The sequence below is a fragment of the Salipiger sp. CCB-MM3 genome (genome assembly GCF_001687105.1).
Lineage (GTDB): Bacteria > Pseudomonadota > Alphaproteobacteria > Rhodobacterales > Rhodobacteraceae > Salipiger.
This window is the reverse complement of the sequence record NZ_CP014596.1, coordinates 596327-652323: the sequence shown is the minus strand read 5'-3', so window position 1 is coordinate 652323 and position 55997 is coordinate 596327. Positions and strand designations below refer to the sequence as shown.

Sequence of the window (55997 nt, the reverse complement as noted above, 5' to 3'; positions counted from 1 at the left end):
CGTCGTGGCGCCGGTCGCTGTCGCATCATGGGCTCGATCCGGCGCAGAAGGACGGCGTGCAGACGATCACCCAGCAGGCGCTCGCCGAACGGCTCGAGCGCTCGGAGGTGATGCTGCGCATCGCCATGCCAAAGCTCGACGCGCTGCATCAGATGCTCGGCAGTTCCGGCTGCGGCGTGCTGCTCACCGATGCCGAGGGCGTGGTGCTCGACCTGCGCGCCGGTGACAGCGACATGGGGGTGTTCCGCGCATGGGGGCTCACCCCCGGCTCGGACTGGTCCGAGGCCTCCGAGGGCACCAATGGCATCGGCACCTGTATCGCCGAGGCGCGCCGCGTGGTGATCCACCGCGACGAGCATTTCCACGCCCGCAACACCGCGATGAGCTGCATGGACGCGCCGATCTTCGGCCCCGAGGGCGAGCTCATCGGCGCGCTCGACGTCTCTTCCGCCCGCGCCGATCAGACCGAGGCCTTTAACCGGCTGATCGCCGCCATGGTCGCCCAGACCGCCCGGCAGATCGAGGCCGACACCTTCCGCGCCACCTTCCCCGAGGCGCGCATCATCGTCGCCGATGCCGAGGACAGCGAGGCTTCGGTTCTGCTGGCGGTGGACCGCGACGATCTGGTGCAGGGCGCCACCCGCGCCGCACGCCGCTCCTTCGGGCTCGCGAGCACCGGCCCACTGCCAGCGCGCCCGGCCAGCGATCTTTTCGGGCGCGAGGATGAAACCTCGGGCTTCGAGCGCGCCGAGCGCGCCGCAATGGTCCGCGCCCTCGCCCGCACGCAGGGCAATGTCTCCGAGGCCGCGCGCATGCTCGGCGTTGGCCGCGCCACCTTCTACCGCCGAATGAAGAAGCTGGACCTGTCGTAAGCGCGGCGCTCGCCCTGCCCCCTCATCTCCCCGTGCGAACCTGTCTCACCAGCGAGACAGCTTGCCCCCGCGACCGCTCCGCCCCCGGCTGACGAACGCGCATTCCCCTCGCACACTCCTTTCATGCCCCGGTGGAGGACCGGGCTTTGAGGAGGATACCCCATGAACGAGATGACTCAGGTCGCGGCAGATTACACGTCGCCCTTCCGCACCCGTTACGACAACTTCATCGGCGGCAAGTTCACCCCCCCGGTGAAAGGCCAGTATTTCGACAACATCACCCCGATCACCGGCGCGAAGGTCTGCGAAGTGGCCCGCTCCACCGCCGAGGACGTGGAATTGGCGCTCGACGCCGCCCATGCGGCGCGCGAGGCCTGGGGCAAGACCTCGGCCACCGAACGCTCCAACATCCTGCTGAAGATCGCCGACCGCATCGAAGAGAACCTCGAGTTCATCGCCACCGCCGAAACATGGGACAACGGCAAGCCAATCCGCGAGACCACCGCCGCCGATATCCCGCTCTCCGTCGATCACTTCCGCTATTTCGCGGGCGTGCTGCGGGCGCAGGAAGGCAATATGTCCGAGATCGACCACGACACCGTGGCCTATCACTTCCACGAGCCGCTCGGCGTGGTCGGGCAGATCATCCCGTGGAACTTCTCGGTGCTGATGGCCGCATGGAAGCTCGCCCCCGCGCTCGCCGCCGGCAATTGCATCGTGCTCAAACCCGCCGAACAGACGCCCGCCGCGATCATGGTGCTGATCGAGTGCATCGCCGATCTGCTGCCGGACGGCGTGCTCAATGTGGTCAACGGCATGGGCGCCGAAGTGGGCGCGCCGCTCGCCAGCAGCCCGCGCATCGCCAAGATCGCCTTCACCGGCTCCACCGAGACCGGCCGCAAGATCATGCAGGCGGCGACCGAGAACCTGATCCCGGTGACGCTGGAACTGGGCGGCAAATCCCCCAACATCTTCTTCTCGGACGTGATGGCCGAGGATGACGCCTTCCTCGACAAGGCGGTCGAGGGCTTCGTGCTCTTTGCCTTCAACCAAGGCGAGGTCTGCACTTGCCCGAGCCGCGCGCTCATCCAAGAGGACATCTACGAGGAGTTCATCAAGCGCGCCATCGCCCGCGTCGAGGCGATCCAGCGCGGCGACCCGCGCGAGATGGCCACGATGGTCGGCGCGCAGGCCAGCCAGGAACAGCAGGACAAGATCCTCTCGTATCTGACCATCGGCGTCGAGGAAGGGGCCGAGGTGCTCACCGGCGGCAAGGCGGCGCAGATCGACGGGCTGGAGAACGGTTTCTACATCGAGCCGACGATCCTCAAGGGCCACAACAAGATGCGGGTCTTCCAAGAGGAAATCTTTGGGCCGGTGGTCTCGGTCACCACCTTCAAGGACGAGGCCGAGGCGCTCGCCATCGCCAATGACACGATGTACGGCCTCGGCGCTGGCGTCTGGACCCGCGACGGCACCCGCGCGTACCGCTTTGGCCGCGCCATCGAGGCGGGCCGGGTCTGGGTGAACAACTACCACGCCTATCCCGCCCACGCGGCCTTTGGCGGCTACAAGCAATCGGGCGTCGGTCGGGAAAACCACAAGATGATGCTCGACCACTACCAGCAGACCAAGAACATGCTGGTCAGCTACAACCCCAACAAGCTGGGCTTCTTCTGAAGCCCGGCGTCGGATGATCCGCTCCCCGCGCCTCCCACCCCGTGATGGGAGCGGATCAGGGTCTGCCGGCCAGGGCCTCCCCTCTGGTCGGCAGTTCTCTTTTTGGCAGCGACGGGCACCACGCTCGCGCCAGCGCGAGCAGCACCACCCCTTTGCTTGCCCGTCATTTTCCCCGTGCTACCCTCCGTGCCAACCCGACATGACGCAAGTTTACGGAGAGACCCCATGAACATCATCTGGCTTGGCCACGGCAGCTTCCGCATCGAGATCGAGGATCAGGTTCTGCTGATCGACCCTTGGGTCATCGGCAACCCCGTCTTCCCCGAAGACCGCGTTGAGGACGCGCTGAAGGATGTGACGCAGATCCTCATCACTCACGGCCACTTCGACCACACCGACAACGCCGTCGAGGTCAGCCAGCGCACCAAGGCGCCGGTCTCGGGCATGGTGGAACTGGCAGGCCAACTGCACGGCAAGGGCGCGGTTGAGGGCCATGCCTTCAACAAGGGCGGCACGATCAGCTTCGGCAAGGTCAGCGTCAGCATGGTGCCCGCCTCGCACAGCTCGTCGCTGCCCACCGACGAAGGCCCCAAATACGCGGGCATGGAAACCGGCTTCATCATCAAGGGCGAAGGCAAGACCATCTACTTCTCGGGCGACACCGCGATCATGGCCGACATGGCGTGGATCGGGCAGTACTACAAACCCGACATCGGCATCCTCAGCGCCGGGGGGTACTACACGATGGACATGGATCAGGCCGCCTGGGCATCGAAGACCTACTTCGATTTCGACACGGTCATCCCCTGCCACTACCGCACCTTCCCCGCGCTCGAGCAATCGGCAGCCAAATTGGCCGAAGGTCTGCCCGGCGTACAGGTGATCGAGCCCGAGGTGATGCTGCCCATCACGCTCTGAGAACTCTCGCAGCCCTGCCCGGAACAAGGCGAAGCCGCCGGGCGGGGCGCCACTCTGCTCTAGAAACCACAGCCTCGCCCGCCTGCATCGTCCCCCCGCTTACGGGCGCGGCGCTTCGTGCCTATAGTGCCGCAAACATGGGCAAAAGGCCGGGCAGAATGACAGGCACCACCGGGAGCACCACCGGACCAACCACAGGGCGCGACACCCCGCTCAACATCCTCATCGTCGGGCATGCCGGGCGGCTGCAATATGAGGCCGTGCTCTTTGCCCTGTCGCTGGACGCCGCCACCCCCGAGGGCCGCGCAAAGCTCTTCGTCGCCGAGCCGCAGCCCGGCCCGCTCTGGCCCCACGATCCGCGCATGTCGCCCGAGGCTTGCGACATCCTGCGCGACCTCGGCGCAGAGATCATCCCCTTCGAGAGCCGCCACTTCGGCCACGCCTACCCCTATGGCAACAAGATCGAGGCGCTTTTCGCGCTGCCGCCGGGCGAGCCCTTCGTCTTCTTCGACACCGACACGCTGATCACCGGCGATCTGTCCGAAGTGCCCTTCGACTTCACCCGCCCCACCGCCTCGATGAAGCGCGAGGGCACATGGCCACAGATCGAACTTTACGGCCCCGGCTACACGCAGATCTGGAAAGCGCTCTACGACCGCTTTGGCCTCGATTTCGCCAGCTCGCTCGATCCCCACTGGCCCGAAGGCTATTGGCAGCATTACCTCTATTTCAACGCCGGGTTCTTCTTCTACGAATGCCCGCAGCGCTTTGGCCGCCGCTTTCTCGACACCGCGCTGACCATCCGCGACGACCCGCCCAAGGCGCTGCAATGCCAGAGCCTCGATCCCTGGCTCGATCAGGTGGCGCTGCCCTTGGTCATCCACGGGCTCGGCGGCGGGCGGGGCACCCTGCCGACGGGGCTGCTCGACGGCAGCCACAGCTGCCATTACCGCGCCATGCCGCTGCTCTACGCCCGCGAAAGCGACGAGCTGGTGGCGTTTCTCGAGGCCATCGCCGCGCCCAACCGGGTGAAGAAGCTGCTGAAAGAGCATGAGCCCTTCCTGCGCTACATCTACCAGGGGCGCGGCGCGAAGGTGCGCGCCATGTTCGACCGGGACGACCTGCCCCGGCGCGAACAGGGCATCCGCAACCCGCTCAAACGCGCGGGCCTGTGGATGCGCTGAGGCTCAGGCGGGTTCGGCATCGCGCGCGGCAAAGACCTCCCGCGCGGCAAACAGCCCGTTCAGCGCCGCCGGAAACCCCGCGTAGACCGCCATCTGCATGAGGATCTCGGTGATCTCCTCGCGGCTCAGGCCGACGTTCAGCCCCGCCTCGATATGCACCTTGAGCTGCGGCTGCGCCGTGCCCATGGCGCAAAGCGCCGCGATCGTCGCCACCTCGCGCTCGCGCAGGCCAAGGCCGGGCCGCGTGTAGATATCGCCAAAGGGAAACTCGAGCAGAAGCGTGGCGAAATCGGGCGCGATATCCGCAAGCGCCGCGACCACGGCCTCGCCCGCGCTGCCGTCAATCTCCGCCAGCGCCTGCGCGCCGCGCTCCAGCCGTGTCATCTCGGGCTGCGGTCTCTGTGTCTGATGCGTCATGATCCGTCCTTTCGGATAAGGCACCGGCGTAGCCGGCAATCTTGTCGTCGAGAACGGTCAGGCAGGACTGAAGCTCGGCCACCCGCGCCCGCACCGCCGCGCGATGCTCTTCCAAAAGCGCCTGCCGATCCGGGCCGGTGGCCGAGCCTTCCGCCCGCAGCCGGGCATAGCGCAGCATGTCGCGGATCGGCATGCCGGTGGTCCTGAGCCGTTTCAGGAACGCCACCCAAGTCAGCGTATCGGCGTCATAGACCCGCCGCCCGCCGTCATCCCGCGCCGCCTGCGGCAAAAGACCGATCTTCTCGTAATAGCGCAGCGTGTCGACGCTCAGCCCAGTGCGCCGCGCCAGATCTCCGATCTTCATGCCCGTCTCCATCCTGCTCCGTTTTCGTGCGACGCCCCCCAGTCTAGGTGCTGGAGCGCACTCCAGGTCAAGCGCCGCTTCCGCGATTTTTCGCGCGCCCCGCAAATGCCCGTCAGGGATCGCCGCGACTCATGGTACGTTGATATCAACTCATCTCAGGAGGAGACCCCATGAGCACCGCACCCACGCTTCTCGTCGGCACCACCAAAGGCGCTTTCGTGGTCAGCCAAGGCGACACCGGCTGGACCGCCGAGGGCCCCTTCTGCGAGGGCTGGCCGATCAACCATATGGCGGGCGACGCGGAAAGCGGCACCATCTGGGCGGCGGGCGGCAACGAATGGTTCGGTGCCGGGGTCTGGCGGCGCAACGGCTCTGGCGGCTGGCAGCTGTCGAAACTTGCGGGCGGGCAGATGGACGAATGGATGGCCGCCGATCCCGAGCTCGCCGCGCAGCTTGGCGTCGCGCCCTCCGGCCCGGCGCCCTTCACCGGGCAGCTGCAGGCGCTCTGGTCGCTGAAGGCCACGCCGGGCAAGCTCTACGCGGGCGGCAAACCCGCCGCGCTCTACGCCAGCAGCGATGGCGGCGACAGCTGGGACGAGATCGAAAGCCTGCGCAATCACCCCTCTGCCGACAGCTGGAACCCCGGCGCCGCGGGGCTGACCCTGCACACGATCGTCACCGATCCCGCCGATCCGAAACGCATGTGGCTGGCGATCTCCGCCGCCGGGGTCTTTGCCACCGAGGACGGCGGCATCACGTGGGAGCGCCGCAACCGCCGCTCCAATGCCCCCAGCCAGCCCAGCAGCCACCCCGCCGCCGGGGACGGGCATGAGACCGGGCATTGCGTGCACAACATGGGCCGCGCGGCAGGCGAGGCCGACCTGCTCTACCAGCAGAACCACCACGGCGTGTACCGCTCGCGCGATGGCGGGCGCAGCTGGGACGAGATCACCGACGGGCTGCCCTCGACCTTCGGCTTTCCCATCGGCGTGCACCCAAGCGATCCCGACACGATCTGGACGCTGCCGCTCAACGGCGACATGGCCGGACGTTTCCCGCCCGAGGCCAGCGCCGCCGTCTGGCGCTCGCGCGATGGTGGCGAAAGCTGGCAGGCCTGCCGCGAGGGGCTGCCGCAAGAGGGCTGTTTCTTCACCGTGCTGCGACAGGCCATGGCGGTGGACAGCGCCAGCCCCGCCGGGGTTTATTTCGGCACCAACTCGGGCTCGGTTTTCGGCTCCTCCGACGAGGGCGACAGCTGGGACGAACTGGTGCGCCACCTGCCCACGGTGCTCTGCGTCGAGGTAATGCCCCGCGCCTGAGGGCCAAACCGCCCAGCGCCTCAATTTCGCACCGAAATACAGTTTCCTCCGCCGATGTTTTAAAGCGGAAGTCCGGAAAACCTCCACTCAGCAGGATGAATCCCCGACTTCGGGGCTGCGCGTGCCGTGATATATTTGCGCGAGTAATAAAGCCGCGCACTCATTTATTCCGCAGAGCGCCATTTTCATTCATCCAAAGCAATTTCAGAGGTTTTCGAAATGCCCGGCACGCTCATTGACGACCCCAAAGCCCGAAAGACATTTTCCCAAGCGATCCGCAACTATGCCACAAGCATCGCTGCCGACCGCGGCCCCGAAGAGCATCGCCAAAATGGTGACGAGGAACTGGAGCGGCGGCAGGACCCGACCGAGCCGCTTCATTTCTCCATGAGCTTCACCAAGGGGCTGAAACACAATTGCACGACGTTTCTTGTGCAGGACCCGGATCATTTCGACAGGTTCCGGCATTTTATCGCGAGAGGCGTGGTCGACTTCTTCACCCTAGGCCTCAATGATGCCAGTGCGATTGCCGCCGCCGAAGGCCGCGACTACCGGCAATGGGAGGCCCCCACCGCGGGCCATGTCTTCGAGCTTCAGGGCCCCGACCCGCAGGCCGTCACCATGCCGCCACCGCCCCGTCTCGGCTCCGCGCAGCTCACCTACGAGATGGCAGAGGTCTACGAGCTTGCCCTGCTGCGTGACGTGCCCTTCGCGCTGTTCTCTGACACTCCGCCTGCCGATGCGGACCCGGAAAAAAGCGACCTCATCGACGCAGCGGTGGCGCGGCTGAATGCGCTTGAATACGCCACCCAAGGCTACCCCAGCGAGGCGGGCTATCCGCTTGCGCCGGACGCCCCTAACAAAGCCGCCCGACAGGCGGCCCTGCCCGATGGCGAGCTCGACGACGGTCCCGACGACATCCCCGCACGCCCGCGCAAACCCTTCCCCCAGCCCGGCCAGCCCGGCGCGGTCACCCGCAGCACGATCTTTCGCGGCTCGACCCGCGGTGTCGAGACCGGCCCCTATCTGTCGCAATTCCTGCTGATGGGCTCCGAGACTGTCGGAAAGAAGTACCCTCCCGAAAAGGGCTTCATCGCCTACGGCGCCCAGCGCATCGACCAGCGCGTGCCCCAGGCAAAGGAATGCGACGACTACATGATGGACGAGGGCAGCTTTCTGGAAATTCAGAACGGCGCCAATGTGCCCGGCGATGAGAAACAGTCCTTCACCGCGGGCGACCCGCGTTTCATCACCACGCCCCGCGACATGGCGACCTATGTGCATTTCGACGCGCTCTATCAGGCCTATCTCAACGCCTGCCTGATCCTGCTGGGACAGGAAGCGCCCTTTGACACGGGGTTCGACCATCTTTCCGGCATGGGCAAATACAAGAACCACGGCACCGGCGGCTTCGCGCTCTGGGGTGGGCCGCATGTGCTGACGCTAGTCACCGAGGTGGCGACCCGCGCGCTCAAGGCCGTGCGTTTCCAGAAGTTCAACAACCATCGCCGCCTGCGTCCCGAGGCGCTGGCCGCGCGTATCCATAAGGCGGACGATATCCACGACGCCACCGGGATTGATCTGTTCCAGACCATGCGCGGAAAGCTCGACTCCCCGGCCTCAAACTTGCTGAGCAAGATCCGCGCACACAACCAGAGCGTCGCGGAAGCGGACACGGTGCTGCTGCCCATGGCCTTCAAAGAGGGCTCGCCCATGCACCCGGCCTATGGTGCCGGTCACGCCACCGTCGCCGGGGCTTGCGTGACCATCCTCAAGGCCTTCTTCGATACCGATGCGGTTCTCGCGCGCGGCCCGGATGGCAAGATCGCGTTCCGCAGGCTGCCCGACCCGGGCGCAGCGGACGCCGCGCAATATCAGACCATGCGCTACGAGATCGATCCCGATGACACGGACTGCTTGCGTGCCGTCGCTTCAGCAGAGAGTCTCACGCTTGAGGGCGAGTTGAACAAGCTGGCCGCCAATATCTCGATCGGCCGCAACATGGCGGGCGTCCACTACTTCACCGACTATTACGACAGCCTGCGCATGGGCGAGAAGGTCGCGCTCGGCATCCTGCAGGAACAGGCCCTGTGCTACACCAAGGATCGCTTCGAGATGACGGTGAAACCCTTCGATGAAGCGGCGGAGCCCGTGGTCATCACTTCCGGCGGGGTCTCGCCCTTCTTCACCTGAGGCCCGCTCCTGCTTGCACAGCCAGCCGGGGGCTGCCCTACGCCGCCCCCGCGCGCTGCCCGATCTTGGTTAACGGCTTCCTAAGGTTCCGCCCGTACTCTGGCCCGGGCCCGACACTTCCCATGGAGACAGCTATGTCGCTTCCAGCGCTCTTCGACGCCGCGATCTGCGTTCTTGCGGTCATGGTCGTTTTCACCCTTCTCGCCACCGCCATCAATGAGGCCATCGCCGACAACCTGCGCAATCTGCGCGGCAAGACGCTGGCACAGGTGATCCACAACCTACTTGAACGCGAGCGGGAAAGGGCGACGGTCAGCGGCCAGAAAGTTTCTCCTGCGCCTGATCTGGTGAAGGCCTTCTACGATCGCCCGGAAATAAAATCTCTGATGCGCCCGCGCAGCCTTTCAGCAAGCATCACAGAGGGTCGCCGCCGCCCCTCGGCGATCGAGCCCCGGCAGGCCGCGCTTTCCGTCCTTGCCGTGCTACTCGACCCCGACGAGATGGCCAAGCTCGAAGCTCGGGCCAGCAAGGAGCGCGACGACTATCGCGCGCTTCTCGAGCAGAGCCTCACAGCACTGCCGATTGGCGAGCTGAACCGGCAAATGGCGCTGCGCGGGGTGGCAGAGCTCTCGGCGCTGATAGAGAGTGAAATGGCAAAGTTCCGCACCACACTCGACCGCCGCCGGATCGCCCTCGAGGCCGAATACGCCGAACTCATCGCCCGCGCGCAGGGGTGGTATCTGCGCAGCACGCGCAAGATGCTCTTTGTGATCGGCCTTGTGCTGGCGGCGGGCTCGAACATCGACCTCCTCGGCTATACCGAGCAGTTGATGGCGGAAGAGTCGCTGCCCGCACGTACCGAAGTGGCGAAAGCCCTCATAGAAGATCTCGAAGAAAAGGGCCTTGCCGGAAGCTCCGACCCGGATCAGACGGCGGCGCAAACAGCCTATGACGCTGCCGTTGCCTCGCTGGGCAAGCTTGAGGTGCCGCTGGGCTGGACCTGCCAGCCGCCGCGCGATGGCGAAGCGCTGATCCCCCTGTCCAATCACGCCTGCGGCACCGCGCCGGGAGTTAAGGGCTATCACTGGCCCTCAGTCCCGCAGGCCATCGGCTGGGTGCTCATCGCCTTCGGGGTCACGCTGGGCGCGCAGTTCTGGTTCGACCTCTTCAAAAAGATCGTGGACCTGCGCACCGCCGGGAGCACGGTCACGCCCAAACCCACCTCCTGAAATGGGTGTCCCCGCGGGGACAGGGATCCGCGGGGACAGCAAATAGCGACGCCGGATTGGCGCCGTCCCCGCGGGGACGGCGATTTACTCCGCCGCCTCGCCCAGTTCAAAGACCATGGTGACCTGCATGCTCAGCACCGTCTCACCCGCCGCCACGGGCACCGCGGAGGCCCGCGCCATCTCCATCATCGGTGCAGGGGCCTGCCCGCCGCCACCGGCCTCGGCGATCGAGAGCACCGGCCCGAGGCTCAGCCCCGCCGCCTCGGCCAGAACGCGGGCCTTCTGCATCGCGTCCTCGACCGCCGCGCGGCGCGCGTCTTCCATCACCGGTTTTGGATCCTGCAGGCCGAAGCTCAGCCCGGACAGCTGGTTCGCCCCGTCTTCAAGCACCGCGCCCAGCACCTCGCCGAGCCGGTCCAGATCGCGCACCCGGACGCTCAGCTGGTTGCCCGCCTCAAAGCCGCTGATCACCCGCTCTGTGCCATCGTTGCCACCCGACCAGAGCGGCCGCAGCGAGATGTCCGAGCTTTGCCGGTCGCGCGCCTCGATGCCCAATTCATCAAGCCGGGCGATCAGCGTCTCGGCCACCTGCGAGGCCTCGTTCATCGCCGCATCCGCCTTGGCGTTCTGCGCAGTGATCCCAAGGCTGACCCGCGCCATATCGGGCGTGGCGGCCACTTCGCCCTCACCGGTGACGGTGATCCGCGGCGCCTGCGCCTCCTGCGCCATGGCAACCGCCGGGGCGGCAAGGGCAAGGCAGCTGGCGGCAATCAGCGCGACATGGCTTTTAACCGAGCGCGTCTTTGGGCGCGTCATGGGGCGCGAAACTCTGCGCATGGAAACATCCTTTCACTTGAAATCCGCCTCACAATGTCGGTATCGCGGGGCCTCGCGGCAAGTCCCGGCAGCGCCCGGTTCTTTCGCTGAGCGAAGACCTGCTGTAGGATGAGGGCAAGGAGCCCCGAGACTCCCATAGCTCCAAGAGCAGTGCTAGAGACCCGCGCATGGTACCAGATTTCGCGCTTTCGCTTTCCTCCGAGGGCCTGACCCTGCTGCGCCGACAGGCGGGCGGCTGGCGGCCCTTGGCCGAGGCCCCGTTTTCCGCCGGGGCATTTGACGGGCTGCGCAGCCGCGCGCTCGAGGCTGACCCCGCGGGGACAGAGGTGGCGATCTTCCTGCCCAACGATCAGGTGCGCTACATCGAATTGCCCGACCCCGGCGACAGCCAGTCCGTGCGGCGCACGGCGCTTGAGGCGGCGCTCGATGGGGCGACGCCCTACCCGGTGGCCGATCTGGTGCTCGACTGGTCGCTCTCGGGCACGACGTTGCTCGGGGCTGCGGTGGCGCGCGAGACGATGAACGAGGCCGAGGCGTTCCTGCGCGAGCGCGGGTTCGAGCCGGTGATGTTTGCCGCGATCCCGCCCTCGGGCACCTTCCGCGGCGCGGCCTATTTCGGCCCGGCGAGCGGATGGAGCGGGGCTGCGCCCGAGCGTCCGGCCAAGGTGATCTTGCTGGAACCCGAAGCTGAGCCGGAAACCGAGACGCCCGCGCTGGCCGCAGAGGATCAATCGAGCGCCGCGGAGGAGACATCCGCCGCCGCTGTTGCGGCAGCACCGCCCGCCGCTTCGGCAACAGCTACGGAAAGCGCAGAGTCTACTGACACCCCTGAAGTGCAGCCCGCTCCGGCAGAGCCCGAACCTGTCGCCGAGCCCAGCAAAGCGCCGGAAGAGCAGACCGCCGCGCAGAGCGACCCGGAGCCCGCGCCGCCTCTGCCAGAGTTCCCCGAACCCACGCCTGAACTCACGCCTGAACCCGGGCCGCAGACACCGGCCCGCCCGGCGATGAGCGCGCCGACGGCGCCGCCCGCCGCGCCGAGCTTCAGCAGTGTGCGCGCAAGCCGCGACGCCGTGCCTCCGGCCCCCGAAGCCGCGCCGCGCCTGACCATGGGCCGCACCCATGTCGCTGCGCCCAAAGGGAAAGATCTGCGCGCCGCCGCGCCTGCCCCCGAGCCCGAGGCGAAACCCGATGCGCCGGAGGCGAGCGCCAAACGCCGCGGCTTTGGCTTTGGCAAACGCCGCGAGGCGGCAAGCGGCGCCAATGGCGCCAGCGCCCCGCAGGCGGCCTCGCGTCCGAGCTTTGCCCCGATCAAGACCCCGCCCGAGCCGCAGACCGGCTCGGAAACCACGCAGGGCATCAAACAGGTCACGCCGCGCCCGCCGGTGTCGGAGCCGGTGGATCCCTCTGGCGTGACGCCCGTGTCGGGCCGCGCCCGCGTGGCCGCGCTGCAGCGCGAGTCGGGCCAGGGTGGGCAGGACCAGAGTGCCACCGCGCGCCGCGCCGCCAGTTCGCTCAGCCCCGAGCAAGAGCGCGAACAGATGACCATCTTCGGCGCCCGCAGCGGCCAGAAGGTGGGCGGCAAGCCGCGCTTCCTCGGGCTTGTGCTGACGCTTCTGTTGCTGCTCTTCCTGCTGGGTGTCGCCGCTTGGGCGTCGGTCTTCATGAAGGATGAGATCGCTCAGTTCTTTGCGCCGCGCGAAACCCCCGCTGCGCCGCTGACCGCGCCTGCAAGCACCGAGACCGATGTGGCGGAGGTGGCGCCTGCCGTCGCAGCCGAGGAAGAGGCTGGCGATGCCGAACTGGCCGCACTGGAACTGCCGCCCGCCGCCAGCGAGGGGCTGGAGGATGCGCCGCCGCTCGAGCCGGGGATGACCCCGCGCACCCGCATGAGCGCCGATGACGCCGCCGCGCGCTATGCCGTCGACGGCATCTGGCAGCGCGCGCCCAATGCGCCGAACCGCCCGCCGCTCACCGATGCCGAGGACGTCTATGTCGCCTCGATCGACCCCGAGGTGCAGCAGTTCGACGCCGTGGCCCTGCCCGATCTCGATGGCACCCCGCGCGAGGACCTTGGCCTGCAGCCGGTGCGCCTGCCGCCCGGTCCGGGCGTGCGCTTCGATCTCGACGACCGCGGGCTGGTGAAGGCGACGCCCGAGGGCACCGTCTCGCCCGACGGGGTGCGCATCTTCACCGGCCTGCCGCCGCAGACCCCGCCGCTGCGCGACCCTGACCCGGCCAGCGCGCCTGAGGTACAGGCCACGCCCGAGGCCGCGCCGCAAAGCGAGACCGCGCCCGACGCCAACGAGACCGCCGAGGCCGATGCGCCCGCAACGCCAGCGGACACGGAGACGGCAGAGACGCAGGAGGAGGTTCTGACCACCGCCGCTCTGGCCACCGGCGCGGATCCGGCGCTGCAGCAGTTCCGCCCGCAGGGCCGCCCCGGCGATCTTATTGAGCAGACCGAGCGCGCGGTGCTGGGCGGTGTGTCGCTGGCCGAGCTTGAGCAAATGCGCCCGCAGATGCGCCCTCTGACGCCGCAAGAAGAGGCCGCGGCGCTGGATCTGCCGACCACGGAACAGGCCATCGGGGCCTCGCTGACGCCGCTGCCGCGTCCGCGCACCATGGAGACGATCGTCGAGGACGCCCGCCAGCAAGCGGCGCAGATCCCCTCTGGGCCGAGCGTGCCGCAAAGTGCGGGCGTGGCGGGCAATGCCACGCAGCGCCATCAGATCGACCTGCGTGACGTGGCGCTGATCGGCATTTACGGCAAGGACTCGGACCGCCGCGCACTGGTGCGCCTGCCCTCGGGCAAATACCAGAAGGTGCAGGTGGGGGATCGGATCGACGGCGGCCGCATCGCGGCGATTGATGACGACGAGCTGCGCTACGTCAAATCCGGGCGCAATGTCGTGCTGAAAATGCCCCGCAGCTGAGCCAGCGCGCCTGCGCGTGCCAAAGCGCGCAGGAGTTTCCCGCAAACGGCTGGACGCCAGCGCCATTGGGGTCTATCCCCGCAGGCGAAATTTATCCTGGTGAGACCATGCCCGACCTGCTGATCGAACTCTTTTCCGAAGAAATCCCGGCCCGGATGCAATCGCGTGCCGCCGAGGACCTGAAGAAGCTCGTCACCGACGGTCTGGTCGAGGCCGGTCTGACCTATGCCGGTGCCGCCGCCTTCTCGACCCCGCGCCGCCTGACGCTGACCGTTCAGGGCCTGCTGGCCGCTTCGCCCGCCACCCGCGAAGAGCGCCGCGGCCCCAAGGTCGACGCGCCCGAAAAGGCCATCGAGGGCTTTTTGCGCGGCGCCGGGGTGACCCGCGAGCAATGCGAAGAGCGTGAGGACAAGAAGGGTAAAGTGCTTTTCGCCATCATCGAGAAGCCCGGTCGCCCGGCTGCCGAGATCGTCGCCGAGGTGCTGGAAAAGACCGTCCGCAATTTCCCGTGGCCGAAGTCCATGCGCTGGGGCGCGGGCTCGCTGCGCTGGGTGCGTCCGCTGCATTCGATCCTGTGCCTGCTGACCGACGAGCAAGGCGCCGAAGTGGTGCCACTGGAGATCGACGGGATCGTCGCGGGCAAGACCACGCGTGGCCATCGCTTCATGGGGCCGGATGCGTTTGAGGTCAGCTCGTTCGACGACTATGAGGCCAAGCTCAAGCGCGCCAAAGTGGTGCTGAACCCCGCCGAGCGCGCCGACACCATCTGGCATGACGCCACCAACCGCGCCTTTGCCGCCGGGCTGGAGGTGGTCGAGGACCGCGGCCTGCTCGCCGAAGTGGCCGGGCTGGTGGAATGGCCGGTGGTGCTGATGGGAGAGATCGGCGCGGAATTCCTGCAGCTGCCGCCCGAGGTGCTGCAAACCTCGATGAAAGAGCACCAGAAGTTCTTTTCGGTGAAAAACACCGCGTCGGGCCAGATCGAACGCTTTGTCACCGTCGCCAACATCGAGACTGCCGACGATGGCGCGACCATCCTTGCGGGCAACCAGAAAGTTCTGTCGGCGCGCCTGTCGGACGCCAAGTTCTTTTGGGAGAACGACCTGCGCGTGGCCAAGTCCGAAGGGCTCACCGCATGGACCGACCGTCTGGGCAATGTGACCTTCCACAACAAGCTGGGCAGCCAGAAGGACCGCATCGGGCGCATCGCCGCACTGGCGGCGGAACTGGCCCCAGCCGTGGGTGCCGATGCCGCGCTATCGCAGCAGGCCGCCACCGTGGCCAAGGCCGATCTGTCGTCGGAAATGGTCTATGAGTTCCCCGAACTTCAGGGCCTGATGGGCCGCTATTATGCCACCGCCGCGCAGCTGCCCGCCGAAGTGGCCGCCGCCTGCCAAGAGCATTACTCGCCGCTTGGCCCGTCGGACGACGTGCCGACCGCGCCGGTCTCTGTCTCGGTGGCGCTGGCCGACAAGCTCGACACGCTGACCGGCTTCTGGGCGATCGACGAGAAGCCCACCGGCTCGAAGGACCCCTTCGCGCTGCGCCGTGCCGCGCTTGGGGTTATCCGTCTGGTGCTGAACAACGGTCTGCGCCTGCCGCTGGATCGCTACATCGACGCGCAGATCGTGCGCCAGAAAGCGCATCTGCATGCCGAGGCCGAAGAGGCGGAACTTGAAGCGCTCGACACGCTGATCGACGAGATCGCCGATCACGGCGTCTTTGGCGCGGCGTTCAAGGCGGTTCTCAGCAAGTTCGAGGACAAGGCCCCCGCCGAGGAAGGCTCGGTGCTGCGGAAGGTCGGCAAGGTGGTGCCGGATCTGTCGGATGATCTGCTGGCCTTCTTCCACGACCGCCTGAAGGTGCACCTCAAGGGCGAGGGCATCCGTCACGATGTGATCGACGCCGTGCTGGCGATGCCCGGCTCGGACGATCTGCTGCTGGTGGTGAAACGCGCCGAGGCGCTTGGCGCCTTCCTTGGCACCGACGATGGCGAGAACCTCCTGCAGGGCTTCAAGCGCGCCAACAACATCCTGACGCAGGCCGAAGAGAAGGACGGGGTCGAATACAGCTTCGGCGCCGATCCGAAGTTCGCCGAAAGCGACGAGGAAAAGGCGCTGTTTGCCGCGCTCGACAAGGCCGAGGCCGAGATCAAGCCCGCGATGGAGGCCGAAGATTTCGCCGCCGCCATGGGCGCGATGGCTGGCCTGCGCGCGCCGATCGACGCCTTCTTCGAGGCGGTTCAGGTGAACTCGGACAATCAGGTGGTGCGCCGCAACCGGCTGAACCTGCTGTCGCGCATTCGCCAGATCTGCTTGCAAGTGGCCGATCTGAGCCGGGTCGAGGGCTGACGCCCCTGCCCCAGAGGCGGCGCTCGCGGTGCCGTAACGTCCCGTCATTGGGGCCGTGCCACAAAAGATGTTAGGGCACGGCCCCTTTTCCGGGCTATTCTGCAGCGCAGAGTAACAGGGGCCTGTCATGCCCGACACATACCGACCCGACACGCAGGCCGATGACCCGCATGTCACGCTGATCACCCCCTCGGCGCCGATTGCGACGCCGACCCATGGCGGCCGGGCGAAATGCCTGCAGCGGCTGGTTCGGCTTGACCTGCCGGTGCCGCGCACCGTTGCGCTGAGTTTTGAGACGGTGCATCGCATCGCGCAGGGCGAGATGCCGCCGCCAGAGCTGATCCTCGCGCAGTTCCCGCCGGGCACGCTGCTGTGCGTGCGCCCCTCGTCCGAGGACCCTGATTGGGGCGGGCCTGGCTCGGTGCTGAACATCGGGATGAACGACGCCACTTTCGTGGAATATTCCGACAGCCTCGGCGCCGAGGCGGCCTCGGCGCTCTATATGCGGTTCGTGGTCAGCTACGCGATCCATGTGGCGCGGCTGGACCCGGATGTCTTCGAAGAGATCGAAAGCACCGGTCAGCAAGGGCTGACGGATGCGCTGCACGCCTATGAGGAAGAGGCCGAAGAGCCCTTCCCGCAGGATGCGGCGGTGCAGCTTGCAGCGGTGCTGCGCACCATGGCGCGGGCGTGGGAAGGCACCACGGCGCGGCTGCTGCGGCAGGCCAAGGGCGCGCCGGTGGATGCCGGGCTGGGCCTGATCGTGCAAGAGATGGCGCTGGGTCTGGGCGCGGGCGAATGCGGCTCGGGCGTGCTGCAGCTGGTCAATTCCGACACCGGGCTGCCGCAGATCACCGGGCGCTACCTGCACCAGAGTCAGGGCCGCGAGGCGCTGCACAATGAAGGCGAAGCGCTGTTTCTGGAGCGCGACCGGCGCGGGCCGTCGCTGGAAGAGATGGCGCCGGAGGCGTTCGAGCAGCTGAAAAGTCATGCACGGCTGATGCGCCAGCGGCTGCGCGCCGAGATGCAGATCGAGTTCACGCTGGAAAATGGCCGCGTGCACATCCTTGACGGGGTGCGGGTGAAACGCTCGCCCCGCGCCGCGCTGCGCATCGCTGTGCGGCTGGCCGAGGATGGCATCATCAGCCGCGAAGAGGCGCTGATGCGGGTCGAGCCGCGCGGGCTTTCAGAACTGCTGCACCGGCAGGTCTCGCCCGAGGCCGAGCGCGACGTGATCGGACGCGGCGTGGCCGCCTCGCCCGGTGCGGCGACCGGCAAGATCGTCTTCAACGCCGCCGAGGCGCAGGCCTCTGCCGCGCGCGGCGAGCCCTGCATCCTTGTCCGCCGCGAGACCTCGCCCGAGGACGTGCGCGGCATGCATGTCGCCGCCGCGGTGCTGACCGAGCGCGGCGGCATGACCAGCCATGCTGCTGTGATCGGGCGCGGCCTTGGCCTCCCTTCGGTTGTGGGCGCCGCGAACATGGGCTTCCGGCTGAACGACAAGGTGCTGATTTCGCAGGACGGTCGCCGCTTCAGCGAGGGCGATGTGATCACCATCGACGGCTCGTCGGGTCAGGTGCTGGCGGGGGCTCCTCAGATGGTCGAGGCGGCGCTGGATGACGCCTTCCATACGTTCATGTCATGGGCCGATGAGGCGCGCGACATCGGCATCCGCGCCAATGCCGACACCCCCGCCGATGCCGCCACCGCGCGCAACTTTGCGGCGCAGGGCATCGGCCTGTGCCGGACCGAGCATATGTTCTTTGAGGCGGATCGCATCACGCCGATGCGCGAGATGATCTTTGCCGACAGCCCCGATGACCGCAAAGCCGCGTTGGCGCGCCTGCTTCCGATGCAACGCGCGGATTTCACAGAGCTTTTCCGGATCATGGAAGGCATGCCCGTCTGCATCCGCCTGTTCGATCCGCCCCTGCACGAGTTCCTGCCCACCGACCGCGCCGGGCTGCGCGATCTGGCCGAGGCGCTGGATCTGCCGGTCAGCGACGTGACTCGGCGGGTGGAATCCATGGGCGAATACAACCCGATGCTGGGCATGCGCGGCGTGCGGCTCGGGATCGCGGTGCCCGAGATCTACGACATGCAGGCCCGCGCCATCTTTGAGGCCACGATCGACGCCTCGCAGGACGGCGCGCCGGTCGAGCCTGAGATCATGCTGCCGCTGGTCTCGGCGATGAAAGAGGTGGAACTGGTCAAGACGCGCATCGACGCGGTGGCAGCCGCCGTGCGCAACGAGCGCGGGCGCGATTTCGACTATTCGCTCGGCGTGATGGTCGAAACCCCGCGCGCCTGTCTGCGCGCCGACGAGATCGCCCAGCATGCCGACTTCATGTCTTTCGGCACCAACGACCTCACGCAGATGACCTATGGCCTCTCGCGCGACGACGCGGGGCGCTTCATGTCGCATTACGTGCAGCAGGGCGTCTTTGCCGAGGACCCGTTCCACCGGCTCGATCCCGAGGGTGTGGGCGAGTTGATCCGCATCGGAGTGGAGCGCGGAAGACACGGTAACGGGGGAATCATGCTGTCCATTTGCGGCGAGCATGGCGGCGATCCTGATTCGATTGCATTCTGCCGAGAGGCGGGCATCGACTATGTGAGCTGCTCTCCGTTCCGGGTTCCGGTGGCGCGACTTGCTGCCGCACAGCTCGCGATCAAACACAAGATCGGGTAGGTTTTGCCCGATTTTCGCCCTAAATGAGCCGTTTCCCTCGAAAGGTTACGGCACCGATACTTTTGTGTGACTCCATCAGGCTGGACCATTAGGCGACATTTTTGTAAATCGCCCCAGATTTCGGCAACCCTGCGTTAGCCTCCCCGAGATGTGAGAGCCCAGAATGTTCCGTGCCATCGCGATCGCCATCGCTGCCTTTTCGGCTGCCCTGCCCGCTCGTGCTGACATTCAGCATGATAGTATCCGTCACCTCGTTAAACTCGAGCAGAGCGCACTTCGTTCCGCAAATTCTTCGCATCTGCGCAGCATGATCACCCCGATCTCTGCCAGCGCGGTGAAAGGGCCGAGCTACGACAAGAGCTGGCTTGCCACCCAGCCCCAGGCCACGGGCGGTGCGCAGTTCCAATGCCTCGCCGAGGCGCTGTACTTCGAGGCCCGCGGCGAAAGCCTGCAGGGTCAGTTCGCGGTGGCCGAGGTGATCATGAACCGGGTCGACAGCCCGCGCTTCCCCGGCTCGATCTGCGGCGTGGTCAATCAGGGCACCGGGCGTCTGCACGCCTGCCAGTTCTCCTACACCTGCGATGGCCGCCCCGAGCATGTGAGCGAACAGGCCGCTTGGGACCGCGTGGCGAAAGTCGCCAAGGCGGTGATGACCGGCGCGCCGCGCGTGCTGACCAAGGGCGCCACCTTCTATCACACCCGCGCCGTGCGCCCCAGCTGGGCGCGCAAGTTCACCAAGACCGCCAGCATCGGCGCGCATTACTTTTATCGCGCCGGCTATCGCGTCAGCTCGAACTGAGGCCGCTTTTCGGCCCCGCGGCGACGTTCGCGGGGTCGCCCTTGCGGAAAGCCCCTGCTAGAGAGGCGGCACTTTTCCATTCGGAGCCGCTGCCATGGCCGACGAAATCCGCCTCGCCTTCGCCCATCCCGACGAACGCGCCATTGCCACCGCGGGCGAAACGCCACGCGACCGCATCTCGCTGCGTGACCACGTGGTCGAGGTCGAGATCGGTGCCTTTCAGGCCGAGCGCGGCCATCCGCAGCGCGTGCGCTTCAACGTCGTGGTCGAAGTGGCCCCCGGTAAGGGCGCGCTGGAAGACGACGTCGATCTGATCCTCTCTTACGACAAGGTGACCGAGGCCATCGCCGCCGAGCTGGAGGCCGAACGGCTCAACCTGCTCGAGACGCTGGCCGAGCGCATCGCCGAGCGCATCCTGCTAGAGCCGCAGGCGCTGCGGGTCTTCGTGCGGATCGAAAAGCTGGATCGCGGCCCCGGTGCGCTGGGGGTCGAGATCGTCCGCGCCCGCGACGGGGAACCGGTGGGCTCGGCGCAGGATGCGGCGCGCGAGCGGCCGCACCCGCGGGTGATCTACCTGTCGAACGCCGCCATCGCGGATGCCGCGCTGCCGGGCTGGCTCGATCAGGCCGAGGCTTTGGGCGCGCCGGTGATCCTCTGCGTGGGTCTGCCGGACGGCCCCCGCCCCAGCGCCGCCCATCCGCTGGCGCAGCGCCGGATCGACCTTCTGGCCATCGAGCAGAACGCCTGGACGCTTGCCGCGCGCGATCCTCGCGCCAAGGTGGTGGCCACCCGGACCGAACTCGACTGGGCGATGAAGAACGGCCAGAGCTGCATCTGGGCACCCTCGAAGATCGTGCTCGACACGCCCGCCGGGCATCACGCCCACCCCGAGGATCCGGCAGAGCTGGCCGCATGGTTCGCCGGGCTAATGGAAGCGCGCGAACTGGTGATGATCGGCGAAGAGCCGCCCGCGGATGTGACCGTGCCCGCGCGATCTGTAACAGTTGGAAACCCCAGCCTCTGAGCCCGGCAGCCCCGGCTTGCCAAGCCGCAGCGCATCGGGCACAGCACTAGAATGACTGCCCGATACCGACCGCTCGTCCAGACCGCCACGCCCCGCCCAGAGGATGCCCTGCCGCTGGCGGGTGGCCCGCATTGGTTCACCCATTGCGCACGCCATGCCCGCGGCGCGCCGGTCACGGTGATCCCCGCCGCCGAGGTGCCGCAGGACGTGCTGGCCCGGCTGACCGCCCCGCGCGAGCCTGTGGCGGGCCTGTCGATGCAGGGCTGCCGGATCATGGGTATCCTCAACGTCACGCCCGACAGTTTCTCGGACGGTGGCACCGATGGCTCGGTGGCCGAGTCCATCGCCCGCGCGCGGCAGATGCTGGACCATGGCGCCGAGATCCTCGACATCGGCGGCGAGAGCACCCGCCCCGGCGCGCCCGAAGTGCCGGTGGATGAAGAGATCGCCCGCGTCGTGCCGGTGACCGAGGCGCTGAAGGGCGTGCCGATCTCGGTCGACACCCGCAAGGCCGCCGTCGCCCGCACCGCCGCCGAGGCCGGCGCGACGCTGATCAACGATGTCTCGGGCCTCGTCTTCGATCCCGAGATGACCGAGTTTTGCGCCTCCGCGCGCCTGCCGGTCTGCGTCATGCATATGCGCGGCACCCCCGAGACGATGACCGCCGAGACCGACTATGAGGACGTGCTGCTCGACGTCTATGACTTCCTCGAGACGCAGATCCACGCGCTCGAACATGCCGGGCTGCCGCGCGAGAAGATCGTCGTCGATCCCGGCATCGGCTTTGCCAAGACACTGGAGCAGAACCTTGCGCTGCTGAACGGGCTGTCGCTCTTTCACGGGCTCGGCTGCGCCATTCTGCTGGGCGTTTCGCGCAAAGGCTTCATCGGCAAGCTCTCGGGCGAGGGTGACGCCGCGCAACGTTTTCCCGGATCCATCGCCGTTGCCCTTGCCGGGGCGGCACAGGGGATCCAGATCATCCGTGTGCACGACGTGCCGCAAACCCGTCAGGCGCTGACGCTCTGGCAGGCTGTCGAAGAAGGAGGCTCCAGATGAGTCGCAAACTGTTCGGAACCGACGGGGTGCGCGGCACCGCCAATATGCACCCGATGACCGCCGAGATGGCGCTGGCCATCGGCGCCGCCGCCGGGCGCTATTTCCGCCGCGAGGCGGGCGGCACGCACCGGGTGGTGATCGGCAAGGACACGCGGCTGTCGGGCTATATGTTCGAGACCGCGCTGACCGCGGGCCTCACCTCGACCGGCATGAGCGTGCTGCTGCTGGGCCCCGTCCCCACCCCAGCCGTGGGGCTGCTGACGCCGTCGATGCGCGCCGATGTGGGCATCATGATCTCGGCCTCGCACAACCCGGCGCATGACAATGGCATCAAGTTCTTTGGCCCCGACGGTTTCAAACTGTCGGATGAGGCAGAGAGCGAGATCGAGGCGCTGGTGGCCTCGGGCGTCGAGCCCGCGCAGGCCGGCAACATCGGCCGCGCCAAGCGCATCGACGATGGGCGCTTCCGCTATCAGGAGCGGGTGAAGTCGAGCTTCCCGCATGGCATGCGCCTCGATGGCATGAAGGTGGTGATCGACTGCGCCAATGGCGCCGCCTATCGCGCCGCGCCCGAGGTGCTTTGGGAACTGGGTGCCGAGGTGATCCCGGTGGGCACCCATCCGAACGGGCTCAACATCAACGACCAATGCGGCTCGACCAAGCCGCAGACCGCCGCCGAGACGGTGGTGGCGCATGGCGCGGACGTGGGCATCTGCCTTGATGGCGATGCCGACCGGGTGATCCTGATCGACGAGAAGGGCACCGTGGCCGACGGCGATCAGATCATGGCGCTGATGGCGGGCCGCTGGGCCGAGGAAGACCGGCTCTCGGGCGGCACGCTGGTCGCCACGGTGATGTCGAACCTCGGGCTGGAGCGCTATCTGGATGACCGGGGGCTGACGCTGGCCCGCACCAAAGTGGGCGACCGCTATGTGGTCGAGATGATGCGCGCCAAGGGCTACAACCTCGGCGGCGAGCAGTCCGGCCACATCGTGATGACCGATTACGCCACCACCGGCGACGGGCTGATGGCGGGGCTGCAGTTCCTTGCAGAGATGGTGCGCACCGGCCAGCCCGCCAGCCGCCTTGCGCGCAACTTCGAGCCGGTGCCGCAGTTGCTGAAGAACGTGCGCTTCGGCGCCGGGCAGACCCCGCTTGAGGCCGCAAGCGTGCAGGGGGCCATCGCCGAGGCCGAGGCGACGCTCTCGGGCCGGGGGCGCCTGCTGATCCGCAAGTCGGGCACCGAGCCGCTGATCCGGGTGATGGCCGAATGCGAGGACGAGGCGCTGCTGGCGCAGGTCGTCGACGGCATCGTCGCCGAGGTGCAGGCGGCGGCGGTCTGAGCCCCATCCCGGCGACACCGCGCGCGGCGCTGCCGGATATGCGTATTTGGAAAGAGAAGAAGCCGGGGACGCGGTTTTGCCTGGGCGCAGTTTTACCTGGACGCGGCGCGCCTGAAGCGGGGCGGGCACAGGGGCGGACAAGGGGCTTGCGGGTGCCGCTGCGGCAGAGAGGTTTGCCGCAGCGAACTTACTTTTGCGCTTCGGCCTCGCCGTGCTAGATGAAACCGGAAGACCAATGCCGGAGGAGCAGATGGACGGTAACGGCGACTCCAGCCAGAGCGACGCGGGCCTCTTCGGCAAGCCGCTCTTCGACGATCCGCGCGCGCGACGGCTGTCGCGGGTCGGCGTGGTCGACATCGGGTCGAACTCGGTGCGCCTTGTCGTGTTTGACGGCGCGGCCCGCAGCCCGGCGTATTTCTACAACGAAAAGATCATGTGCGGGCTGGGGGCTGGCATGTCCGAGACCGGGCGGCTCAACCCCGAGGGCAAGACCCGCGCGCTGGCGGCGCTGCAGCGCTTTCAGACGCTGGCGCGCGGCATGGAACTGCCGCCGCTGACCGCCGTGGCCACCGCCGCCATGCGCGACGCCGAGGATGGCCCGGCCTTCCGCGCCGAGATCGAGCAGGCCACCGGCCTCAAGATCTGGGTGATCGACGGCGACGAGGAAGCCCGGCTGTCGGCGCAGGGCGTCCTGCTGGGCTGGCCCGGCGCCGACGGGCTGGTGAGCGACATCGGCGGCTCGTCCATGGAACTGGCCGAAGTGCGCGGCGGCCATATCGGCAAGCGCGCCACATCGGCGCTGGGGCCGTTGAAGTTCAAGGATCTCAAGGGCGGCAAGAAGGCGCGCGAGAAATACATTACCAAAGCCATCGCCGAGCTGGCCGAGCGCATGGGCAGCGCGCCGATGCCGCTGTTTCTGGTGGGCGGCTCCTGGCGGGCCATCGCGCGCATCGACATGGAGCGCCTCGGCTATCCGCTACATGTGCTGCACGAATATCGGATGACCCTCGAGAATGCGCGCGAGACGCTGAAGTTCATCGAAGGCGCAGACCTCGACGCGCTGCGCAGCGCTTGCGGCATTTCTTCTGCGCGCATGAGCCTTGTGCCCTTTGCCGCCGAAGTGCTGGAGGAATTGCTGAAGGTCTTTGAGCCCACCGCCATCGCCATCTCGAGCTATGGCATCCGCGAGGGGCTACTATACGAGCAGATGCCGCAGATGCTGCGCGACCGCGACCCGCTGATCGAAGCCTGCCGCTTTTCCGAGGCCAAGGATGCGCGGCTGCCGGGCTTTGGCAAGAAGCTCTACCGTTTCGTGCTGCCGCTTTTCCCCGAGGCCAGCGAGGCTGAGCTGCGAATCGTGAAGGCGGCCTGCCTGCTGCATGACGTCAGCTGGCGCGCGCATCCCGACTATCGGGCCGAGACCTGTTTCGACAATGCCACCCGTGCCAACCTTGGCGGGCTCGACCACCCCGAGCGGGTGTTCCTTGGCCTTGCGCTGCTGCACCGCTACCGCAACAAGCGCGAGGGCACCCGGTTCGAGGATTTCTATGCGTTGCTCGACAAGGAGCGCACGCAGGCCGCCGAGATCCTCGGCAAGGCTATGCGCTTCGGCTCGATGCTGTGGATGTCGGATGTCACCCGCGAGGACGGGGCGCAGTTCCTCTGGGACCCCGAGGCGCGCGAGCTGCGGCTGCAGTTGACCCGCGACGCGGCGCCGCTTTATGGCGAGGTGGCCGAGGCGCGGCTGAACTCGCTGGCCAAGGCGCTGTCGGCCAAGGCCTTGCTTTTGGAGATCGACGGCGAGGAGCCGCGGGCGCTGATCTGAGCCTCAGCTTTCAGTTCAGAGTTCGACCTCGCCGCCGGGGCCGGGCTCGGGCAGATCGGGGGCGTCTTCGGGCATCGCGTCGGGATCGAGCTTTTCGCGGCGGCGGATCAGGATATCGCCATTGGGCAGCATCTCGGGCGACTCATAGAGCGTCCAGTCCTCGACCTTGTCCGACAGTTCGGCCATGGCCGGCCCCATCTCTTCGACGAAGCTCTGCAGCGCCGGCCCCATGCGTTCGGCGAGCCGCTTGAGATCCTGCACAGTGGGATCGATCTCATCGCGCAGCCCGCGTAGGAACATATCGGCGCCGCGCTCCATCAGGCTGCGCCCCTCCTCCGGGGTTTCATCCTCGATCAGCGGTTCGGTGTCGGGCTGCGCCTCCTGCTGCGCCAGCACGGAAGTTGCGAGAGGCACCAGAGAGGCACCGGCGAGGCTGGCCGCGAGGGCGAGGGGAAACATGCGTCTCATGCCACGCAATATAGGGCGGCGGGCTGAGTCGGGGTAGAGAAAGCCTGTCCCTGCAGCCGGATGGGCCGCTCAGATGGCGAGATCCAGCGTGACCGGGAAGTGATCCGAGGCCGCCAGCAGCGCACTGCAGAGGTCCGGCGCCTGCCAGCAGCGGGCGTCTTCGAACGGGTGCCAGATGCGCCAGCCCTGCGCCACCTCGCGCAGATCCTGCGAGACCATGATGTAGTCGAGCAGCGCCTGCAGGTAGCGCTTTTCCGGCTCGATATAGAAACGCGCGGTGGTCGGCTGGGGCGTGAGCTTGCCGCGCAGCGCCTCGCTGGCGTGTGGATCATAGAGCGCGGTCTCGCCGTCGCCTAGGATCACCTCGACCGAGCTTCGGCCAAAGACATTCTCGTATTCATCGACGCCGGGACCGTCGTTGAGATCGCCAAGAACCACCACGCTCTCGCCGTCCTGCAAGAGCGCGTCGACCCGGCGGCGCAGCCAGATCGCCTGTGCCAGTTGCTTGCGGCGGTTGGCGATGGCGAGGCGTCTGACCTCGGCCGCGCCCTGCGCGCCATGCGGGGCCTTGGATTTCAAATGCGCCCCGAGAAGGCGGAGGCTACGCCCGCCCGCCACGGTCAGTTCGACCTCGAGCGGCGGCTTGGAGAAGATCACCGCCTCTTCCCCGTCGCCGATGCCGAGGTCGATCTGCGCCGTGCCGTCGAAGCGCGGTGCGTCTGCGCTGTGCCCGGGCACATGGCGCGCGGTCAGCACATCCGGGTCATAAAGCAGCGCGATCTCTTGCTGCGTGTCGTTGACGAAGCCCACCAGAACCTCGCGGGCGCGCAGATCGAAGGCTTCGGCGAAACTGTGCAGCGCGCGCCGCGTGTCGCGGCGGATGCCGGTGTCGGGGGCTTCGATGATCATCACCGCGTCGGCATCCATCGCGGTGAACACCATCCCCAGCGCCTCGGCCTGCTGCGCGCGGGTGACATCGCGCCGCCCCGACCAATGGTCGTCGATCAGAAGCTCGCCCCGCTTGCTGAAGAGGTCGTCGAACCACTCCACATTGTAGGTGGCGAGCCGCATCGGATCAGACCTGTTCGCGGGCCGAGATCTCTTCCCAAGCCCGGTTGATGTCGATCAGGCGCTTTTCCGAAAGCTTGATCGCCTCTTCGGGCAGGCCACGGGCGCACATCACATCGGGGTGGCTCTCGCGGACCAGCTTGCGCCATTGCTTGCGAATGTCGGCGATGGGCATGTCGGGGCTGACCCCGAGCACAGTGAAAGGATCGGGAACGGCATCGGGCACAAAGCGCGCCCGCAGCGCCCGGAAGGCATTGTCGGAAATGCCAAAAATCTCGGCCACCCGTTCGAGGAAGGCGTTCTCGGCGGTGTGGTAGTCGCCATCGGCCAGCGCGATGTAGAACAGCCCTTCCATCAGATCCGACAGTTGCTCCGCGTTGCTGTCGAACATGCGGCGGATGCGGCGGGCATATTCCTCAAAGCCCGCGACGTCCTGCCGCGCGAGGTTGAACACACGTGCCGCCGCCGCCTCATCCTCGGGGGCGATGGTAAAGATCTCGCGGAAGGCGGCGACCTCATTGCGCGTGACCTGCCCGTCGGCCTTGGCCATCTTTGCCGACAGCGCGATGACCGCGATGGTGAAGGCGACGCTGCGTTCGGGCGGCTGGCGAAGTTTCTCGAAGACAGCGGTAAGCCCCTCGCCCTTGGCAAGGGCGGCGAGTGCTTCAGAGATGCGCGACCAAATCGACATTTCCGCAGTTTACGCGGCAACGCGGCAACTGTCAGTGCGACAATGAGAAGTCGGCTAAATTTTCTGTCAGAACCGGGTGAGGCCGGGCCTCACCGAAAGCGGTCACAGGAATTTCTGCATCAGCACCAGATCCATCCAGCGTCCGAACTTGAACCCCACTTCCGGCAGCCGGGCGACCTCGCGAAAGCCCAGCGCCGCATGGAAGGCGACGCCCGCGTCATTCTCGCCCGAGACCCCGGCAAACAGCGAATGTACCCCCTGCCCGCGCGCCTCTTCGATCAGGGCGGTCATCAGCGCCCGTCCCACGCCGCGCCCGCGCGCCGCCGGGCCGAGGATCACCGTGTGCTCCTTGGTTTGGGCATAGCCCGGCCCGCCGCGAAACGGAAAGAAGGTGGCAAAGCCCAGCAGCAGCCCGTCTTCCTCGGCCACGAGGAAAGCCGGACCGCGCGCCGCGATGTCGGCCTGCAGGCCCTCGGGCGTTTTGCGCAGGTTGGTAAAGGTAGCGGCGCTGTCGTCGATGATCGGGTTCCAGATCGCCGTGATGGCGGCGGCGTCCTCACTGTTGGCGGCGCGGATGATCATTGCAGCACCCGCGAGCCCGAGACGGTGACGAAACTGCCGCGCAGGGCGGGCTTGGCCTCGACCTCGAACTCGGCCAGCGGCACGTTCAGATGCGGTGCGAGCAGCGCCTGCAACGCGTCCGCCTGCGGATGCGCCACGGTCAGCCGGTCGAGTCGGATGCCCGCCCCCGCAAGCGACACGCCCGGGGGCACCGGGCTGACCCATTCGATCAGCGCCGGGAACATGCCGTCAAAGGGCAGCAGCCCGTCGCGCGGCACCGAGATCTTCCAGCTGAGCGCGCCGCGGGTGACTGCCACAGCCTCCCCTGCCATGGGAAGCACCTTCAGCGCCGCATCCAGATCCGGCACCCGGCACACCCATTTGTCGAGCCGCGCGGGCCCTGTGAACCCATCGAGCCCGAACCAGCGCGGACGCCCGGGATCGGGCGCCGAAGGATCGACGGCGATGGCCTCGAGATATAGGTCGTTTTCCAGCCCGAGCAGGAAGTTATGCGTGCCGAAATCGGGATGCGCCCCGCCCGGCGAAAGCGGCAGTCCCAAGGCGCTTTCGGCATGGCTCACAGCCTCTGCCAGCGTCTCCCCAAGCACCGCCACATGATCAAGCTCGAGCATCGTCCCTCCGCTCCTGTTGCACCCGCACCACGTTAGCCGTGGCGAAGGGGGGTGCAATCGGGAAATGGACACGCGGGCACAAGAAAATGTCGCGCAGCGCTGGCCCGATGCGGCGGCAGCACATAGTCTGCCCGGCAAAGGCGGCGGGCAACGGAACCGGCCGCCACGAGGCAAGGAGCACGCCCATGAAAATCCGCACCCTGACCGTGATGCTGATCGCCACCCTCGGCCTTGCCGCCTGCGGCGTGCCCTTCGTGCCGCTGATCTAAGCCAGCGGCACGAACTGGGGCGTGCGGCTTACTCGGCGGCGCGCGGCGTGCCGATGAGACCGAGGATCTCTTTGGCGGCAGCCGGGATATTGGTGCCCGGCCCAAAGATCGCCTTGACCCCGGCCTTGTAGAGGAACTCGTAATCCTGATGCGGGATCACCCCGCCGCAGATCACGATGATATCCCCTGCGCCCTGCGCCTTCAGCTCCTCGACCAGTTGCGGCGCGAGCGTCTTGTGCCCGGCGGCCTGCGACGAGATGCCGACGATATGCACGTCGTTGTCGATGGCGTCCTGCGCCGCTTCGGCGGGCGTCTGGAACAGCGGGCCGACGTCGACGTCAAAGCCGATGTCGGCAAAGGCGGTGGCGATGACCTTGGCGCCGCGGTCGTGACCGTCCTGGCCCATCTTGACCACCAGCATCCGCGGGCGGCGGCCTTCGGCCTCGGCGAAGCTCTCGACGTCCTTCTGGATCTGGGCAAAGCCCTCGTCGCCTTCATAGGCGGCGCCATAGACACCGGCGAGGGTTTTCACCTCGGCGCGATGGCGCCCGAATTCCTTTTCCATGGCCATGGAAATCTCTCCGACAGAGGCCCGAGCACGGGCGGCTTCGACCGCGGCTTCCAGCAGGTTGCCGCCCTCTTGCGCACGGCGGGTGAGCTCGGCCAACGCCGCGTCACAGGCCGCTTGATCCCGGCTCGACCGCACCTTTTCCAGCCGCGCGATCTGGCTCTCGCGGACTTTGGCGTTGTCGATATCGAGGATGTCGATCGGGTCTTCCTTGTCCTTGCGGTATTTATTGACGCCGACGATCACCTCTTCGCCGCGGTCGATCTGCGCCTGACGGCGCGCCGCAGTCTCTTCGATCCGCAACTTGGGCATGCCCGAGGCAACGGCCTTGGTCATGCCGCCCATCTCCTCGACCTCTTCGATCAGCGCCCATGCCTTCTCGATCAGCTCGTTGGTGAGGCTTTCCACGTAGTAAGACCCCGCCAGCGGGTCGACCACATTGGTCACCCCGGTCTCTTCCTGCAGGATGAGCTGGGTGTTGCGCGCGATCCGGGCCGAGAACTCGGTGGGCAGCGCAATTGCCTCGTCAAGCGCGTTTGTGTGCAGCGACTGGGTGCCACCGAGCACCGCGCTCATCGCCTCATAGGCGGTGCGGATGACGTTGTTGTAGGGGTCCTGCTCCTGCAGGCTCACACCCGAGGTCTGGCAGTGGGTGCGCAGCATCTTCGAGCGGTCGGACTTGGCGCCGAACTCGGTCATGATGCGGTGCCAGAGCGTGCGCGCCGCGCGCAGCTTGGCCGCCTCCATGAAGAAGTTCATGCCGATGGCGAAGAAGAACGACAGCCGCCCGGCGAATTTGTCGACATCCATGCCCGCCTCGATCGCCGCGCGCACGTATTCGCGCCCGTCGGCCAGCGTGTAGGCCAGCTCCTGCACGAGGTTCGCCCCGGCCTCCTGCATGTGGTAGCCGGAGATCGAGATCGAGTTGAATTTCGGCATCTCGTTGGAGGTGTATTCGATAATGTCCGAGATGATCCGCATCGAAGGCTCGGGCGGGTAGATGTAGGTGTTGCGGACCATGAACTCCTTGAGAATGTCGTTCTGGATGGTCCCCGACAGCACCGCGCGATCATGCCCCTGCTCTTCGCCCACGACGATGAAACTGGCGAGGATCGGGATCACCGCGCCGTTCATGGTCATCGATACGGAGATCTTGTCGAGCGGGATACCGTCGAAAAGGATCTTCATGTCCTCGACGCTGTCGATCGCCACGCCCGCCTTGCCGACATCGCCGACGACGCGCTCGTGGTCGCTGTCATAGCCGCGGTGGGTGGCCAGATCGAAGGCCACTGAAACGCCCTGCTGCCCCGCCGCCAGCGCCTTGCGGTAAAAGGCGTTGGAGTCTTCGGCGGTGGAGAACCCGGCGTACTGCCGGATGGTCCACGGACGGCCCGCGTACATCGTCGCCTTCACCCCGCGGGTGAAGGGCCCAAAGCCCGGCAGCGTGCCCATATGCGGCAGATCCGCCGTGTCCTCGGCGGTATAGAGCGGCTGCACGTCGATCCCCTCGAGCGTGTGCCACGTCAGGTCATCGAGCGGGCGCCCCCGCAGTTCCTTCTCCGCGAGCTGGCGCCAGTCGTCCTTCTTGGCCGTCATCCTCTCGTCCTCTCTCCTAGCAGCCTGCAGGCGGGCGGTCCCGACCTGCGCGGCATCCTCCGTTCGTGATCATCCGGCAGCGCCGAGACGCCATTTGGCGCAGGCCGTGCCTAAATTTTTTGTCAGCCCGCGCGGCAAGCCCTGTGCAGCCGCCGGAGCTTTGCCTATATTTTGAAGTATGAACCGACGTATCGCCCTCGCCCTGCTTGGATTTCTAACCCTCGCCGCGGGATTCGGGGCGGCACAGGGCGCCGAGACGCCCAGCATCGACGAGCCGATCCGCCCCGCAGGCGAGTCGACGCTCGACGAGTTTCTCTGGCTCAAGCGCCCGCTTCTGGTCTTTGCCGACAACCCGAGCGATCCGCGATACGTGCAGCAGATCCAGCTGATCACCGAGCGGCTCGATGCGCTGACCGATCGCGACGTCGTGGTGATCACCGATACCGACCCCGCCACGCGCAGCCCGATCCGCCGGGCGATGCGCCCGCGCGGCTTCATGATCATGCTGCTGGCCAAGGACGGTTCGGTCATCCTGCGCAAACCCAGCCCGTGGGATGTGCGCGAGATCACCCGCTCCATCGACAAGCAGCCGCTGCGCCAGCAAGAGGTGCGCGACCGCCGCGACGCGCTGCGGCAGTAGCGGGAGCCGAGGCCCCCGCCTTGGAGCCTTATGCGCGGCGCGCGGACCATGGGCTCATTCGAACTCCATGATCACGTCGTCCACCGCCAGACTGTCGCCCGGCCCGGCGTTGACCTTCTTGACGGTGCCCTTGCGCTCGGCCCGCAGGATGTTCTCCATCTTCATCGCCTCGACGGTGCAGAGCGCCTGACCTTCCTGAACCTCGTCACCTTCGGCCACGTTCACCTTCACGATGAGACCCGGCATCGGGCAGAGCAGCATCTTCGAGGTGTCGGGCGGCAGTTTCTCGGGCATCAGCCGCGCAAGTTCGGCCTGCCGCGGGGTGCGCACATTGACCTTCAGATCGGCGCCGCGGCTGCGGATGTGGAACCCGCCGGGGATCTTGCCGACCTTCAGCACCAGCGGCTTGCCGTCCACCTGCATATGCGCCAGCGCCTGCCCCGGGGTCCATGTGCCGGTGACCCGCAGCGTCGCGCCGTCGGCAAACTCGACCGAGGTGCCGTCCTTGTCGGCGCTCAGCACCAGATCGAAGCTTTCGCCCTGCAGCGTGACGTTCCAGTGATCGCCCACCTTGCGCTCGTGGTTGTCGAGTGTGCCGGAGATACGGGTGCGCCGGATCTCGGCCACCCGGTTCATCGCGGCGCAGGCGGCGGCCACGTCGCGCAGCGCGGGTTCGGCCAGCGTCACCCCTTCGAAACCGTCGGGATATTCCTCGGCGATGAAAGCGGTGGTGATATTGCCCGAGATAAAACGCTCGTGGTCCATGACGGCGGCAAGGAACGGCAGGTTGTGCCCGATGCCCTCGACCTCGAAACTGTCGAGCGCGTTGCGCATGACCTCGATGGCCTGCTCGCGGGTCGGCGCCCATGTGCAGAGCTTGGCGATCATCGGGTCGTAATACATCGAGATCTCGCCGCCCTCGTAGACGCCGGTGTCGTTGCGCACGATGCCGCCATGCAACTCGCCCTCGGCGGGCGGACGGTAGCGGGTGAGGCGCCCAATGGAGGGCAGGAATCCGCGATAGGGATCCTCGGCATAAAGGCGGTTCTCGATCGCCCAGCCGTCGATCTTCACATCGTCCTGGGTGATCGACAGCGGCTCGCCATTGGCGACGCGGATCATCTGCTCGACCAGATCGACGCCGGTGATCAGCTCGGTCACCGGGTGTTCCACCTGCAGGCGGGTGTTCATCTCGAGGAAGTAGAAGTTCTTTTCGCCATCGACGATGAATTCCACCGTACCGGCGCTGGTGTAGCCCACCGCCTTGGCCAGAGCGACCGCCTGCTCGCCCATCGCCTTGCGGGTCTCGGGATCGAGGAAGGGGCTCGGGGCCTCTTCGACGACCTTCTGGTTGCGGCGCTGGATCGAGCATTCACGCTCGTTGAGGTAGATGCCGCCCCCATGCGCGTCGCAGAGCACCTGAATCTCGATGTGGCGCGGCTGGGTGACGAATTTCTCGATAAAGATCCGGTCGTCGCCGAAGGAATTGGCCGCCTCGTTCTTGGACGACTGGAAGCCCTCGCGCGCCTCCTCGTCGGTCCATGCGATGCGCATGCCCTTGCCGCCGCCGCCAGCCGAGGCCTTGATCATCACCGGGTAGCCGATCTCGCCCGAAATCTTCACCGCCTCCTCGGCATCTTCGATCAGCCCCATATAGCCGGGCACAGTCGAGACACCGGCCTCTTGGGCGATCTTCTTCGAGGTGATCTTGTCGCCCATCGCTTCGATCGCGCCCTTGGGCGGGCCGATGAAGGCAACGCCAGCGGCTTCGAGCGCCTCGGCGAACTTGGGGTTTTCCGACAGGAAGCCATAGCCCGGATGCACCGCCTGCGCGCCGGTCTGCTGGATCGCGCCCATGATCTTGTCGATCACGATGTAGGACTGGTTGGCCTGCGGCGGGCCGATGTGCACCGCCTCATCCGCCATTTCCACGTGCAGCGCGTGTTTGTCGGCGTCCGAATAGACCGCCACGGTCTGGATGCCCATCTTGCGCGCGGTCTTGATGACCCGGCAGGCGATCTCACCGCGGTTGGCGATCAGGATCTTGTCGAACATGTCTCTCCCTTTCGTAGCGTTTTTTGGCGCGTTTTTTGGCCGCAGGTCCGGGGCGCGGCTGACAGAGTATCGGGGGTGTTGGCGGGGATGTTGGCTGGCGTCGAAACGGGCGACGGCGCAGCAAAAAGGCCACCGGAGCGAGACGCTCCGGCGGCCTTGGAAATCGTTACTGTCAGCGCGCGGCGAAGCTCGCCGCGCCGCTGCGCGTGATTAGTTGCAGTACTGCGGGGTGACGTCGTCGCAGACCACGCCTGCGGTCGCGCCGACAGCAGCACCGATGGTGCCGTCACCACCCGTGGCGCGGTCGACGAGGTAGCCTGCGCCAGCGCCGATGCCTGCGCGCGGAAGGTCCGAGTTCTCACAGGCTGCGACACCAAAAACCCCGAGGACTGCGACGATGCGAATAACGTTTTGCATGTGGGAAACTCCCTGTGTTCCGTAAGTTGAAGTCGCTCCTCAACGCCACGGAATTGGTAAAGGTTCCATACATCTTTCGCTTTTGTCCCGGCGTGGGCGCCTGCCCGCCGATCCGGGTGCGCGGCGCTGCGCAAGCCTGCCGATCGGCCACTACGTTGACGCAACGACAGGCTGGCGGTCGCGCGCAAATCTGCTCTGCGCTTGGCAAAACCAAACGCCGATGCGCCATGCTCTGAAAGAAAAGAAGCGGGCGTGCGGTCAGGGGATGAGCCGCAGCGCCCGCGAGGGGAAGGGTAACGGTGAGCAACGAGCGCAGCGGAACGCCGCGTCATTGCCCGCAACACCGTCAGGCTGCACGACTCGCCGGCCGTCTCCAAGCGATATCCAAAAGGATATGCCGGACCGGCCTGTTTCCGCGCATCACGCGGAAAGGAAAGCGAGTTCACGCCCATTCGTTCCCCTCTTCGAAGGCTTCGGGGAACGAGGCACGCGCGACCACCGGATCGATGATCAGCATTGCCTCGTAGCTTTCGGGATCGAAAGGATCGTCGTAGGGCAGCACTTCGCGGCCAAAGAGCCAGGACAGCCGCCCGGCATCGAGGTTTCCGCGTTCGAAGGGCTGATCGCCGAAATGCGCCCAGAGCGACGCCATGAACCCAAGGTCCGCGCGCTTGTCGGCCGCCTTGCGGTCACGATAGCGCTCGCGCCGCGTGATCGCGGTGATCCCCTTGGGATTGGCTCGGCGAATGGTGAATTGAAAGTCCGTGCCGGGAAGCCGGCTCGGAAAGCCACGGTGCTTCAGCATACCGGGCCCCCCTTTGTAAGGGCCCGTGGAAGCGGGCGGTGGTAGTCGGCCCTGCGGGGCCGGTAAGGCGGGACGGACCCGAAGGCCCGTCCCGTCGGCAAGTTACTTGTACTTGCCGGTGTAGACGGGCTCCGCGGTAACGGGCTCGGGATCCACGACCACGTACTCTTCTTCCTGCTGGCCGCCGCAAGCGGAAAGGGTGGCAACGAAGCCGAGCATGGCAAGCAGTTGGATGCTCTTGGACATCTTGATCTCCTGTCAGATTCTTCAGGGCGGACAGACCGTATCGGCCCTGCCAACCCTCGTTCCGGTGTTACGATTGCTCGCGTGCAATCATTCCCCAACATAGCGCAAGTTACGAAAAAGAAATACGTAACTCGCTTCGAGAGCAAAAATTCTCCCGCCGGACCCGTAAAATAAGAGGAAAATGAGCGGATTTCCGCGCGTGCAGGGGTCATGATCAGAAGGCCTCCCATGCGCAAATCCCGCCTTTTGGGCTATAGGCTTCGAAATATTGGGGTATTCCCGGTGCGGGATCACCAAATGCGACCGGTTCGGCCATAAGCGAGATCACGATCAGCGCAGGCAGCTTGTCGCGACCGCCAAGCCGCGGTAGCGCGAAACTGTCGCACAAATGCTGCATGTCAGGTGACACAGCGGCAAAGTCCATCGGCATGTCACCCCCGATACGGGGCGCAAGAAAGCGAAAACGCTCGGTCGAAGAGGCGCTGTCCCAAAGCGAGTCGTAGAAGGTGACGGGCATGCCAGAGGGCACTGCCACGGCGCTCTCCTCTTGCGCCGTGGTCTGGCCCGGCGCGATGGCCGTAGCCAACGCCAGAATGCCAAATCCGATCACCCTCGTCACAAGGATCTCCCCGTTCCTCATCTCGTGCAGCGGTCCGCTACGACGCTCAGGCCGCCCAGTTTACCCAGCGCGCCCGGTTGGCGCGGTCTTCCAGAACTTCGGCGATCCGAGCCTCGACCGCATTGCGCGGCAGCGCCCCGGCGACCTCTCCTCCGGCCTCGACGCTCACCCCGCCCGCGCAGGGGCGCACCCGCACCACGGGTGCGAAGCCGCGCAGATCACGCAGCGCCCGCCACATGTCCTGCCGGACCTGATGCGCCAGCCGCTCGAGCCGTCCAACGGGCGGCAGCAGCGTCTCGACCTTCAGGTCGAACCGCGCCGGGCTGCGCCGGGCGAGGGTCAGTGCCTCGCCCTCGCGTTCCATATGCCATCCCTTCACGCGCATCGGTCTCTCCGGTTCAGAGCGGAATGTTGTCGTGCTTCTTCCACGGATTGCTGAGCTGCTTGTTTCTCAGCATCGCGAAAGCCCGGCTGACCCGGCGGCGGGTGGAGCGCGGCTGGATCACCTCGTCGATGAAGCCCCGCTCGGCCGCCACGAAGGGATTGGCAAAGCGATCCTCATAGTCGGCTGTGTGCTTGGCGATCTTCTCGGCATCGCCAAGGTCGGCGCGGTGGATGATTTCGGTCGCGCCCTTGGCGCCCATCACCGCGATCTCGGCGGTGGGCCATGCGTAGTTCACGTCGCCGCGCAGGTGTTTGGAGCTCATCACGTCATAGGCCCCGCCATAGGCCTTGCGGGTGATCACCGTGACCTTGGGCACCGTCGCCTCGCCAAAGGCAAAGAGCAGCTTGGCACCATGCTTGATCACGCCGCCGTATTCCTGAGAGGTGCCCGGCAGGAAGCCCGGCACGTCGACGAAGGTCAGCAGCGGGATCTCGAAACAGTCGCAGAAACGCACGAAGCGCGCGGCTTTCTTCGAGCTGTCGATGTCGAGGCAGCCTGCCAGCACCATCGGCTGGTTCGCCACCACGCCCACCGTCTGGCCTTCGAGGCGGATGAAGCCGGTGATGATGTTCTTCGCGTGCTCTTCCTGAATCTCGTAGAAATCCCCCTCATCCGCGACTTTGGTGATCAGCTCTTTCATGTCGTAGGGCTGGTTCGCGTTTTCGGGAATGATCGTGTCGAGCGAGCTTTCCACCCGCTCCACCTCGTCGAAGAAGGGCCGTACCGGCGGCTTCTCGCGGTTGTTGAGCGGTAGGAAATCGACAAGGCGGCGCACTTCGGCCAGCGCCTCGACATCATTCTCGAAAGCGCCATCGGCGACCGAGGATTTGCGGGTGTGAGTGGTCGCACCGCCGAGTTCCTCTGCGGTCACCACCTCATTGGTCACCGTCTTCACCACATCGGGGCCGGTGACGAACATATAGGAGGTGTCTTTCACCATGAAGATGAAGTCGGTCATCGCGGGCGAGTAGACCGCGCCGCCCGCGCAGGGCCCCATGATGACGGAGATCTGCGGGATCACACCAGACGCCATGATGTTGCGCTGGAAGATCTCGGCATAGCCCGCGAGGCTGTCGACGCCTTCCTGAATGCGCGCGCCGCCGGAATCGTTGAGGCCGATCACCGGCGCGCCGTTCTGCATGGCCATATCCATGATCTTGCAGATCTTCATGGCATGGGTGGCCGAGACCGACCCGCCAAGCACGGTGAAGTCCTGACTGAACACATAGACCATTCGCCCATTGATCGTGCCCCAGCCGGTGATCACCCCGTCGCCGCTGGGACGGTTCTTTTCCATGCCGAAATCGGTGCAGCGATGCGCGACAAACATGTCGTATTCTTCGAAACTGCCCTCGTCGAGCAGCAGCTCGATGCGTTCGCGCGCGGTCAGCTTGCCCTTGGCATGCTGCGTGTCGATCCGCTTCTGGCCACCGCCAAGACGTGCGTCGGCGCGGCGCGCCTCCAGCTCGTGAAGAATGTCTTTCATGTCCAATCCTCTCCGTTTGCCCGGACCATACAGTGGAGGCCCTTGCACTCAAGTCAAATTCGGCAAATTTGCAAACTCAGGAAATATTTCCGTGAGCAAATAGCAAATTAGCAAAAATTGCTTCAACGCGATGATACACGTGGACTTTGAGAGGCCCCCGGCATACGGGAAACCCATGAGCACCAAAGCCCGCGTCCGTTTTCTCGACGCCTCGACCCCGCCACATCTTGTCACGCTTGTCCTGCTTGCCGGGCTTTCAGCGCTTGCGATGAACGTGTTCCTGCCGTCGCTGCCGCAGATGACGGCATATTTCGACACGGAATACCGGCTGATGCAGCTTTCGGTGGCGATCTACCTCGCTGTCAACGCGGCGCTGCAGGTGGTGATCGGCCCGATCTCGGACAAGCTGGGACGCCGCCCGGTGATCCTCTGGGGCGTGGCGCTGTTCATGGTGGCGACGCTGGGCTGCATCTTTGCGCCGAACGTGTCGCTCTTCCTGTTCTTCCGCATGTGTCAGGCAGTGATCGTCACCGCCATGGTGCTGAGCCGCGCCGTGGTGCGCGACATGGTCAGCCAGGAAGAAGCCGCCTCGATGATCGCCTATGTCACCATGGGCGTCGCCGTGGTGCCGATGGTTGGCCCGGTGATCGGCGGCGCGCTTGGCGAGCTCATGGGCTGGAAGGCGATCTTCTGGATGCTGTTCATCCTCGGCGGCGCGGTGCTGTGGCTGAGCTGGCGCGACCTTGGCGAGACCTCCACCGCCTCGGGCCTATCGCTGGCGCAGCAGTTCCGCGAATACCCCGAACTGCTCACCTCGCCCCGCTTCTGGGGCTACGCGCTGGCCTGCGCTTTCTCGTCGGGCGCGTTCTTTTCCTACCTCGGCGGCGCGCCCTTCGTCGGATCTAAAGTGTTCGGACTGAACCCAGCGTCGCTGGGCCTGCACTTTGGCGCTCCGGCGGTGGGCTACTTCCTCGGCAACTGGATTTCGGGAAAATTCTCGGCCCGCATCGGCATCAACAAGATGATCCTCTGGGGCTCGCTGATCCTGACCGCAGGCCTTGGCGCGGCGCTGATCACCTTTGCGCTGACCGGCGGCTCGGCGCTGATCTTCTTTGGCTTCATGTGCTTCGTCGGCCTTGGCAACGGCATGACCATTCCCAATGCCACCGCAGGCACGCTCTCGGTGCGCCCGCATCTGGCAGGCACGGCCTCGGGCCTCGGCGGCGCGATCATGATCGGCGGCGGTGCGGCGCTCTCGGCGCTGGCCGGGGCGCTGCTGCAGCCCGGCACCGGCGCATGGCCGCTACTGTGGCTGATGCTGGCGACCTCGGTCGCGGCGGTACTGTCGATCCTTGTGGTGTTCTGGCGCGAAAAGCGGCTCGCAGGTCTGGACGCGGAGTGAGGAGTTTGCAAAATTGTTCCCAGTGGGGAGCAAAGGCGCAAACATGGCAACACGGAAACTCTATGCCGGGGCGAAGCTGCGCGACCTGCGCGGACGGCTGGGGCTGACCCAGAAAGAATTCGCGGCAAAGCTCGGAATTTCCCTGCCCTATCTGAACCAGATGGAAAACAACAACCGCCCGGTCTCGACCACGGTGGTGCTCGCGCTGGCGCAAGAGTTCGGCTTCGACGTGACCGAACTGGGCCAAGGCGATTCCGAGCGGCTGATCTCGGACATGCGCGAGGCGCTGGCTGATCCTATTTTTGGCGAGCACACGCCGCCCTTGGCAGATCTGCGGCTCACCGCCTCCAACGCCCCTGCCCTCGCCCGTGCGTTTCTGGAGCTTCACCGCGCCTACCGGCAGACCCACGAGCGGCTCGCCTCGCTCGACGAGGCGCTTGGGCGCGAGGGCACGCAGATGCAGCCCTCGCCTTGGGAAGAGGTGCGCGACTTCTTCCACTATTGCGACAATTACATCGACGCCGTGGACCGCGCCGCCGAGCATTACGCGCATGGTCTGGGGCAAGGCGGCGCCGACCTGCGCGGCGCGGTGCTCGCGCATCTGCGCGAGCGCGGCATCACCGTCGAGTTTCAGCAATCCGCACCGCTGCGCAATTATGACGCCGAGCGGCGGGTTCTGACCCTCTCGTCGCTGGCGCAGCCCGAGACGCTGACCTTCCAGATGCTGATCCAAGTGGCGCTGCTGCGGCAGGAAAAGCTGCTGGAGGCGACGCTTGATCTCGCCCGTTTCCAGTCAGAGACCGCGCGCGGCATCGCCAAGCTCGGCCTTGCCAATTATTTCGCCGGGGCGGTGACGATGCCCTATGCGCGGCTGCTGGAGGCGGCGCAGGAAACCCGCCACGATCTGGAGCTTCTGGCCGCGCGCTTTGGTGCCTCGGTCGAGCAGGTGGCGCATCGGCTCTCGACGCTGCAAAGACCCGGCGCCAAGGGCATTCCCTTCTTCTTTGCCCGCGTCGATCAGGCCGGAACCATCACCAAGCGCCACTCGGCCACGCGGTTGCAATTCGCCCGTTTCGGCGGGGCCTGCCCGCTGTGGAACGTGCATCAGGCCTTTGAGACGCCGAACCAGTTCCTGCGCCAGCTGGCCGAAACACCCGATGGGGCGCGCTATGTGCTGCTGGCCCGCGATGTTACCAAACCGGCGGGCCGCTTCGGGGCCCCGGTGCGGCGCTTTGCCATCGCGCTGGGATGCGAGGTGAAACACGCGGGCGCACTGGTCTATGCCGACGGTATGGACCTCAGCCGCGACCGGGCGTTCGAGCCGATCGGCATCTCGTGCCGCATCTGCGAGCGCACCGACTGCCACCAGCGCTCGGTGCCGCCGCTCGAAAAGAAGATGTCGATCCACCCCGAGCGCCGCGGCATCCTGCCTTACACGTTAGAATAGCGCTCAGCCCTCCTGCAGGCGCAGCGCGCGCTTGGTGGCAAAGACTTCCTGCCGCTCGACCCACGGGTATTTGTGGTCATCCACCACCGGCCCCCAGTAGAGCTCCCCGCCAAAGCGCCACGGATCGAGCACGATGCCCTCTTTCATCGTGCCGCCCTTCTGGCTGACGATGACCGAGCTGTGCTCGATGCGGAACGTCTTCAGCGCGTTGGCGATGCCGCGGTGCATGTCGATGGTCTGGAAATTCTCCTGCTCGAGCCGGGCCTGCAGATCGTCGGCCCACTGGTAGCACAGGCCACGCGGGCGGGTGCCATTGTTGACCTTGATGTTGTGGATATAGGCCGGGTCGGTGACGTTCCATTTCACCGCAAGCTCGCGCGGGTAGTCGATGGAGATGCGCGCCATGCGCTGCGCTTCCTCGGGATCGACACCCGGACCGAGATCCTCGATCGACTGCGCCAGCGCGATGTATTCGGAGGGTGGCGGCGCGGGCACATGCGGATCGCGGGTGCCCGCGCAGGCCGAGAGAAGCGAGGCGGCCAGCAGCAGCGGCAGCAGAGAGAGGCGGGAAAGGAACTGGTGCACGGCTCGGAAGGTCTTGTTGTTGGGAAATGGAACTGAGTCTGACCTAGCGCGCGAGAGGGGGGCTGTCGAGCGTGCAGCGCTCATCCCTCTGCACAGCGCGCGCCGGGCGGGCGCCTGCCCGTGGGATGGCGCTGCTACGCTTGAGGTCTGCACTTTATCCCAGCCAGTTCCGCGCGCTTTCGATCTGTTGCGCACCGATGACAAAGCGCCAGCCCGCCGGGACGGGCAGGCGCTCGCCCGGCGCCTTCGGCTTGATTCCGGGCGACCAAGCACGCCTCCCCTTCTCTGCGCCTTGCGGGGCGTTGCTCGGGGGGGTAAAGGCAACGGGACTTTGACGGACATTCACGGACAGGGGGAACCCATGTCGATCGACATTCAGACGGCGGCACGTGTCGCCAAGCTGGCACGCATCCGCGTGGAAGACGATGCGCTTCCGGCGCTGGCACAGGAATTCAGCAATATCCTCGACTTCATCGAGCAGCTGAACGAGGTGGACGTGGAGGGCGTCGAGCCGATGGTCTCGGTGACCCCGATGCGCCTCAAGCGCCGCGCCGATGGCGTGACCGATGGCAATATGCAGGAGAAAATCCTCGCGAACGCCCCCGATGCCCGCGAAGGGTTCTTTGCCGTGCCGAAGGTGGTGGAATGACCGAACTGAACAAGCTCAAGCTCTCTGAGGCACGCGACGCGCTGCGCAAGGGCGACGTGACTTCGGTCGAACTGACCGAAGCCTGCCTAAAGGTGATCGAGGGCGCGGATGCGCTTGGCGCCTTCGTGCACAAGACCCCCGAGATCGCGCTGGAGCAGGCCAAGGCCGCCGATGCGCGCATCAAGGCGGGCGACGCGCCTGCCATGTGCGGCCTGCCGATCGGCGTGAAGGATCTCTTCTGCACCAAGGGTGTGCCGTCGCAGGCGGCCTCGGCGATCCTCGAGGGCTTCACCCCCGAGTATGAATCGACCGTCACCAGCCAGCTGTTCGACGCGGGCGCGGTCATGCTGGGCAAGCTCAACATGGACGAGTTCGCCATGGGCAGCTCGAACGAAAACACCTGCTACGGCCCCGCGGTGAACCCGTGGAAGCGCACCGGCGACGACACCAAGCTGACCCCCGGCGGCTCGTCGGGCGGCTCGGCTTCGGCGGTTTCGGCGGACCTCTGCCTTGCGGCCACCGGCACCGACACCGGCGGCTCGATCCGCCAGCCCGCCGCCTTCACCGGCATCACCGGCATCAAGCCGACCTACGGGCGCTGCTCGCGCTGGGGCATCGTCGCCTACGCCAGCTCGCTCGATCAGGCTGGCCCGATGACCAAGGACGTGCGCGACGCGGCGATCATGCTGCAGGCGATGTGCGGCCACGATCCCAAGGATTCGACCTCGGCCGATCTGCCCGTGCCCGACTTCGAGGCGATGCTGACCGGCGACATCCGTGGCAAGACCATTGGCATTCCCCGCGAATACCGCGTCGACGGCATGCCCGAGGAAATCTCGAAGCTCTGGGACGAGGGCGCGAAGATGCTGGAAGATGCGGGCGCGAAGGTCGTCGAGATCTCGCTGCCGCACACCAAATACGCGCTGCCGGCCTACTATGTGATCGCCCCGGCGGAAGCCTCGTCGAACCTCGCCCGCTATGACGGGGTGCGCTACGGCCACCGCGCCAAGCTGAGCCAGGGCGAAGGCATCAACGACATGTACGAGAAGACCCGCGCCGAAGGCTTCGGCCTTGAGGTGCAGCGCCGCATCATGGTCGGCACCTATGTGCTGTCGGCGGGCTTCTACGACGCCTACTACAACCGCGCCCGCAAGGTCCGCACGCTGATCAAGAAGGACTTCGAGGATGCCTTCGCCGCAGGGGTCGACGCGATCCTCGCGCCCGCGACGCCCTCTTCGGCCTTCGGTATCGGAGAAATGAAGACCGCCGATCCGGTGCAGATGTATCTCAACGACGTGTTCACGGTTACACTGAACCTTGCCGGGCTTCCGGGCGTTTCGGTCCCGACGGGACTCGATTCCAAGGGGCTGCCGCTTGGGCTGCAGCTGATCGGGCGTCCGTGGGAAGAGGGCGACCTGCTCAACACCGCCTATGCGCTGGAGCAGGCCGCCGGGTTCGCGTCGAAACCCGCCAAGTGGTGGTAACGGCGCCGGAATAAAGGACGAGGGCAGAGTGATGACTCGCATTTTCTTCGGTGGCGCGGCTCTGCTCGCGCTGACCGCCTGCACCACCCCGATCCCCGACAGCGGGCCCGGGGTCGGTTTTGACGACTACGGAAGCTATCAGGCCGAGCGCGCGCAGCGTGACGCCGCGCTCGAAGGCAGCGCGCCGGTGGATTCCTCGACCCTGCCGCCGGCAGGTCGCGATTCCAGCGACCCCGCGGTCGCCGCGGCCACCTCGGTGCTCGACGGCCCCGCAGAGGGCGCGCCGCTGCCCACCGCCGCCGCCACTCCGGCACCGCAGTCGGTGACCGATTCCGCAGGGCTTTCGGAAGAGAACAGCTTCGACGCGGTCTCGGCCGAACGGACCATCGCCGACGACAAGGCCCTGATCCAGCAGAACCGCGCGCAATATGAGGTGGTCGCCCCGACCGACCTGCCCGCGCGCCCCGACTCGGATGCGCCGAACATCGTGGCCTATGCGCTGCAGACCACCAACCCGGTGGGCACGCCGCTTTACAGCCGTTCGAGCTTCTCGTCGGAGTCGAAGGCGCAGCGCAACTGCGCCAAATACGAGACCACCGACCGCGCGCAGGAAGCCTTCCTTGCCGACGGTGGCCCCGAGAAGGACCGCAACGGCATCGACCCCGATGGCGACGGCTTCGCCTGTAGCTGGGATCCGGCCCCCTTCCGCGCCGTGCGCGGCTACTGACGGGAAGGTGCAGCCGATCTGGCACCCTTCCGACAATTTCGGGCCGCGCCGACTTGGGGCGCGGCCCGACATCGTAGTGCTGCACTACACCGCGATGAAAAGCGCCGAAGCGGCGCGCGATTGGCTGTGCAATTCCGAAAGCGGCGTCTCTGCACATTACGTGTTGGGCTATAACGGCACCTGCTGGCAGCTGGTGACCGAAGAGATGCGCGCGTGGCACGCCGGGCTGGGCGCATGGGGCTCGGTCGCCGAGGTCAATTCCCGCTCGATCGGCATCGAGATCGCCAACACCGGCGACGAGCCTTTCCCCGACGCGCAGATGGACGCGCTGGAGGTGCTGCTTTCCGGCATCCTCGAGCGCTGGCAGATCCCGCCGCAGCGGGTGATCGGCCATGCCTGTATGGCGCCGGGACGCAAGATCGACCCCGGCCCGCGCTTCGACTGGGCCCGTCTGGTGCAAAAGGGGCTGGCGGTTGATGCCGCACCGCAGACACCCGGCGACGCGCCCGACCAGTTTCGGCTCGATGCGCATCGCTTCGGCTATCGGACAGAGCCCGAACAGCTCGATGCGCTGCTGACATCCTTCCGCGACCGCTTTCGCCCCGGCGCCACTGGCCCGCTCGACGATGAGGATCGCGCGCGGATGGCCGGGCTCGCCGCGTGCTGGCCCGCCGCCTGACATAGCGCTCATCTACGGACATTTTCGCTCGCAATACAGGAGCCGCCCCTGCGGCGATCTGGGAGCTGGCGCGGCAGGGGCGGGTGCGTCCCCCGGCGCCAAGGCCGGGGGCGCTGTGCCGCGTTGGCCGCGAACCGTTGCGCGAGCAGGAACCGGGCCGAACCGGAACCTGACCGCCGGGAACGGTTGGCACCCGGGTGGAGACGAGACGGCACCCCAGAACCATACCGCCTGCCCGGCTTTGGCGCAGGTCTGGAATACCCCACCCCGCCCGCCGCTGAATTCTCGCGCCAAGGTGAGGCGCGCAGGGGGGTGCGACAATTAATTTTGATCTGGATCAAAGGAGATGATTGCCCGGAAGTTGGTCGCATTCTAAAAGGATGATTAGACTAAGGGCGTGGAGGAGTTTAGTGCGCGCCCTTGCGAGGGACGTACCTATACAGGAGGCACGCAATGGCAGATGCAGCCATTCACGGCCACGAGCACGAGGATGACCGCGGGTTCTTTACCCGTTGGTTCATGTCGACGAACCACAAGGATATCGGGATTCTTTACCTGATTACCGCAGCGTTTGTTGGTCTCATCTCGGTGGCCTTCACCGTTTACATGCGTCTGGAGCTGATGAGCCCCGGCGTCCAGTACATGTGCATGGAAGGCGCGCGCCTGTTCCCGACCGCGGTCGAGAACTGTACGCCCAACGGGCACCTGTGGAACGTGATGATCACCGGCCACGGCATCCTGATGATGTTCTTCGTGGTGATTCCCGCGCTGTTCGGCGGTTTCGGCAACTACTTCATGCCGCTGCAGATCGGCGCGCCGGACATGGCCTTCCCGCGGATGAACAACCTCAGCTACTGGCTCTATGTGGCTGGCTCGACGCTGGCGGTCTGCTCGGTCTTCGCGCCGGGCGGCAACGGCCAGCTCGGCTCGGGCATCGGCTGGGTGCTTTATCCGCCGCTGTCGACCAATGAAGCGGGCATGTCGACCGACCTTGCGATCTTTGCGGTGCACGTCTCGGGTGCCTCGTCGATCCTTGGCGCGATCAACATGATCACCACCTTCCTGAACATGCGCGCCCCCGGCATGACGCTGTTCAAGGTGCCGCTGTTCTCGTGGTCGATTTTCGTCACTTCGTGGCTGATCCTGCTGTCGCTGCCGGTTCTGGCCGGCGCGATCACCATGCTGCTGACCGACCGCAATTTCGGGACGACCTTCTTCAACCCCGCTGGCGGCGGTGATCCGGTGCTTTACCAGCACATCCTGTGGTTCTTCGGCCACCCGGAAGTGTACATCGTGATCCTGCCCGGCTTCGGCATCATCAGCCATGTGATCGCGACCTTCTCGCGCAAGCCGGTCTTTGGCTACCTGCCGATGGTCTGGGCGATCATCGCGATCGGCGCGCTCGGCTTCGTCGTCTGGGCCCACCACATGTACACCGTGGGCATGTCGCTGACCCAGCAGAGCTACTTCATGCTGGCCACGATGGTCATCGCTGTGCCGACGGGCGTGAAGGTGTTCAGCTGGATCGCGACGATGTGGGGCGGCTCGATCGAGTTCAAGACGCCGATGCTCTGGGCGATCGGCTTCCTGATCCTCTTCACCGTCGGCGGCGTGACCGGCGTGGTGCTGAGCCAGGCTGGTGTCGACCGTGCCTACCACGACACCTACTATGTGGTCGCGCACTTCCACTACGTGATGTCGCTTGGTGCCGTGTTTGCGATCTTCGCGGGGATTTACTTCTACTTCCCCAAGATGACCGGCAAGATGTACCCCGAGTGGGCGGGCAAGCTGCACTTCTACGTCATGTTCGTCGGTGCGAACCTGACCTTCTTCCCGCAGCACTTCCTTGGCCGTCAGGGCATGCCGCGCCGCTACATCGACTACCCCGAGGCCTTCGCCCTCTGGAACCATGTGTCGAGCTGGGGTGCGATCATCTCCTTCGCCTCGTTCCTCTTCTTCTTCTGGATCATGTGGCACTCGCTGCGCAAAGGCGCGGCCTGCACCCAGAACAACCCGTGGAACGAATACGCGGATACGCTGGAGTGGACCCTGCCTTCGCCGCCGCCCGAGCACACGTTCGAGCAGCTGCCGAAGCGCGAGGATTGGGACAAGCATCCCGCCCACTGAGCGCATAGAGCTCTGAGCGATTGACATAGACCGGCCCCGGGGGAACCCTCGGGGCCGGTTCTCATTTGCGGGACCGCCACAGCAAGGTTCCCAAGATGCCCCTGCCCCGCCGCTTCGCCGCCATCGCCGACATTCACGGCAATTCCGACGCGCTGAGCGCGGTGCTGGCGTGCATCGATGCCATGGGGATCGACCTCGTGGTGAACCTCGGCGACATGTTCAGCGGTCCGCTCGCGGCGGGAGAGACCTGGGAGATCCTGCGCGCCCGCCCGATGCCCACGGTGCGCGGCAACCATGACCGCTACCTGATCAGCCAGACGCCGGAAGAGATGGGCTCGTCTGACCGCGCGGCCTATGACGAACTGCCGCCGGAGGCGCTGGACTGGCTGCGCGGCCTGCCGGTGACGCTGGAGATGGACGAGACCTTTCTCTGCCATGCCACGCCCGGCGCCGACGATCGCTACTGGCTGCATGACGTGGACGCTGGCGGCATGGTCCATCCCGCCGGGGCCGCGCAGATCGCCCGGCATCTTGAGGGGATCGCGCAGCCGCTGGTGCTTTGCGCCCACACCCATCTGCCGCGCGTTGTCAGCTGGCAACGGCACTGCGTCGTGAACCCCGGCAGCGTCGGATGTCCGGGCTACACCGACATTCACCCGGTGCCACATGTGGTCGAGACCGGCACGCCCCACGCCTGTTTCGCCGTGCTGGAAACCGAGGGCGCAGCTTGGCGCGGCGCCCATCACCATGTGCCCTATGATCCCGCGCGCATGGCACAGCGCGCCCGCAGCCGGGGCCGCGCGGAATGGGCCGAGGCGCTGACCACCGGCTGGATCAGCCGCGAGGCGGCAAATCCCATTGGGCAGACCGCGGGCGGGTGATACATTCCAGCCATGCCATACACTTGGACGATGGACATGGGGGAGGACGGCACGCAGGAGGCAGAGCTGAGGCTCTGGCCGCATCAGTCGCTGTCGGCCAAGGGGTTCGTCACCTTCATCGGGATCTTCTTCTTCATGGCGCTGATCCCCTTCTACGGCCTCTTGGGCACGCTTCTCCTTTGGGGGCTGCTGCCCTTCATGCTCGCCGCGCTCTGGGGGATCTGGTACGCGCTGCGCCGCAACGAGAAGGACCGGCAAATCCTCGAAGTGCTCACCCTCAGCCCCGAAACGACCCAGCTTTTGCGGCACAACCCGCGCGGCCCGGCGCAGGACTGGCAGAGCAACACCTATTGGGTCATCGCGCAGATGCATGAGACCGGCGGGCCGGTGCCCTACTATGTGACGCTCAAGGGGGCGGGGCGCGAGGTTGAGATCGGCGCATTTCTGAGCGAAGAGGAGCGCAAGGCGCTCTATCTCGAGCTCTCCGACCGGCTGCGGCTCATGGCGCGGCCCTGACCGCGCGAAAGGTATCCATGGCTCAGGTTCCCGCCACCCCGAAGATGAAGCGTCGCGCCCTGCGTCTTGCCGCCGCGCTGGCGCCGTCTCTGGCTGAACGCCTCTCGCCCGCCCCCTCCGAGCAGGCAGCGCTGGCGCTGCGCGCGGCGCGGCAAGGCCACCCTCGCCCGCGTGCCGAAGAGGTGGTCTTCCTCCTCCCGCTGGTCGGGCCAGAGCATGTGGGCGATTGGCAGGCGGTGACCGAGCGGCTGGCCCAGACGCTTCGAAGCTTTCGGCGCCAGAGCGGCGCGTGGCGCGCGGTGATCTGCTGCCAGCAGCGCCCGCCGCTTCCGGGCGCGCTGGCCGAAGACCAGAGGATCAGCTGGCTGCCCTTCGACGACCCGACCCCCGGCAATGACAAGTGGCGCAAGCTGGCGGCGCTCTGCAATCATCTCGGCAGGGTCTGCAAAGCCCCGGCCTATGTGATGAGCTTCGACGCCGACGACCTGCTGCGCGATGGCGCCGTGACTGAGATGCTGGCGCGTCAGGCGCCGGGCTATCTGGTGGAGCAGGGCTATGTCATGGACCACGCCACCGGCGATGTGGCGCTGGCGGGCAAGCCGACAGCCGCCCTGCCGCTGCGCAAGCCGTTCTGGAAGCTCTGCGGATCGTGCATGGCGCTGCATCACGACCCGGCGCTGCCACAAAGCGCGGCTTTCCTGCGCGCGATGACGCAGCACGAACACCGGATGTTCCCCTATCTCGCCGCGCTTTCGGGACAGGCGCCGGTGCCGCTGCAGCGCCCCTCGGTGCTCTATGTGCTCAATCACGGGGAAAACTTCGGCGCGCGCAGGGGCCGCGTGGGGTTCAAGACCCGCTTCGTTCAGCGCTTCCGCCTCGAAGACCCGGCTGAACTGGCGCAGGTGGCGGAAGAGTTTCCCGCCCCCTGACATCTGTGCTGCAACTCTCTTCGAAGAGAGTTGCAAAAGCCTTTGAAGGCTTTTGCCCGGCTCAGCCCGCGGCGGCGAGCCGATCCTTGACCATCGGACCCACGGCACCAAAGTCCATGCGGCCCTGATAGCGCGTCTTCAGCACGCCCATCACCCGGCCCATATCGCGGATCGAGCTGGCACCAACCTCGGAGACTGCCGCGCTGACCGCCTGCGAGACCTCGTCTTCGCTCATCGGCTTCGGGAGGAACTCCTCGATCACCGGGATCTCGGCCAATTCCGCCTCGGCAAGATCGAGCCGCCCGCCCTCTTCGTAGGTGCGCGCGCTCTCACGGCGTTGCTTGACCATCTTGGCGAGGATCGACAGCAGTTCGGCATCCTCGACGCCATCGTCATTGCCCTCGGCACGGGCGGCAATGTCGCGATCCTTCACTGCGGCAGAGATCAGCCGCAGCGTCGAGAGCCGCTGGCTGTCCTTGTCTTTCATCGCCTGCTTGGTCGCAGCCTTGATGCGTTCACGCAATTCCATAGGAACGGATATCCCCTGACGTTTCCAAACCCTGACACTACAGAAAGCCCTTCGCGCGCGCAATCCCGCCCTATACCAATGCAACCCATTGATTTTGCTATATTTCTATAGGAAAATCAGCACTTGACCCTTTCCCCGGCTTCCCTTAGGCATGGCGCGATTTGCTTCCCGCCCAGATCCGAACAGGAGTCGCGCCATGTCGCTCGCCACCCCCCAAAAGCCTACCGCATGCCTCGCGCTCGCCGATGGGACGCTGTTTTATGGACAGGGCTTCGGCGCAACCGGCGAGGCTCAGGCCGAACTTTGCTTCAACACCTCCATGTCCGGCTATCAAGAGATCATGACCGATCCGTCCTACGCCGGGCAGATCGTCACCTTCACCTTCCCGCACATCGGCAACGTCGGCGTGAACCCCGAGGATGACGAAACCGGCGATCCGGTTGCCGCGGGCATGGTGGTGAAGTGGATGCCCACGCAATCGTCGAACTGGCGCGCGGTGCAGGAACTGTCGCAGTGGCTCGCGTCGCGCGGGCGCATCGCCATCGGCGGCATCGACACCCGCCGTCTGACCCGGGCGATCCGGCAGCAGGGTGCCCCGCATGTGGCCATCGCGCACAACCCCGAGGGCGTGTTCGACGTCGAGGCGCTGGTCGCCTCCGCGCGCGCCTTCCCCGGCCTCACAGGGGTCGACCTTGCCAAAGGCGTGACCTGCGCCCAGAGCTACCGCTGGGACGAGATGCGGTGGGCGTGGCCCGATGGCTACCTGCCGCAGACCAACCCGCGCAAGAAAGTGGTCGCCATCGATTATGGTGCCAAGCGCAACATCCTGCGCTGCCTCGCCTCGGCGGGTTGCGAAGTGACCGTGCTGCCCGCGACCGCCACCAAGGAAGAGGTGCTGGCGCATAACCCCGACGGCGTCTTCCTGTCGAACGGCCCGGGCGACCCCGCCGCCACCGGCGCTTACGCGGTGCCGATGATCAAGGGTATCCTCGACGACACCGATCTGCCGGTCTTCGGCATCTGCCTCGGTCACCAGATGCTGGCGCTGGCGCTGGGGGCCAAGACCATCAAGATGAACCACGGCCACCATGGCGCCAACCACCCGGTGAAAGAGATCGACACCGGCAAGGTCGAGATCACTTCGATGAACCACGGGTTCGCCGTCGACGGGCAGACCCTGCCTGCGGGCGTGGTCGAAAGCCACGTCAGCCTCTTCGACGGATCGAACTGCGGGATTCGCATGACCGACCGCCCGGTGTTCTCGGTGCAGCACCACCCCGAGGCCAGCCCCGGCCCGCAGGACAGCTTCTATCTGTTCGAACGGTTCGTGAACAGCATGTGATCATGCAGGGAACATTGTGCGCATTGTTTCTGTGATGAGCATAATTTAACCCTGTGTTTACCGCGATGCCCTGACCTATCCGCGCCCGGAAAGGTCAGGAGCATCCCATGCCGAACCCGCCTCCGACGTTCGAAGACCAGCGCCGCGCGTCCCGCGGCCATGACCGCGGACGCCCTGTCTGCGCGGTTCTGCTCGAAGATGGCGCGCTCGACGCCCCACAAGCGCTCGAAGCGCTGGCCCGCAGTCGCCATGAGGGCACCGACCTTACCCGCCATCTGATCGCCGAGGGGTATGTCTCGCCCGCGCGCCTGCGCGACACGCTTGCGCGCTGCCATGGCGCCCCGGCGCTGATGCGCAGCCTCACACCGCCCGCGCCCGAGCTTGCCCCCCTGCTGCCGCCGCATCTGTGCCTACGTCACGCGGGGCTGCCGTGGCTCCGACGCGGCGAGACGCTGGTGCTGGCCGTCGCGCACCCCGAAAGCTTCGCCCGCCTGCGCACCCATCTGACCAGCCATCGCGGCCCGGTCGAGATGGCCCTCGTCACCGAGCAGGACATCTTCGACGAGATCACAGCCCGCTATGGCGCGGCGTTTGCAGAGGCCGCCGAGCAGGCCCTGCCCTCGGAGCTCAGCTGCCGCGATCTCAACAGGCTGCCCGCAGAGCGCTGCGCGCTGCTTGGCGCCTCGGCCCTGCTTTGCCTGTCCCTGCTGCTGATCGCGCCCACCGCCTTCTTCCTTGCGGGACTGATGATCGCCTCGGTGACGCTGCTGCTCGGCCAGATTGCCAAGATTTCCGCATTCGTCGCCGGGCTGCCGCCGCTGCCGCCCGCCCCACCGCCCGAGGGTCATCGCCTGCCGCCGGTCAGCCTGCTGGTGCCGCTGCACCGCGAAGAAGCCATCGCCGAAACGCTGGTCCAGCGGCTCGGCCGCCTCGATTATCCGCGCGCGCTGCTCGATGTGCTACTGGTGCTCGAAGCCGAAGACAGCACCACCCGGCGCGCCCTGAAAGACGCCGCACTGCCGCCGTGGATGCGGGTCATCGAGGTGCCCGGCGGCACGATCACCACCAAGCCGCGCGCGCTCAACTACGCGCTCAACTTTGCCCGCGGCGCGCTCATCGGCATCTATGACGCCGAGGACAGCCCGGCGCAGGGTCAGCTGCGGATGATGGCGGCGCATTTCGGACGCGCCCCGCCCGAGCTTGGCTGCGTGCAGGGCATTCTGGACTTCTACAACCCGCACGCAAATTGGATCTCGCGCTGTTTCACCATCGAATACGCTGCGTGGTTCCGCATTCTCTTGCCCGGCTTCCTCCGGCTCGGCTTTGCCATTCCGCTAGGGGGCACCACGGTGTTCTTTCGCCGCACCGCGCTTGAGCGGGTCGGCGGATGGGACGCCCATAACGTCACCGAAGACGCCGATCTGGGGTTTCGCCTCGCCCGCTTCGGCTATCGCACCGATCTTTTGCCGCTGGTGACGCGCGAAGAGGCCAACTGTCGCCTCTGGCCTTGGATCCGCCAGCGCTCGCGCTGGCTGAAGGGCTATATGATCACCTGGTTCGTGCACATGCGGCAGCCGCGGCGGGCATTGCGTCAGCTTGGCGCGTGGCGGCTGCTGGGGCTGCAGCTTCTGCTGCTGACCGGCACGGTGCAATTCCTCCTCGCACCGCTCTTCTGGTCGTTCTGGCCGATCCTGCTGGGCTGGCCGCATCCCTTCGCCGGACCCGAGAGCATCGCGCTGCTGAAAGCGGTCACCGGCCTGCTCCTGCTCGGCGAGGGCGTGACGCTGCTGCTTGGCCTCGCGGGCGTGGCGCGCAGCCCGCATCCCGGGCTGCTGCTTTGGGTGCCGACGCTGTTTCTCTATTTCCCGCTCGGCACAATCGCCATCTACAAGGCGCTTTGGGAGATCTTTGCCCGCCCCTTCTACTGGGACAAGACCGCCCACGGGCGGTCCTCCCCCGACCATCCGGATGCGGATATCCCCGAAGAGCGGCGCTGAGCCGATCAGGCGGTCTTGCGGCTGTCGAGCTTCAGGCGGGTCACGAAGGCGGCAGAGATATGCTCGCGCAGCGCCCGGTCTGCGGCCTCTTCGTCGCGGCGCGCGATGGCATCGACGATCGCGGCGTGTTCCGCCAGCGCATCCGTGCCACGCCCCTCGGCGGCCAGCGAGGTGGTGGCCATCAGCGCCATCGAGCGGTGCACGAGGTCAAGCTGCTGCACCAGATAGCGGTTGTGCGAGGCCAGTTGGATCATCCGGTGAAAGCGCCGGTTGGCGCGGGCCAGCGCCGCCGGATCGTTGAGCAGCGCACGGTCTTCCTCGATCATGTCGCGCAGCACCTTCACTTCCTCTTCGGTCGCATGCCGCGCCGCCAGCCGGGCCGCCAGTCCCTCAAGCTCGGTGCGCACCACGTAAAGCTCGGCCATCTGGTTGTGATCGAGCGAGGCGACGATCAGCGAGCGCCCGTCGCGCGCCAGCAGCGATTGCGTCTCGAGCCGCTGCAGCGCCTCGCGGATCGGCGTGCGCGAGACGCCGAAACGCTCGGCCAGTTCGCTTTCCACCAGCCGGTCGCCGGGCCGATAGACGCCCTGATCGATCGCCTCGAGGATCAGCGTATAGGCATCCTTGTTCGGCGTCCGGATCTGGCTCATCTGCGGGGGGTCCTTCATAAGTGATGTGACAAGATAGCGGTAGCGGGGCCTTGGGATCAACGCCCCCCTTTGTCGCGCCCGCCGCTGCGGCATCAAGGTCGCAGTCCGGCGGCATCGCCGCCCGTTGCCACCCATTGCCGCCCGCCGCCCGGCGGCGTAGGTTGCGCGCCATGGTAAAGCAGCATTTCTCCCACGTGCGCCACTGGGTCTTCGACCTCGACAACACGCTCTATTCCCCGGCGGTGCGCCTGTTCGACCAGATCGAACGCAAGATGAACGACGTGGTGATGCGCGTCACCGGTCTTGGCGCCGCCGAGGCCAACGCCCTGCGCAAACGCTATTGGATGGATCACGGCACCACGCTGGCGGGGCTGATGGCCAACCACGAGCTCGACCCTGATGCCTATCTGACCGAGGTGCACGACATCTCCTTCGATGCGCTCACTCCCGATCCGCATCTGGCCGAGCTGATCGCCGCGCTGCCGGGGCGCAAGATCGTCTACACCAATGGCAGCGCGCCCTATGCGGCGCGGGTGCTGGAGGCGCGCGGCCTCGATGCCGCTTTCGACGCGATCTATGGCGTCGAGAACGCGGGCTACCGCCCCAAACCCGAGACGCAGGCCTTCGAGACGGTGTTTGCGCTTGATGGCACCGACACCGCCACCGCCGCCATGTTCGAGGACGACCCGCGTAATCTTGCCGCACCCCACGCCATGGGAATGCGCACGGTGCATGTCGCGCCGGAGCGGGCAAAAGGTGAGCATATCCATCACCATACCGACGACCTCGCGGCCTTCCTCGCACGGCTCGGCTGAGCCCCGGCGCGCGCCACCGGGCCGAAAGACCCCACCCGTGCGGCCATGCGACATTTTTCACAATGGGAGCGCGGAGACGCGCCCCCTATCTGCTGCAGGGCCCAAGCAGGAGATACCGATGACCGCGACCGACGTCACCGCAACCACCCAAGCCGATCACGCCGACCACGCCCCCGCCACGCGCGAGAGCCGCGGCGAAGCCGTGCTTTTCCTTGTGGCAGCGCTGCTGCTGGTGATCGGCGCGATCAACACCGTCGCCTTTGGCCCGGTGGGTCTGGCGATGACCGCGCTGGCGCTGGTGCCCGTGTGCTACTTCATGATCCTGTGGATCACCGTCGGCAAGTAAGCCGCATGGCCATAGCCGCCCGCCTGCCCTAGATAGAGGCGCAAAGGAGAGCGGTCATGGATTACGACATTCTCATCTCGGGCGGCGGGATCGCCGGGCTCACCGCAGCCGCCGCCTTTGGAAGCGCCGGTTTTTCGGTGCTTTGCGTCGATCCGGCGCCGCCTGTGACCGAGCGCGAGGCGCAGGGCGCCGATCTGCGCAGCACCGCCTTTCTGCAGCCCGCGCAAGCCTTTCTCGCCGAGGCGGGGCTGTGGGAGCGCCTTGCCCCCCACGCCATGCCGCTGCAGGTGATGCGCATCGTCGATGCTGGCGGAGACCTGCCCGAGCCGCGCATCGTCAAGGATTTCGACAGCGCCGAGATCTCTGAACTGCCCTTCGGCTGGAACCTTCCCAACTGGCTGCTGCGGCGCGAGATCTCTGCCCATCTGCACGAGATGGAGCGCGTCACCTTCCTGCCCGGCACCGCCACCACCGCGCTGTTCACCCGCGAGGCCGAGGCCCGCGTCACGCTCAGCGACGGACGCCGCATCCGCACGCGGCTGGTGATCGCCGCCGACGGGCGCAACTCGCCCATGCGACAGGCGGCGGGGATCGGGGTGAAGACCACGCGCTTCGGCCAGAAGGCGCTGGCCTTCGCCACCACGCATCCGATCCCGCACGAGAATGTGTCCACCGAAATCCACCGCACCGGCGGGCCCTTCACACTGGTTCCCCTGCCCGATTTCGAGGGCCGCCCGTCGTCGGCGATCGTCTGGATGGAGGAAGGCCCCAAGGCCGAGGCGCTGATGGCGCTGGATGACGAGGCCTTCGAGGCCGCCATGTCCGAACGCTCGTGTCACCTTTTCGGGCCGCTGAAACTGGCCTCGCGCCGCAGCATCTGGCCGATCATCGCCCAGCACGCCGAAAGCCTCACCGGCCAGCGCCTTGCGCTGGTGGCCGAAGCCGCGCATGTGGTGCCACCCATTGGCGCGCAGGGGCTGAATATGTCGCTGGCCGACATGAAGGTGCTGCATGATCTCGCGATCGCCCGGCCCGGCGCGCTTGGCGAGGCCCCGATGCTGGACGCCTATGCGCGCAAGCGTATGCCCGACATCCGCGCCCGCGTGGCCGGGATCACCGCGCTGAACCGCACCTCGATGCTTTCGAACCCGCTGCTGCGCGACGCCCGCGCCACGGCGCTGGATGCGCTCTACGGGGTGAAATCGGTGCGCAAGACGCTGATGCAGATGGGGCTCGGCGCGAAGGGCTAACGCATCGCGCGGGCCGCAGCCCGCGGCCCAACCGTCACCT

The 55997-nt window shown here is 66.4% G+C and carries 52 protein-coding genes (2 of these 52 running past the window's edge); 32 read left to right on the top strand and 20 right to left on the bottom strand.

Going from position 1 to position 55997, the window contains the following annotated elements; all coding sequences use genetic code 11:
* The 4 genes from AYJ57_RS16835 to AYJ57_RS16820 form a co-directional block, all read left to right on the top strand.
* Positions 1-872: the 3' portion of a helix-turn-helix domain-containing protein gene (locus AYJ57_RS16835; RefSeq protein WP_083191396.1), read on the top strand. The gene continues 82 nt to the left of window position 1, outside the view; the window shows 872 of its 954 coding nt (coding positions 83-954); the start codon falls outside the window, past its left edge; the stop codon is at positions 870-872.
* Positions 873-1034: 162 nt separating this feature from the next.
* On the top strand, positions 1035-2552 hold the full coding sequence (gene adh / locus AYJ57_RS16830) for an aldehyde dehydrogenase (RefSeq protein WP_066108612.1): 1518 nt from the start codon (positions 1035-1037) through the stop codon (positions 2550-2552).
* A 225-nt stretch (positions 2553-2777) separates the two neighbouring features.
* Entirely contained in the window at positions 2778-3470 is a 693-nt protein-coding gene (locus AYJ57_RS16825; RefSeq protein WP_066108609.1) for a metal-dependent hydrolase, read from the top strand.
* Positions 3471-3628: 158 nt separating this feature from the next.
* Complete coding sequence (locus tag AYJ57_RS16820) at positions 3629-4654, top strand: hypothetical protein (RefSeq protein WP_066108606.1); 1026 nt, start codon at positions 3629-3631, stop codon at positions 4652-4654.
* Positions 4655-4657: 3 nt separating this feature from the next.
* Here the strand turns inward: AYJ57_RS16820 and AYJ57_RS16815 are convergent, their stop codons facing one another.
* Together AYJ57_RS16815 and AYJ57_RS16810 are read right to left on the bottom strand one after the other, a co-directional pair.
* Positions 4658-5038, bottom strand: coding sequence for a carboxymuconolactone decarboxylase family protein (locus AYJ57_RS16815; RefSeq protein WP_217621130.1), 381 nt, complete (start codon positions 5036-5038; stop codon positions 4658-4660).
* A complete protein-coding gene (locus tag AYJ57_RS16810) occupies positions 4995-5435 on the bottom strand; it encodes a MerR family transcriptional regulator (protein WP_066110423.1) in 441 nt (146 codons plus the stop codon). Before AYJ57_RS16810 ends, AYJ57_RS16815 begins: the two co-directional genes overlap by 44 nt.
* Before the next feature lie 170 nt (positions 5436-5605).
* Here AYJ57_RS16810 and AYJ57_RS16805 point away from each other — a divergent pair, with 170 nt between their 5' ends.
* The 3 genes from AYJ57_RS16805 (at position 5606) to AYJ57_RS16795 (ending at position 10176) form a co-directional block, all read left to right on the top strand.
* Complete coding sequence (locus AYJ57_RS16805; RefSeq protein ID WP_066108599.1) at positions 5606-6754, top strand: glycoside hydrolase; 1149 nt, start codon at positions 5606-5608, stop codon at positions 6752-6754.
* A 219-nt stretch (positions 6755-6973) separates the two neighbouring features.
* Entirely contained in the window at positions 6974-8947 is a 1974-nt protein-coding gene (locus AYJ57_RS16800) for a vanadium-dependent haloperoxidase (protein ID WP_066108597.1), read from the top strand.
* 134 nt (positions 8948-9081) lie between these two features.
* Entirely contained in the window at positions 9082-10176 is a 1095-nt protein-coding gene (locus AYJ57_RS16795; protein WP_066108593.1) for a hypothetical protein, read from the top strand.
* 84 nt (positions 10177-10260) lie between these two features.
* Here AYJ57_RS16795 and AYJ57_RS16790 read toward each other — a convergent pair whose 3' ends face one another.
* Entirely contained in the window at positions 10261-10992 is a 732-nt protein-coding gene (locus AYJ57_RS16790) for an SIMPL domain-containing protein (protein ID WP_066108591.1), read from the bottom strand.
* A 188-nt stretch (positions 10993-11180) separates the two neighbouring features.
* On the opposite strand from AYJ57_RS16790, the gene AYJ57_RS16785 reads away from it, so the two are divergent.
* The 8 genes from AYJ57_RS16785 (at position 11181) to AYJ57_RS16750 (ending at position 25036) form a co-directional block, all read left to right on the top strand.
* A complete protein-coding gene (locus AYJ57_RS16785; RefSeq protein WP_066108589.1) occupies positions 11181-13946 on the top strand; it encodes a hypothetical protein in 2766 nt (921 codons plus the stop codon).
* Positions 13947-14053: 107 nt separating this feature from the next.
* Positions 14054-16297: a glycine--tRNA ligase subunit beta gene (gene glyS, locus AYJ57_RS16780; protein ID WP_066108586.1), complete on the top strand. Its 2244-nt coding sequence runs from the start codon at positions 14054-14056 to the stop codon at positions 16295-16297.
* A 127-nt stretch (positions 16298-16424) separates the two neighbouring features.
* Complete coding sequence (locus AYJ57_RS16775; RefSeq protein ID WP_066108583.1) at positions 16425-18989, top strand: putative PEP-binding protein; 2565 nt, start codon at positions 16425-16427, stop codon at positions 18987-18989.
* 163 nt (positions 18990-19152) lie between these two features.
* Positions 19153-19788 carry a cell wall hydrolase gene (locus AYJ57_RS16770; RefSeq protein WP_066108580.1) on the top strand — a complete coding sequence of 212 codons (636 nt, stop codon included), beginning with the start codon at positions 19153-19155 and terminating at the stop codon, positions 19786-19788.
* Positions 19789-19882: 94 nt separating this feature from the next.
* Positions 19883-20812 carry a dihydroneopterin aldolase gene (locus tag AYJ57_RS16765; RefSeq protein ID WP_066108577.1) on the top strand — a complete coding sequence of 310 codons (930 nt, stop codon included), beginning with the start codon at positions 19883-19885 and terminating at the stop codon, positions 20810-20812.
* 51 nt (positions 20813-20863) lie between these two features.
* Complete coding sequence (folP, locus tag AYJ57_RS16760) at positions 20864-21868, top strand: dihydropteroate synthase (protein ID WP_066108574.1); 1005 nt, start codon at positions 20864-20866, stop codon at positions 21866-21868.
* Positions 21865-23211 (top strand): phosphoglucosamine mutase, encoded by a 1347-nt coding sequence (gene glmM, locus AYJ57_RS16755; RefSeq protein ID WP_066108572.1) that lies wholly within the window; start codon positions 21865-21867, stop codon positions 23209-23211. The genes folP and glmM overlap by 4 nt, the downstream gene beginning before the upstream one ends.
* A gap of 250 nt (positions 23212-23461) precedes the next feature.
* On the top strand, positions 23462-25036 hold the full coding sequence (locus AYJ57_RS16750) for a Ppx/GppA family phosphatase (protein ID WP_066110422.1): 1575 nt from the start codon (positions 23462-23464) through the stop codon (positions 25034-25036).
* Between the two features lie 15 nt (positions 25037-25051).
* Here AYJ57_RS16750 and AYJ57_RS16745 read toward each other — a convergent pair whose 3' ends face one another.
* The 5 genes from AYJ57_RS16745 to AYJ57_RS16725 all read right to left on the bottom strand — a co-directional run bounded on the left by AYJ57_RS16745 (position 25052) and on the right by AYJ57_RS16725 (position 28456).
* A complete protein-coding gene (locus AYJ57_RS16745) occupies positions 25052-25495 on the bottom strand; it encodes a hypothetical protein (protein ID WP_237220261.1) in 444 nt (147 codons plus the stop codon).
* A gap of 78 nt (positions 25496-25573) precedes the next feature.
* Complete coding sequence (locus AYJ57_RS16740) at positions 25574-26575, bottom strand: endonuclease/exonuclease/phosphatase family protein (RefSeq protein ID WP_066108568.1); 1002 nt, start codon at positions 26573-26575, stop codon at positions 25574-25576.
* Between the two features lie 4 nt (positions 26576-26579).
* Positions 26580-27263, bottom strand: coding sequence for a molecular chaperone DjiA (locus AYJ57_RS16735; RefSeq protein WP_066108566.1), 684 nt, complete (start codon positions 27261-27263; stop codon positions 26580-26582).
* 102 nt (positions 27264-27365) lie between these two features.
* Positions 27366-27845 carry a GNAT family N-acetyltransferase gene (locus AYJ57_RS16730; protein WP_066108563.1) on the bottom strand — a complete coding sequence of 160 codons (480 nt, stop codon included), beginning with the start codon at positions 27843-27845 and terminating at the stop codon, positions 27366-27368.
* Positions 27842-28456, bottom strand: a complete 615-nt coding sequence (locus AYJ57_RS16725; protein ID WP_066108560.1) for a VOC family protein — start codon at positions 28454-28456, stop codon at positions 27842-27844. Before AYJ57_RS16725 ends, AYJ57_RS16730 begins: the two co-directional genes overlap by 4 nt.
* 86 nt (positions 28457-28542) lie before the next feature.
* Here AYJ57_RS16725 and AYJ57_RS25935 point away from each other — a divergent pair, with 86 nt between their 5' ends.
* A complete protein-coding gene (locus tag AYJ57_RS25935) occupies positions 28543-28725 on the top strand; it encodes a hypothetical protein (protein ID WP_157374219.1) in 183 nt (60 codons plus the stop codon).
* 28 nt (positions 28726-28753) lie between these two features.
* On the opposite strand, the gene scpA is transcribed toward AYJ57_RS25935, so the two are convergent.
* Positions 28754-30889, bottom strand: coding sequence for a methylmalonyl-CoA mutase (scpA, locus tag AYJ57_RS16720; protein ID WP_066108557.1), 2136 nt, complete (start codon positions 30887-30889; stop codon positions 28754-28756).
* A gap of 178 nt (positions 30890-31067) precedes the next feature.
* Here scpA and AYJ57_RS16715 point away from each other — a divergent pair, with 178 nt between their 5' ends.
* Positions 31068-31529: a DUF4174 domain-containing protein gene (locus tag AYJ57_RS16715; RefSeq protein ID WP_066108554.1), complete on the top strand. Its 462-nt coding sequence runs from the start codon at positions 31068-31070 to the stop codon at positions 31527-31529.
* Between the two features lie 54 nt (positions 31530-31583).
* On the opposite strand, the gene AYJ57_RS16710 is transcribed toward AYJ57_RS16715, so the two are convergent.
* The 7 genes from AYJ57_RS16710 to AYJ57_RS16685 all read right to left on the bottom strand — a co-directional run bounded on the left by AYJ57_RS16710 (position 31584) and on the right by AYJ57_RS16685 (position 37602).
* Complete coding sequence (locus AYJ57_RS16710) at positions 31584-33584, bottom strand: acetyl-CoA carboxylase biotin carboxylase subunit (RefSeq protein WP_066108551.1); 2001 nt, start codon at positions 33582-33584, stop codon at positions 31584-31586.
* Between the two features lie 210 nt (positions 33585-33794).
* On the bottom strand, positions 33795-34001 hold the full coding sequence (locus AYJ57_RS16705; protein WP_066108546.1) for a hypothetical protein: 207 nt from the start codon (positions 33999-34001) through the stop codon (positions 33795-33797).
* 442 nt (positions 34002-34443) lie between these two features.
* Complete coding sequence (locus AYJ57_RS16700; RefSeq protein WP_066108543.1) at positions 34444-34806, bottom strand: hypothetical protein; 363 nt, start codon at positions 34804-34806, stop codon at positions 34444-34446.
* A gap of 102 nt (positions 34807-34908) precedes the next feature.
* Positions 34909-35052 carry a hypothetical protein gene (locus AYJ57_RS26230; protein ID WP_176806568.1) on the bottom strand — a complete coding sequence of 48 codons (144 nt, stop codon included), beginning with the start codon at positions 35050-35052 and terminating at the stop codon, positions 34909-34911.
* 214 nt (positions 35053-35266) lie between these two features.
* Positions 35267-35671, bottom strand: coding sequence for a DUF6497 family protein (locus tag AYJ57_RS16695; RefSeq protein ID WP_237220260.1), 405 nt, complete (start codon positions 35669-35671; stop codon positions 35267-35269).
* A gap of 46 nt (positions 35672-35717) precedes the next feature.
* Positions 35718-36056 carry a hypothetical protein gene (locus AYJ57_RS16690; RefSeq protein ID WP_066108540.1) on the bottom strand — a complete coding sequence of 113 codons (339 nt, stop codon included), beginning with the start codon at positions 36054-36056 and terminating at the stop codon, positions 35718-35720.
* 13 nt (positions 36057-36069) lie between these two features.
* A complete protein-coding gene (locus AYJ57_RS16685; RefSeq protein ID WP_066108537.1) occupies positions 36070-37602 on the bottom strand; it encodes an acyl-CoA carboxylase subunit beta in 1533 nt (510 codons plus the stop codon).
* A 175-nt stretch (positions 37603-37777) separates the two neighbouring features.
* Here AYJ57_RS16685 and AYJ57_RS16680 point away from each other — a divergent pair, with 175 nt between their 5' ends.
* Together AYJ57_RS16680 and AYJ57_RS16675 are read left to right on the top strand one after the other, a co-directional pair.
* Positions 37778-39004 carry a multidrug effflux MFS transporter gene (locus AYJ57_RS16680; protein ID WP_066108534.1) on the top strand — a complete coding sequence of 409 codons (1227 nt, stop codon included), beginning with the start codon at positions 37778-37780 and terminating at the stop codon, positions 39002-39004.
* Between the two features lie 43 nt (positions 39005-39047).
* On the top strand, positions 39048-40451 hold the full coding sequence (locus tag AYJ57_RS16675) for a helix-turn-helix domain-containing protein (protein ID WP_066108531.1): 1404 nt from the start codon (positions 39048-39050) through the stop codon (positions 40449-40451).
* A gap of 3 nt (positions 40452-40454) precedes the next feature.
* On the opposite strand, the gene AYJ57_RS16670 is transcribed toward AYJ57_RS16675, so the two are convergent.
* Complete coding sequence (locus tag AYJ57_RS16670) at positions 40455-41036, bottom strand: hypothetical protein (protein WP_066108527.1); 582 nt, start codon at positions 41034-41036, stop codon at positions 40455-40457.
* Between the two features lie 361 nt (positions 41037-41397).
* Between AYJ57_RS16670 and gatC the strand changes: the two genes are divergently transcribed.
* From gatC to AYJ57_RS16630, 8 genes are all read left to right on the top strand, one after another.
* Entirely contained in the window at positions 41398-41685 is a 288-nt protein-coding gene (gatC, locus tag AYJ57_RS16665; RefSeq protein ID WP_066108524.1) for an Asp-tRNA(Asn)/Glu-tRNA(Gln) amidotransferase subunit GatC, read from the top strand.
* Positions 41682-43169, top strand: coding sequence for an Asp-tRNA(Asn)/Glu-tRNA(Gln) amidotransferase subunit GatA (gene gatA, locus AYJ57_RS16660; protein ID WP_066108522.1), 1488 nt, complete (start codon positions 41682-41684; stop codon positions 43167-43169). Before gatC ends, gatA begins: the two co-directional genes overlap by 4 nt.
* A 31-nt stretch (positions 43170-43200) precedes the next feature.
* Positions 43201-43896 carry a hypothetical protein gene (locus AYJ57_RS16655; RefSeq protein WP_066108518.1) on the top strand — a complete coding sequence of 232 codons (696 nt, stop codon included), beginning with the start codon at positions 43201-43203 and terminating at the stop codon, positions 43894-43896.
* A 7-nt stretch (positions 43897-43903) separates the two neighbouring features.
* Entirely contained in the window at positions 43904-44575 is a 672-nt protein-coding gene (locus tag AYJ57_RS16650; RefSeq protein WP_066108515.1) for an N-acetylmuramoyl-L-alanine amidase, read from the top strand.
* A 453-nt stretch (positions 44576-45028) separates the two neighbouring features.
* Positions 45029-46702, top strand: coding sequence for a cytochrome c oxidase subunit I (gene ctaD, locus AYJ57_RS16645; RefSeq protein WP_066108512.1), 1674 nt, complete (start codon positions 45029-45031; stop codon positions 46700-46702).
* A 95-nt stretch (positions 46703-46797) separates the two neighbouring features.
* Positions 46798-47583 carry a metallophosphoesterase family protein gene (locus tag AYJ57_RS16640; protein ID WP_066108509.1) on the top strand — a complete coding sequence of 262 codons (786 nt, stop codon included), beginning with the start codon at positions 46798-46800 and terminating at the stop codon, positions 47581-47583.
* 12 nt (positions 47584-47595) lie between these two features.
* Complete coding sequence (locus AYJ57_RS16635) at positions 47596-48099, top strand: DUF2244 domain-containing protein (protein ID WP_066108506.1); 504 nt, start codon at positions 47596-47598, stop codon at positions 48097-48099.
* A 17-nt stretch (positions 48100-48116) separates the two neighbouring features.
* The gene (locus AYJ57_RS16630) at positions 48117-49028 is read left to right on the top strand and encodes a hypothetical protein (RefSeq protein ID WP_066108502.1); all 912 of its coding nucleotides are present in this window, start codon (positions 48117-48119) and stop codon (positions 49026-49028) included.
* A 61-nt stretch (positions 49029-49089) separates the two neighbouring features.
* Here AYJ57_RS16630 and AYJ57_RS16625 read toward each other — a convergent pair whose 3' ends face one another.
* On the bottom strand, positions 49090-49557 hold the full coding sequence (locus tag AYJ57_RS16625) for a GatB/YqeY domain-containing protein (protein WP_066108498.1): 468 nt from the start codon (positions 49555-49557) through the stop codon (positions 49090-49092).
* A 196-nt stretch (positions 49558-49753) separates the two neighbouring features.
* On the opposite strand from AYJ57_RS16625, the gene carA reads away from it, so the two are divergent.
* Complete coding sequence (carA, locus tag AYJ57_RS16620; protein ID WP_066108495.1) at positions 49754-50899, top strand: glutamine-hydrolyzing carbamoyl-phosphate synthase small subunit; 1146 nt, start codon at positions 49754-49756, stop codon at positions 50897-50899.
* Positions 50900-51006: 107 nt separating this feature from the next.
* Positions 51007-52896 (top strand): glycosyltransferase family 2 protein, encoded by a 1890-nt coding sequence (locus AYJ57_RS16615; RefSeq protein ID WP_083191328.1) that lies wholly within the window; start codon positions 51007-51009, stop codon positions 52894-52896.
* Between the two features lie 5 nt (positions 52897-52901).
* On the opposite strand, the gene AYJ57_RS16610 is transcribed toward AYJ57_RS16615, so the two are convergent.
* Positions 52902-53546: a GntR family transcriptional regulator gene (locus AYJ57_RS16610; protein ID WP_066108491.1), complete on the bottom strand. Its 645-nt coding sequence runs from the start codon at positions 53544-53546 to the stop codon at positions 52902-52904.
* A gap of 170 nt (positions 53547-53716) precedes the next feature.
* Here AYJ57_RS16610 and AYJ57_RS16605 point away from each other — a divergent pair, with 170 nt between their 5' ends.
* From AYJ57_RS16605 to AYJ57_RS16595, 3 genes are all read left to right on the top strand, one after another.
* Positions 53717-54361, top strand: a complete 645-nt coding sequence (locus AYJ57_RS16605) for a pyrimidine 5'-nucleotidase (RefSeq protein WP_066110419.1) — start codon at positions 53717-53719, stop codon at positions 54359-54361.
* Between the two features lie 118 nt (positions 54362-54479).
* Entirely contained in the window at positions 54480-54707 is a 228-nt protein-coding gene (locus tag AYJ57_RS16600) for a hypothetical protein (RefSeq protein WP_066108488.1), read from the top strand.
* A gap of 56 nt (positions 54708-54763) precedes the next feature.
* Positions 54764-55957: a UbiH/UbiF family hydroxylase gene (locus AYJ57_RS16595; RefSeq protein ID WP_066108486.1), complete on the top strand. Its 1194-nt coding sequence runs from the start codon at positions 54764-54766 to the stop codon at positions 55955-55957.
* Between the two features lie 39 nt (positions 55958-55996).
* Here AYJ57_RS16595 and AYJ57_RS16590 read toward each other — a convergent pair whose 3' ends face one another.
* A protein-coding gene (locus AYJ57_RS16590; protein WP_066108484.1) for a lytic transglycosylase domain-containing protein crosses the window boundary here: on the bottom strand, position 55997 shows a 1-nt sliver of it. Its footprint extends 1955 nt past the window's final position; a 1-nt sliver of its 1956-nt coding sequence is all that appears in the window; the start codon falls outside the window, past its right edge; only part of the stop codon is in view: it crosses the right edge, with 1 base visible at position 55997.

Excerpts from the sequence above, each read along its gene's own strand:
- AYJ57_RS16750 (WP_066110422.1), top strand. The coding sequence starts at position 23,462 with ATGGACGGTAACGGCGACTCCAGCCAGAGCGACGCGGGCCTCTTCGGC.
- AYJ57_RS16745 (WP_237220261.1), bottom strand. The coding sequence starts at position 25,495 with ATGTTTCCCCTCGCCCTCGCGGCCAGCCTCGCCGGTGCCTCTCTGGTG.
- folP (WP_066108574.1), top strand. The coding sequence starts at position 20,864 with ATGACTGCCCGATACCGACCGCTCGTCCAGACCGCCACGCCCCGCCCA.
- AYJ57_RS16640 (WP_066108509.1), top strand. The coding sequence starts at position 46,798 with ATGCCCCTGCCCCGCCGCTTCGCCGCCATCGCCGACATTCACGGCAAT.
- ctaD (WP_066108512.1), top strand. The coding sequence starts at position 45,029 with ATGGCAGATGCAGCCATTCACGGCCACGAGCACGAGGATGACCGCGGG.
- gatA (WP_066108522.1), top strand. The coding sequence starts at position 41,682 with ATGACCGAACTGAACAAGCTCAAGCTCTCTGAGGCACGCGACGCGCTG.
- AYJ57_RS16735 (WP_066108566.1), bottom strand. The coding sequence starts at position 27,263 with ATGTCGATTTGGTCGCGCATCTCTGAAGCACTCGCCGCCCTTGCCAAG.
- AYJ57_RS16685 (WP_066108537.1), bottom strand. The coding sequence starts at position 37,602 with ATGAAAGACATTCTTCACGAGCTGGAGGCGCGCCGCGCCGACGCACGT.
- AYJ57_RS16805 (WP_066108599.1), top strand. The coding sequence starts at position 5,606 with ATGAGCACCGCACCCACGCTTCTCGTCGGCACCACCAAAGGCGCTTTC.
- AYJ57_RS16605 (WP_066110419.1), top strand. The coding sequence starts at position 53,717 with ATGGTAAAGCAGCATTTCTCCCACGTGCGCCACTGGGTCTTCGACCTC.
- AYJ57_RS16740 (WP_066108568.1), bottom strand. The coding sequence starts at position 26,575 with ATGCGGCTCGCCACCTACAATGTGGAGTGGTTCGACGACCTCTTCAGC.
- AYJ57_RS16715 (WP_066108554.1), top strand. The coding sequence starts at position 31,068 with ATGAACCGACGTATCGCCCTCGCCCTGCTTGGATTTCTAACCCTCGCC.
- AYJ57_RS16725 (WP_066108560.1), bottom strand. The coding sequence starts at position 28,456 with ATGCTCGAGCTTGATCATGTGGCGGTGCTTGGGGAGACGCTGGCAGAG.
- glyS (WP_066108586.1), top strand. The coding sequence starts at position 14,054 with ATGCCCGACCTGCTGATCGAACTCTTTTCCGAAGAAATCCCGGCCCGG.
- AYJ57_RS16700 (WP_066108543.1), bottom strand. The coding sequence starts at position 34,806 with ATGCTGAAGCACCGTGGCTTTCCGAGCCGGCTTCCCGGCACGGACTTT.
- AYJ57_RS16785 (WP_066108589.1), top strand. The coding sequence starts at position 11,181 with ATGGTACCAGATTTCGCGCTTTCGCTTTCCTCCGAGGGCCTGACCCTG.
- scpA (WP_066108557.1), bottom strand. The coding sequence starts at position 30,889 with ATGACGGCCAAGAAGGACGACTGGCGCCAGCTCGCGGAGAAGGAACTG.
- AYJ57_RS16615 (WP_083191328.1), top strand. The coding sequence starts at position 51,007 with ATGCCGAACCCGCCTCCGACGTTCGAAGACCAGCGCCGCGCGTCCCGC.
- AYJ57_RS16705 (WP_066108546.1), bottom strand. The coding sequence starts at position 34,001 with ATGCAAAACGTTATTCGCATCGTCGCAGTCCTCGGGGTTTTTGGTGTC.
- gatC (WP_066108524.1), top strand. The coding sequence starts at position 41,398 with ATGTCGATCGACATTCAGACGGCGGCACGTGTCGCCAAGCTGGCACGC.
- AYJ57_RS16815 (WP_217621130.1), bottom strand. The coding sequence starts at position 5,038 with ATGACACGGCTGGAGCGCGGCGCGCAGGCGCTGGCGGAGATTGACGGC.
- AYJ57_RS25935 (WP_157374219.1), top strand. The coding sequence starts at position 28,543 with ATGTCGCGCAGCGCTGGCCCGATGCGGCGGCAGCACATAGTCTGCCCG.
- AYJ57_RS16630 (WP_066108502.1), top strand. The coding sequence starts at position 48,117 with ATGGCTCAGGTTCCCGCCACCCCGAAGATGAAGCGTCGCGCCCTGCGT.
- AYJ57_RS16730 (WP_066108563.1), bottom strand. The coding sequence starts at position 27,845 with ATGATCATCCGCGCCGCCAACAGTGAGGACGCCGCCGCCATCACGGCG.
- AYJ57_RS16800 (WP_066108597.1), top strand. The coding sequence starts at position 6,974 with ATGCCCGGCACGCTCATTGACGACCCCAAAGCCCGAAAGACATTTTCC.
- AYJ57_RS16595 (WP_066108486.1), top strand. The coding sequence starts at position 54,764 with ATGGATTACGACATTCTCATCTCGGGCGGCGGGATCGCCGGGCTCACC.
- AYJ57_RS16610 (WP_066108491.1), bottom strand. The coding sequence starts at position 53,546 with ATGAGCCAGATCCGGACGCCGAACAAGGATGCCTATACGCTGATCCTC.
- AYJ57_RS16625 (WP_066108498.1), bottom strand. The coding sequence starts at position 49,557 with ATGGAATTGCGTGAACGCATCAAGGCTGCGACCAAGCAGGCGATGAAA.
- AYJ57_RS16655 (WP_066108518.1), top strand. The coding sequence starts at position 43,201 with ATGACTCGCATTTTCTTCGGTGGCGCGGCTCTGCTCGCGCTGACCGCC.
- AYJ57_RS16675 (WP_066108531.1), top strand. The coding sequence starts at position 39,048 with ATGGCAACACGGAAACTCTATGCCGGGGCGAAGCTGCGCGACCTGCGC.
- AYJ57_RS16820 (WP_066108606.1), top strand. The coding sequence starts at position 3,629 with ATGACAGGCACCACCGGGAGCACCACCGGACCAACCACAGGGCGCGAC.
- AYJ57_RS16600 (WP_066108488.1), top strand. The coding sequence starts at position 54,480 with ATGACCGCGACCGACGTCACCGCAACCACCCAAGCCGATCACGCCGAC.
- AYJ57_RS16795 (WP_066108593.1), top strand. The coding sequence starts at position 9,082 with ATGTCGCTTCCAGCGCTCTTCGACGCCGCGATCTGCGTTCTTGCGGTC.
- AYJ57_RS16775 (WP_066108583.1), top strand. The coding sequence starts at position 16,425 with ATGCCCGACACATACCGACCCGACACGCAGGCCGATGACCCGCATGTC.
- glmM (WP_066108572.1), top strand. The coding sequence starts at position 21,865 with ATGAGTCGCAAACTGTTCGGAACCGACGGGGTGCGCGGCACCGCCAAT.
- AYJ57_RS16790 (WP_066108591.1), bottom strand. The coding sequence starts at position 10,992 with ATGACGCGCCCAAAGACGCGCTCGGTTAAAAGCCATGTCGCGCTGATT.
- AYJ57_RS16765 (WP_066108577.1), top strand. The coding sequence starts at position 19,883 with ATGGCCGACGAAATCCGCCTCGCCTTCGCCCATCCCGACGAACGCGCC.
- AYJ57_RS16810 (WP_066110423.1), bottom strand. The coding sequence starts at position 5,435 with ATGAAGATCGGAGATCTGGCGCGGCGCACTGGGCTGAGCGTCGACACG.
- adh (WP_066108612.1), top strand. The coding sequence starts at position 1,035 with ATGAACGAGATGACTCAGGTCGCGGCAGATTACACGTCGCCCTTCCGC.
- AYJ57_RS16635 (WP_066108506.1), top strand. The coding sequence starts at position 47,596 with ATGCCATACACTTGGACGATGGACATGGGGGAGGACGGCACGCAGGAG.
- AYJ57_RS16825 (WP_066108609.1), top strand. The coding sequence starts at position 2,778 with ATGAACATCATCTGGCTTGGCCACGGCAGCTTCCGCATCGAGATCGAG.
- AYJ57_RS16680 (WP_066108534.1), top strand. The coding sequence starts at position 37,778 with ATGAGCACCAAAGCCCGCGTCCGTTTTCTCGACGCCTCGACCCCGCCA.
- AYJ57_RS16770 (WP_066108580.1), top strand. The coding sequence starts at position 19,153 with ATGTTCCGTGCCATCGCGATCGCCATCGCTGCCTTTTCGGCTGCCCTG.
- AYJ57_RS16710 (WP_066108551.1), bottom strand. The coding sequence starts at position 33,584 with ATGTTCGACAAGATCCTGATCGCCAACCGCGGTGAGATCGCCTGCCGG.
- AYJ57_RS16690 (WP_066108540.1), bottom strand. The coding sequence starts at position 36,056 with ATGCGCGTGAAGGGATGGCATATGGAACGCGAGGGCGAGGCACTGACC.
- carA (WP_066108495.1), top strand. The coding sequence starts at position 49,754 with ATGTCGCTCGCCACCCCCCAAAAGCCTACCGCATGCCTCGCGCTCGCC.
- AYJ57_RS26230 (WP_176806568.1), bottom strand. The coding sequence starts at position 35,052 with ATGTCCAAGAGCATCCAACTGCTTGCCATGCTCGGCTTCGTTGCCACC.